We start from the raw sequence: 57291 nt of genomic DNA on the forward strand, positions 1-57291 counted from the left end.
GCTGGATGGTGAGCCGCTGGTTCGACGGGCGTTGCGCACGCTCGTCGAGGCGGGGTGTGAGCCGGTCCGGGTGGTCGTCGGTGCGGCGGCTGGGGAGGTTCGGGCCTTGCTGCCTGACCCCGCGCTCGCCGTGTACGCCAAGGGTTGGGAAGGCGGCATGGGTGCTTCGCTGAGAGCTGGTCTGACCGCGCTCGGTGACGTCGACGGGCCCGAAGCCGCTCTGGTGCACCTCGTCGACCTGCCGTGGGTGGGCGCCGACGTGATCGCGCGGGTGGCCGCCGGGGCGAGCGAGAACGTCGTCGCACGCGCGGCGTACGACGGAGTGCCCGGGCACCCCGTGCTGCTGGGCCGCCGTTGGTGGGCCGAGATCGCCGGTTCCGCCCGGGGGGACCGCGGCGCCCGCGACTGGCTGGCCACCCGCGCCGACCTGCGCCTGGTCGAGTGCGGAGACCTGGGCAGCGGCCGGGATGTCGACCACCGCGCCGACCTGGGCGGCAGCTAGAAGATCGAGCAGCCCGGACGCCGTCAGACTGCGGGGCCTGGACATCACCCTGCCCGCCGATACCGCAGCGAACCGGCAAAAGAAAGCGGCCAAGACCCACCGCAACCGAGCTACAGACGACGACGATCAGCGCATCCGCGCCCGAGCGCCCTACCATCGGCACTGTGACGGAGTCTCCGGAAGACCTCGCGGTGGCGCTCGACGCCGTCGGTTACCTTGCCGACGAGGGGCTGGCGACGGCTGGGTTCCTGGCTATGCGGCTGCACCGGCCGTTGTTCTGCGAGGGCGAGCCGGGCACGGGCAAGACGTCGCTGGCGTTGGCGTTGGCGAGTGCGCTCGACCTGCCGCTGGTGCGTTTGCAGTGCCACGAGGGCATCGACGCCGCACAGGCGTTGTACGAGTGGGACTTTCCGCGTCAGCTGCTGCACCTGCGCGCGCTGGAAGCGGCCGAAGGGGGACGGCTTGATGCCGAGACGGCCGAGCGCTCGCTTTACACCGAGCGGTTCCTGCTGGCCCGGCCGCTGCTGCGCGCACTGACCACCGCGCCTTGCGTCCTGCTCATCGACGAGATCGACCGCGCCGACGACGAGTTCGAGGCGTTCCTCCTTGAGCTCCTCGACGAGTACACCGTCACGATCCCGGAGTACGGCGAGATCCGCGCCGAGACGCCGCCGCTGGTCGTCCTCACCTCCAACCGCACCCGCGAGGTGCACGACGCCCTCAAACGACGCTGCCTCTACCACTGGCTGGAACACCCGGACCTGCCCCGGGAAGTGCAGATCCTCCGCCGCCGGATCCCCGGGGTCAGCGAGGCCATGGCCGAGCAGGTCGCCGAAGCGGTGCACCGGCTTCGCGCGATGGAATTGCTGAAACCACCCGGAACGGCGGAATCGCTCGACTGGGCGCGGGCTCTGCTTGCCTTGGGACGCGACGAATTGGACGCGGCGGCGGCGGCGCGCACACTCGGCGCGGTGCTGAAGTACAGCGAAGACCTCGACCGGGTCCGCGCTAAATTGGACGCCTTGTTCGCCTGACCGGACGAACCGAGAGAACCGTTGTGTGCCAAGGGTTTTCTCGCCCACAGGTAATTGCGTTGACCCGGCGGGCCACGGCCGGTCATGCTTGGTCCCATCATCCACTGACCAACACCCGCAAGGCTCTGCGCGCCCACCCCCGCTACCTGGGTGGCCGCTGCGCGGAGCCGCGGTCCGCGCCGTCGTCCAGGGGAGGGGTGGCGGCGCGGACCGTCCAAACCACGTCATCGCGGGCACGGCGTCATCGCGGGCACAGCGTCATCGCGGGCACAATGGGGAGATGGACACCGAAACCGTCGGCCCGCTGGCGGGGTACGCCGGGTTCGCGGCGGCCTTGCGCGAAGCCGGGGTGGCCTGCGACGCGCGACGGGTGCAGGCGTACCTCGCGGCCGTCGCCGAGGTGGACATCGCCGCGCCGACCCAGCTGTACTGGGCCGGGCGGCTGACGTTGTGCTCCGATCCCGACGATCTGCCGCTCTACGAGGAAGCCTTCGCCCGCTGGTTCGAGGTGGAGCCGGCTCCACGGGGCCGCACGGCGAACCAGGCGGAGCGACGCGCGCGCATCGCGCCCCTCATCGCGTCCAGCGGCGGTGAAAGCGACGGCGGCGAGAGTTCCGACAGCCTGCGCGTCGCCGCCAGTGACCACGAAATCCTGCGCCACCGCGACCTCGCCGAGCTGACCACGGCCGAGCGCGAGCACCTGCGGGAACTGCTCGCCACGCTGCATCCCGTGCTGCCGCAACGGAAGTCGTCCCGGCGCGCGCCGGCGCACCACGGGCGGCTCGATCCGTCACGCACCTTGCGCGCGATGCTGGCCGACGGCGGTGAGCCCGTCCGGCTCATTCGCAGCCGCGGGGGAACACGGGCGCGCCGGGTGGTGTTACTCATCGACGTGTCCGGTTCGATGAGCCCCTACGCCGACGCGCTGCTGCGGTTCGCCCACGTGCTCACGCGCGCGAACCCGGCCGGCGTCGAGGTGTTCACGCTGGGCACGCGCATGACGCGGGTGTCCCGGCAACTGCGTCAGCGCGACCCGGAACTCGCGATGCTCGCGGCGGGCACGGCGGTGCCGGACTTCGCCGGCGGGACCCGGCTCGGCGAGACGCTGCGCGTGTTCCTCGACCGCTGGGGCCAGCGCGGATTCGCCCGCCGTGCCGTGGTCACGGTGTTCTCCGACGGGTGGGAGCGCGGCGACCCGAGCCTGCTCGGCGACCAGCTCGCGCGCCTGCGCCGGCTCGCGCACGCCGTATTCTGGGTGAATCCGCACGCGGGACGGGAGGGGTACGCTCCGGTCCAGTCCGGCATTGTGGCCGCCCTGCCCCACATCGACCGGCTGCTGGCCGGGCACAGCCTGGCGACGTTGGAACGACTGCTCGGGGAGATAGCCGATGCGTGACGTACTGGACGACGTGTACCGCCGCTGGTCGGCGGGCGAAACGGTCGGACTCGGCACGGTGGTGGCCACGTTCTCCTCCGCGCCGCGCGAGCCCGGCGCGTCGATGGTGGTGGCCCCCGACGGCACGGTCGTCGGCAGTGTGTCCGGCGGCTGCGTCGAGGGCGCGGTGTACGAGCTGGCCCAGGAGGTCGTCACCGAGCGCAAGCCGGTGCTGCAGCGGTACGGCGTGAGCGACGACGACGCGTTCGCCGTCGGGCTGACCTGCGGCGGGATCATCGACATCTACGTGGAGCACGTGGACCGCGAGTCGATGCCGGAGCTGCCCGAGGTCGTGGAATCGGTGCGGGCCGGGGAGCCGGTCGCCGTGGTCACGGTGATCGAGCACGAGCGCCAGGGCCTCGTGGGCGAGCGCATGATCGTGTGGCCGGACCGCGCGGCGGGCACGCTCGGCTCTTCGCGCATGGACGACGCCGTGGCCGACGACGCGCGCGGCCTGCTCGCCACCGGCCGCACCGGGACCCTGCACTACGGCCCGGACGGCCAGCGCCGCGGCGAGGGCATGGCGGTGTTCGTCAACTCGTTCGAGCCGCCGCCGCGCCTGCTCGTCTTCGGCGCGATCGACTTCGCCGCGGCGATGGCGCGCATGGGCGCGTACCTCGGCTACCAGGTGACGGTCTGCGACGCGCGGCCGGTGTTCGCCACCAGCAGCCGGTTCCCGGACGCGCACGAGGTGGTCGTCGACTGGCCGCACCGCTACCTCAAGGCGGAGGCCGAAGCCGGGCGCATCGACGCCCGCACGGCCATCACGGTCCTCACCCACGACCCCAAGTTCGACGTGCCGCTGCTGGAGGTCGCGCTGGGCCTGGACGTCGGCTACGTCGGCGCCATGGGCTCCCGCAAAACCCATGACGACCGTTTCGCGCGCCTTCGCGAAGCGGGCATCGGTGAGGCCGAGCTGGAACGGCTGTCCTCGCCGATCGGCCTCGACCTCGGCGCCCGCACCCCGGAGGAGACCGCGGTGTCCATCGCGGCGGAGATCATCGCGCTGCGCTGGAGCGGCACCGGACGACGGCTGGCCGCCTTGTCGGGACGCATCCACAACTGAGCTGACGCGAGGGGTCCATTCGCGACAACCCGCCTCCACGGGGTTAACTGCTGCCCGGAAACGCTGCGGGTGCGGCGAAAATCGACCTCGGCCTGGGCCAGGCGCGATCTGTCCATCAGAGAGCGCAGCCGGATTTTGCCGCTGGGCGGAAAAATCATCCGGGTGCTAAGTCCGCACCTACGGCGGCCCGCCCGGATTTCCCGTGCAGATGCGGAACCGCCCCGCGAACGGGCGATGGCAGGGCTTGTCCGCGGGCGAAGGGCGTAGCACGCTCGGCTGTGAGGCCGATCACTCCTCGGCCTTGGCCGTTCCCGCACCGGCCCGCCGCCCTCCGGGCCCGGCGGGCATCCGTTTTTGGAGGCCTTGATGCGCATCACCGTCACCGTCGACGGCACCGAATACACCGATGACGTGGAGCCGCGCACCCTGCTGGTGCACCACCTGCGGGAGCGGGTCGGGAAAGTGGGCACCGTCGTCGGCTGCGACACCAGCAACTGCGGGGCCTGCACCGTCCACCTCGACGGGCAGAGCGTGAAGTCCTGCTCCGTGCTCGCCGTCCAGGCGGACGGGCACGAGGTCACCACCGTCGAAGGGCTGGCCCGCGACGGGCAGCTCCACCCGGTGCAGCAGGCGTTCCACGACAACCACGCGCTGCAGTGCGGATTCTGCACCCCCGGCATGATCATGCAGTCGATCGACCTGCTCGCCGACAATCCCGATCCGGACGAGAAAGCCGTGCGCGAAGGACTCGAGGGCAACCTCTGCCGCTGCACCGGCTACCAGAACATCGTGCGCGCCGTGCAAGACGCCGCGCGGCAGATGAGCCCCGGCGCCGGGCCCGAGGCCGAGCGCATCAAGCACGTCGGCGTGGGTGGTGAATGATGACCGCCACGATCGAGCCCGAGATCGGAAAGTCCCGTCGCCGCAAGGAAGACGAGCGGCTGATCACCGGCCGCACCCGCTGGACCGACAACATCGTGCTGCCCGGCCTGCTCCACCTCGCCGTGCTCCGCAGCCCGCTGGCGCACGCGAAGATCGTCTCCATCGACACGTCGGCAGCCAGGGGCGAGCCCGGGGTCATCGCCGTCTATACCGGCCGGGACCTCGACCCCGAGAGCGCCATCGGCATGCCGTGCGCGTGGCCGATCACGCCGGACATGAAGGCCCCGCGCCGTCCCGTGCTCGCCGCCGACCAGGTGAACTTCGCCGGTGAGGGTGTGGCCGTGGTCGTCGCGCGCACCGCGGCGGAGGCGCACGACGCGCTCGAGAAGATCGACGTCGAATACGACGAGCTGCCGGTGATCCTGGACATGGAGGCCGCGCTCGCCGAGGGCTCGCCGCTGGTGCACGAAGAGCTGGGCACCAACAAAAACGCGCTCTGGGTCTTCGACTCCGCCGAGGCCGGCACCGGTGGATCGGTGGACGAAGCGCTTTCGTCTTCGGAAATCGTGCTCAAGCGCCGGTTCCGCCAGCAGCGGCTGGTGCCGGCGTTCATGGAGCCACGCGCGTGTGTGGTGGACCCGACCGGCGCGCAGATCACCATGTGGGCGGCCACGCAGGTGCCGCACATCCTGCGTGTGATGTCGGCGCTGACGCTGGGCATCCCGGAGCACAAGCTGCGCGTGATCGCCCCCGACGTCGGCGGCGGCTTCGGCGGCAAGATCGGCGTGCTGCCCGAAGAGATGATGACCCTGATCATCGCGCAGAAGCTCGGGAAACCGGTGAAGTGGAACGAATCCCGGTCCGAGACGATGGTGGCCGCGCACCACGGCCGCGACCAGATCCAGGACATCACCATCGCCGCGAACGCCGACGGCACCGTCACCGGGCTGAAGGTCGAGCTGATGGCCGGCCTCGGCGCGTACAACGGCCTGGTCGGGCCGGGCGTGCCGATCCTCGGCGCGTTCATGTTCAACGCCATCTACAAGATCCCGGCGTACCACTTCGCCTGCACCAACGTGTTCACCACGACCACGCTCACCGACGCCTACCGCGGCGCCGGCCGGCCCGAGGCCACGTTCGCGATCGAGCGGATCATGGACGAGCTCGCCGACGAGCTGGGCCTGGACCCGTTGGAGCTGCGGGAGAAGAACTGGATCAAGCACGAGGAGTTCCCGTTCACCACGGTGGCCGGGCTGACCTACGACTCGGGCAACTACGAGGCCGCCACGGAAAAGGCCAAGGAGCTGTTCGGCTACGACAGCCTGCGCCGCGAGCAGGCTTCCCGGCGGGAGGCGAACGACCCGGTCCAGCTGGGCATCGGCATCTCGACGTTCACCGAAATGTGCGGACTGGCCCCTTCGCGGGTGCTCGGCTCGCTGGACTACGCGGCGGGCGGCTGGGAGTACGCGTCGATGCGGGTGCTGCCCACCGGCAAGATCGAGGTGACCACCGGCGCTTCGGCGCACGGCCAGGGGCACGAGACGGCGTGGAGCCAGATCGTCGCCGACCAGCTGGGGGTGCCGTTCGAGGACGTGGAAATCCTGCACGGCGACACGCAGTCCTCGCACAAGGGCATGGACACCTATGGCTCGCGTTCGCTGGTGGTAGGCGGCATCGCCGTGGTCAAGGCCGCGGAGAAGGTGATCGCCAAGGCCAAGCCGATCGCCGCGCACCTGCTGGAGTGCTCGGAGGACGACCTCGAGTTCGCCGGTGGCAAGTTCACCGTGAAAGGCACGGATTCCTCGACCACGATCCAGGACGTCGCGTTCACCGTGTTCGCCGCGCACAACCTGCCCGACGGCATCGAGCCCTCGCTCGACTCCGACGCCACGTTCGACCCGGAGAACTTCTCCTACCCGCACGGCACGCACCTGTGCGCGGCCGAAGTGGACACCGAGACCGGCCGGATCAAGCTGCGTTCGTACGTCTGCGTGGACGACGTCGGAGTGGTCGTGAACCCGCTGATCGTGGAGGGCCAGGTGCACGGCGGGCTAGCGCAGGGCATCGCGCAGGCGCTGTTCGAGGAGGCCGTGCACGACGAAAGCGGCACGCTGACCACGGGCACCTTCGCCGACTACCTGCTGCCTTCGGCGGCCGACCTGCCGTCGTTCACCACGGCCCGCACCGAGACGCCGTCGACCACGAATCCGTTGGGCGCCAAGGGAGTCGGGGAGGCGGGCACGATCGCCTCGACGCCGGCGGTGGTCAACGCGGTGATCGACGCGGTGCGCCACCTCGGCGTCGACGAGATCGAGATGCCGATGACCCCGATGCGCGTGTGGCACGCGATCCAGCACGGGACGACCGACGCCGGCGGCACCGGCAATCAGGCCGGCGGCGGCCTCGGCTCGATCGACGCCTCCGGAGGTGCGCTGTGATCCCCGCCCCGTTCGATTACGTTGCTCCGTCCACAGTGGACGAGGCGGTGCGGGCGCTCGCGGCAGCGGGCGAGGACGCCAAGGTGCTGGCCGGCGGGCAGAGCCTGCTGCCGGTGCTGCGGATGCGCCTGGCCGCGCCGACCACGCTCGTCGACCTCGGGAAGGTGGCGGAGCTGCGCGGCATCCGCGAGGACGGCGACGCGCTGGTGATCGGCGCGATGACCACGCACTACGACGTGCAGCGTGACGCGCTGGTCGCCGAGCACGCCGCGCTGATCAAAGCCGCCACCGACACCGTCGCCGACCCGCAGGTGCGCCACCGCGGCACCTTCGGCGGCGCCATCGCGCACGCCGACCCGGCGGGGGACCTGCTCGCCCCGGTGCTCGCGCTGGACTGCGAGCTGGTGCTCGCCGGCCCGTCCGGGCGGCGGACCGTCGGCGCGGCGGAGTTCTTCCAGGACTACTTCACCACCGCGCTGGCGCCGGACGAGCTGCTCGTGGCGGTCCGCGTGCCGAAGCACACCGGCTGGCGGGCGCACTACGAGAAGTTCAACCGGGTGGCGCAGGCATGGTCGATGGTCGCGGTCGCGGCCACCGTGCGGACCGAGGGCGGCGTGATCGAAGAGGCCCGTGTCGCGCTGACGAACATGGGTGCGACCCCGGTGCGCGCGACCGGCGTCGAGCGGGCGTTGGTCGGCGCTGCGGCTACTGCCGAAACCATCCGGGCCGCGGCGGCCCATGCCGCCGACGGCACTGATCCGGCTGCCGACGGCAACTCCGACGTCGAGTACCGGCAGCACCTCGCGCGGGTGCTGACCGGACGGGCGCTGACGGCCGCGGTGGGTGGTTGACGGGCCGCGCACTGACGGCTGCCGTGGTGGTGACGGGCCGGGTGTTGGCCGCTGCCGTCGGTGGTTGGCTGGCCCGGTCCTGACCGTCGCGGTCGTGGGTGACGGCCGCGGCGCTGGTGGTCGACGCGGTGTGGACGGGCCGGGCGTTGGCCGCCGGAGTCGGTGGTCGGCTCGCCCGGTCCTGACCGCAGTGGTCGGTGGTGGACGGCCCGGCGCCACCGTGGTGTTGCTGGGCCGGGCGTTGGCCGCCGCAGCCGATGGTGGACGGCCCGGCGTTGACCGCTGCGGTGGGTGGTGACCAGCAGGTCGTCGCGGTAGTGGGTGTGTGGTGCCGGGCGTCGATCGTCGCCGGTGGTGGCTGACGTATTCGCGCTGGTGAGGGCGATGTGCGGGCCGTCGTTCCCCGTCTGGTGGTGGCGGCGGTGCGTAAGGTGGCTTCATCGGCCAGTTGCTCCAGAGAGGAGGTCGGCCCGTGCGGCTCGACCACGAATTCACCGTCCCGGCCTCGATCGGTGAGGTCTGGCAGGCGGTCATCGACCCGGAGCGCGTCGCGCCGTGTCTGCCGGGGGCGGCCTTGACCAAGGTCGAGGGGGACTCGTTCACCGGCACGGTGAAGGTCAAGCTGGGGCCGATCTCCTTGCTGTACAAGGGAAGTGGCGAGTTCCTGGAGAAGGACGAGGCGGCCCGAAAGGTGGTCATCAAGGCGTCCGGCAAGGACGCCCGCGGCGGCGGCACCGCGGCCGCGACGGTGACGCTGACCTTGACCGAGACCGAAGGCGGCACGCACGGCGCCGTCGCCAGCGACCTGGCCGTCACGGGCCGCCCGGCCCAGTTCGGGCGCGGCCTGATCTCCGAGGTGAGCGGCAAGATCCTGGACACCTTCGCCGGGAACCTGGCGAGGTCGCTGGACACTGCCGAAGCCCCGGCGGACGCGGCGGAGGAGGCGGCCGGTGACGCCCTCGAGCGCGCGGCCGCGGAGGTCGCGGAGCAGGCCGCCCGGGAACAGCAGGAACCGCCCGCGAACCCACCGGCGGGGCCCAAGTCCCACCTCCGCAGCGTCCCGGCCGGCGGCGCGACCGGTGAGGCGGAAGCCATCGACCTGATGGAGTACGCGGGCCAGTCGGTGGCCAAGCGCATCATTCCGGTCGCCGTCGCGGCGGCGGTCCTGATCGGCGTCATCGCGCTCATCCGAGTCCTGCGCCGCCGCTGACCTCACCCCCCTTCCATCACCCGAACAGGCCGGTTTTGCCCAGCGGCTCTACCCCGAGCAGGGTCAACCGGGCAGATTGACGCGGAAATCCCCCGGGTCGGCGACGCGACCGGGGGCTGACGGATACTCTGGGCAACCTCGCCGGCCGACTTTTCGCAGTGGGGGCGTCACGATGCAGGGAGCCGTCTCCCGGGCCACGCTTTCGGCGTGGCCCGGCTGGCCGTCCCGCTGGACGATGTGGTCCGTCGCCCGGAAACGCTGGATCGTGTACGCGGCCGGGTGCGAGCTGGTGGCCACGGTGGCCGTGATCGGCGGGCTGGCGGTCGAGTTCGGCGGCCCGGTGCGGCCGGTGTCGTTCCTGGTGCTGGTCGGGCTCGGCATCGCGCAGGCTGAGATGGCGCGGCGGATCGAGCGGGCGCGCCGGTGGATGAGCGGCCAGACGCACATCAACGTCACGTCCGTCTGGTACCTCGCCGGTGCCTTCCTGCTGCCGCCCGCGTGGGTCGCGTTGCTCGCGCTCGTGCTGTACCTGCATCTGTGGCTGCGCGTCTGGCGAGGCGTGCGTACGCGGCCCGCGCATCGCTTCGCAGCCAGCACGGCGTGGGCCATGCTTTCCTGCTTCGCCGCTTCTGCCGTGCTGACGGTCGACGGCCTCAACCAGGCCGGCCTCGAAACCTGGCGCGGGGTGTTCGCGCTGGTGCTGGCGGCGGCCGTGTTCGAGCTGGTGAACGTCGCGCTGGTCGCGGTCGGGATCTACCTCTACACGGCCAGCCGCGCGGCCGCGGACCTGATCGGCACCTGGGAGGACAACGCCTTCGAGCTGGCGACCCTGTGCCTCGGCGGGCTGGCCGCGCTCGCGCTGGTCGCGCAGCCGGTGCTGGTGGTCTTCGTGGTCGCCCCGTTGCTGCTGCTGCACCGTTATCTGCTGCTGAAACAGCAGTTGCAGGTCGCCGCCGTCACGGACGAGAAGACCGGCCTGCTGAACACCGCCGGCTGGCACGACCTCGCCACCCGCGAGTACACCCGCGCGCGCCGGCGCGGCCCGGGCAGCGAGTTCGCCGTGCTGATGATCGACCTCGACCACTTCAAGCGGATCAACGACACGTACGGCCACCTGACCGGCGACGAGGTGCTGGCCGCGGTCGCCGTGGCGATCGAGGATTCGGTGCGCACCAGCGACACCGTCGGCCGGTTCGGCGGCGAGGAGTTCGTGGTGCTGTTGCCCGCCACCGGCGACACGCACGTGATGGGCATCGCCGAACGCGTCCGCGTCGCGGTGGGGGAGCTGGCCGTGGTCGTCTCCGGTTCCGCCCGGGTCGACGGGCTTTCGGTCTCCGTCGGCGTCGCGTGTTACCCGGCGGCCGGCGCCACTCTCGACCAGGTGCTGCGCTCCGCCGACGCCGCGCTCTACCGGGCGAAGGACGCCGGGCGCAACCGCGTCGCCGTGTGAGCCGGGGCTCGAAATACCGGGCCGCCGTTGTTGTTGAACGTTGTATGAGTGCCGATCACGAGCCGGACGTGGTGGTCATCGGGGCCGGGCAGGCCGGTCTTTCGGCCGCCTACCACCTGCGTCGCGCGGGGTTCGCCGACGATGTCTCCCGGGGTCGAACCCCGGAACCCCGCCGGGGGACAAGCCCCCCTGGACCCCCCAAGGCGACGTATGTCGTGCTGGACCACGGAAAACGCCCCGGCGGAGCGTGGCAGTACCGCTGGCCTTCGCTGGTGCTGGGCAAGGTGCACGGCATCTACGACCTGCCCGGCATGGCCTTCGGCACGCCGGACATCACGCGGCCGGCGAGCGAAGTCGTCTCCGAGTACTTCGGCCGGTTCGAGAAGGCGTTCTCGCTGCCCGTGCGACGGCCCGTCGACGTCACGGCGGTTCGCCGCGAGGGCGACCGGCTGCTCGTCGAGAGCCCGGCCGAGACCTGGGCCGCGCGGGCCGTGATCAGCGCGACGGGCACCTGGGACCGGCCGTTCTGGCCGCACTACCCGGGCCAGGAGACGTTCGCCGGACGGCAGTTGCACACCGCCGGTTACACCGGCGCGGAGCAGTTCCGGGGGAGCCGCGTGGTGGTCGTCGGCGGTGGCACGTCGGCGGTGCAGCTGCTGATGGAGATCGGCCCGGTCGCCCGGTCGACGACGTGGGTCACGCGCCGTCCGCCGGTGTGGCGCGAGGAGCCGTTCAGCGAGGACTGGGGCCGCGACGCCGTTGCGAAGGTCGAACGGCGCGTGCGCGAGGGCCTGCCGCCGGAGAGCGTGGTCAGCGTGACAGACCTCGCCGTGACGCCGGAGGTGCGCGCCGCCCGCGCGGCCGGTTTCCTTGACCGCAGGCCGATGTTCGAGCGGCTGGTGCCCGAAGGCGTCGTCTGGGCGGACGGCACGTTCGAGCCCGCCGACATGATCCTCTGGGCGACCGGCTTCCGCGCCGCCCTCGACCACCTCGCGCCGCTGCACCTGCGCACGCCGGGCGGCGGCATCCGGATGGACGGCACCCGCGTGGTCGACGAGCCGCGCCTGCACCTGGTCGGCTACGGCCCGTCGGCCAGCACCGTCGGCGCCAACCGGGCGGGCCGCGCCGCCGTGCACGAGGTGCGGCGGCTGCTCGGGCGCTAGTTGCGCCGCGGGGTCTTGAGCGCGCGGTCGAAGACCGTCATGACCAGCACGACCACGCTGACGGCGGCCAGGATCCCGGCGATCACGTGCAGCCCGGAGTCGGTGACCTGGTGGCGGAAGACGATCCCGGTGACGGTGGACGAGGCGATGGACCCGAGGTAGCTGAACGTCCGGAACAGCCCGGCGGCGGTGCCGACCTGATCGGCCGGCGCCTGCGTGTAGAGGGCCGTCTGGTTGCTGACTGTCGTCGCGCCCAGCGTGATCGCGAACAGCAGCGTCACGCCGACGATGAGCAGGACCGGGGTGCTGGAAGTGAACAGCAGGACGGCGGCCGAGGCCAGGATCAGGCTCGCCGCGCCGACGATGAGCGGGCCGCGCACCAGGTTGCGGGCCGAGATCGGCTGCGACACCACCGCGGCGAGGATGCCCATCGGCAGCAGCACCAGCCCGGCTTCCTGCGGCGGGAGCCCGTGGGCTGCCTCCAGCCATTGGGTCAGGCCGTAGAGCACCGTGTAGAACGCCAGCAGCGTGAGCGCGCCGCGCAGGTACGTGCGGGTGAGCGCGAGGTTGGACACGAGCAGCCGCAGGTCGATGAACGGCGTGGCCGACCGTCGTTCCCACACCACCAGCCCGAGGCCCAGCACGACGGAAATCCCCAGGGGAAGCCAATTCGGCGCGGGCAGTGACAGCAGGAAGACCAGCAGGGCGCTCATCATGCCGCCGAACAGCACGATGCCGCCGACGTCGATGCGGCCGGCCAGCTCCCGCAGCGGACGGCGCTCCAGCGGCGCGTCGCGGGGCACCCAGAGGATTGCCAGCAGGAGCGCGATCACGGTGACCGGGAGGTTGACCAGGAACGCCGAGCGCCAGCCGGACGCGGCCACCAGCAGGCCGCCGATGGGCGGGCCGACCGCGACGGTGACCGTGCCCGCGATGGACAGGCCGCCGAGCACCCCGCCGGGCGGATCGCTCAGCCCCGCCCCGAGCGCCCGGCGGCGGATGAGCACCATCGCCGCCGGGTACCCGGCCGAAGTGCCGATCCCGATCAGGACCCGCGCGACGGTCAGCGTCGTCAGGCTGGTGCCGAAGCCGCCGACGAGGCCGCCCGCGAGCACCAGCACGATGCCGGTGAGGAACACCCGGCGCGGGCCCAGCTCTTCGGCGAGTTTGCCCGCGGTGGGCTGGGCGACCGAGCTGGCCAGGTAGAGCGCCGACACCAGGACCGCGGTCGCCCCGACCGAGACGCCCATCGCGTGCGAGATCGGCACCAGCGCGGTCGCGATGAGCGAGCTGTTGATCGGGTTCAGGGCCGAGCTGATGTACAGCGGGGTGACGAAGCGCCAGGAGAAGGCCCCGCGCTTCTTGTCATCGCCCGCTTGTCCGGCGATGGCCGGTCCGGTGGTGTCGGAAGAGGTCATCGGCCGGTCAGTCCTCGCGGATCAGTGACTTCAGGTCGGCCGTGGTGATCACGTCCGCCTGGTGTGAAAGGACCTTCTCCAGGACGACGCGGTGGACCTCCGGGTCGGGGTCGGCGGTGGCGTCGGCGAGCACGAAGATCCGGTAGTCCTGGTCGGAGGCGTCGCGGACGGTCGAGAGCACCACCCCGGCGGTCGAGATGCCGCCGACCACGAGGGTGTCGATCGACTCGTCGCCGAGCAGGGTGTGCAGATCGGTGGTGCTGAAGGCGCCGAAGCGGGTCTTGCGGACGACGATGTCCCCCTCGCGCACTTCCAGCGCGGGATCGATTTCGAGTGACGGGTCGCCGTCGGCGAACAGGCGCCCCTGCCTGACGGGGCCGAACGCCTTGTGGTGGTGGGGCATCGCGTCGTAGTCCTCCGGCGCGAACGCCACCCGCACGAACACGGCCTTGACGTCGTGCTCGCGCGCCCAGTCCAGCGCGGTCTTGGCGCTCTCCAGCACGGCGGCCGGCTCGGTCAGGTGGCTCAGGATCGCGGGCTGGAAATCCATCAGCAGCAACGCGGTCCGCCGCGATTCGATGGCCGGTTCGGTGGTGGGTGTGGTCACGGGACTTGCTCTCCTTTGGCTGCGGGCCGGGACAAGACGGCTGCTTCGGCCGCTCGTAATACACAGGGTAACTGAACAGGTTACCTGTCTAACTGTACAGGTGACCGCCGGGGCCCGGCAGCCGGGATAGAGTCCTCAGCCATGACGGCGCCACTTCCCCGCGACCTCGCTCGCCTGCTCCCGCACGCGATGACCCGGCTGCGGGCGCGGCTGCGGACCGAGTCCGCGCCCGCCGATCGGCGCTGGGCTTGGTCGCAGATCACCACGCTCAGCCGCATCGGCGAGGAAGGGCCCACGACGGTCAGCGCCCTCGCCGCGGCGGAGCACGTCCGTCCTCAATCGATGGCCGAAACGGTGGCCGCCCTCGACCGCGAGGGCCTCGTCGACCGCGGCCCGGACCCCACTGACGGACGCAAGACGCTCATCTCGGTGACCCCCGCGGGCCGCAAACTGCTCTCGGCGATTCCCGCGATCCGCGAGGCCTGGCTCGAAGAGGCCATCGAGAAGCACCTCTCATCCGCCGAGCGCCGGACGCTGGCGAAGGCGGCGCAGATCATGGAGCGCCTCGCCGACGGCTGACTCAGGACTCGTGAGTGTTTAGAACGGTTAGAACCGTTCTAAACACTCACGAGCTCTCTGCTACCCTCGACCGAGCTAACACTTTATGACGTAAAGAGATGGAGCTGGGCATGGTTGAGGCCACCTTGGCCGACGGCAGTGTGCTCGAGATCGAGGTCCACGGTGACGGACCGGTGGTGCTGCTCCCGGTGAACCCGCGACCGGTCGAAGGCGCGCAGGCCGAGGCGATGCGGCAGTGGGGCGCGGACCCGGCGCTCGGGCGGTCGCTGATCGACGGGCTGGCCGGGTTCCGCGTGGCCGCCTTTGATTACGAGGGGCACGTGATGGCGCATCCGCGGCCGGACAGTCTCACGCCGGACGCCGTCGTCGCTGATTTTCTGGCTGTTGCGGATACGGTGCAGGCGCCGCGGTTTGCCTACTACGGTTATTCCTGGCTGGCGTTGGCCGGGTTGCAGCTGGCTCTGCGGACCGACCGGCTCGACGGATTGGCGATGGGTGGCTTCCCGCCGATCGACGGGCCGTACCGGGAAATGCTGGCGGTCACGCGGGCCACCCACGAGATGGCCGTCGCCGGGCCGTCCGGAACTCCCCAGAACGCCGAAAAAGGGGACTGGGACTCCGTCGAAGTCACTATGTCGACCGGCCAGACCCGGCAGTTCGTCACGCTCTACGAGGCCCTGAAAGGCTTCGACGACCACGCGGCCCGGCCGGCCTGCCCGCGGCTGTGCTTCGCGGGCTCGGCCGACCGGATCGAGTACGGCGAACGCTGGGGCGGCGTGACGGTCGACATCGTGGGCCCGTTCGAGAACAGCCGCGCCGAACTGGCCGAACGGGGCTGGACCGTCGAGGTTCTCGACGGGCTCGACCACATGACTGCCATGCAGGCCAAGGCCGTCCTGCCCGTGCTGCGGCCCTGGCTCGAACAGCTCTACTGACGCAGGTAACGCACCTGCCCGGGCTTCGCGGCGTCGAAGTCCGGGCGGCCGGCGAGGTGCTCCGGCACGCCGACCTCCCACCACGCGCCGGCTTCCGTCCAGGCCGAAGGCTGCGTCCGCACCACAACCACCGCCGGACGGCTTTCTGCGACGGCGGCGGCGCGGGCTTTCGCGTACGCGCCGCGCACGTCGTCCAGCGACGTCGCGGTGAAGACCGCGCAGCCCAGCGACTCGGCGTGACGCGCGAAGTCCACGCGTGGCGGCGAAGCGTGCGAAGTGCGGCAGTCGGCGTAGAAGTTGTTGAACGGCTTCCCGCCCTGTCCCTGCTGAAGCCGCGCGATGACCGCGTAGCCGTCGTTGTCGCAGACGACCGCGACGAGCGGGTGGCCCGCGAAGGCGGCGGAGAACAGGTCCGAGTTCAGCATCAGGTACGAGCCGTCGCCCAGGAGCGTGGTCACCAGGCCCTCGGTGTGCGCGATCGCCGCGCCCCACGCGCCGGACAGCTCGTAACCCATGCAGGAGAAGCCGTACTCGACGTCCATGCTCACCTCGCCGGAGCCGCGCCAGCCGCCGATCAGCTCACCGGGCAGGCCGCCCGACGCGGTCATCACGTAGTCGCGCGGCTCCGACAGGTCGTTCACCACCCCGACGACCTGCGCGTAGCTGGGGATCTCCGACGGCGCGGCACGCAGCGAGTCGATGTGGGCGTCCCAGCGGGCCCGCTCCTCGGCCGCCCGCGCCGTCCACTGTGGATCGACGCGCCAGCTCTCCAGCTGCGCGCTGAGGTCGGCAAGTCCGGCGTCCGCATCGCCCACCACGGCGAGCGCGCCGTGCTTGACCGCGTCGAACCGGGCCGCGTTCAGCGTGACCAGCCGGACGTCGGGGGAGAACACGGTCCACGACGCCGTGGTGAAGTCCTGCAGCCGGGTCCCGACCGCCAGCACCACGTCGGCCGCCGCGGCCATGACGTTCGCCGAGGTCGAGCCGGTGATGCCCAGCGGACCGGCGTGCAGCTCGTGGGTGTGCGGCACCAGCGTCCGGCCCGCCGTGGTCTCCGTGACCGGAATCCCGTGCCGCTGCGCGAAATCCAGCGCGCGGCGGCCGGCGCCCGAATAGCGGACGCCGCCGCCCAGCACCAGCAGCGGACGGCGGGCCGAGCGCAGGGCGGCGGCCGCCTCGGTCAGCGCGCGGCGGTCCGGCCGCGGGCGCGGCAGCCGGTGCGTGACCGGCTCGAACAGTGCCTCGGGGAAGTCGTAGGTCTCGGCCTGGACGTCCTGCGGCAGCGCCAGCGTGACCGGCCCGGCGTCCGCGGGATCGGTGAGCACCCGCGCGACCTGCGGCAGCGTCGCCAGCAGCTGCTCGGGCCGGGTGATCCGGTCGAAGTAGCGGCTGACCGCGCGGAAGGCGTCGTTGACCGTGGCTGTGCCGTCGTGGAAGGGCTCCACTTGCTGGAGCACCGGGTCCGGCGCGCGGCTGACGAACGTGTCGCCCGGCAGCAGCAGCACCGGCAGCCGGTTCGCGTGCGCGACCCCCGCCGCGGTCACCATGTTCAGCGCGCCCGGCCCGATCGACGACGTCACCACGCCGACCTGCCGACGCTGTGTCGCCTTCGCATAGCCGACGGCCGCGAGCGCCATGCCCTGCTCGGTGTGCCCGCGCCAGACCGGAATCCGGTCGCGTTGCTCTTCCAAGGCGGTGCCGAGGCCGAGCACGTTGCCGTGCCCGAAGATCGCGAACACCCCGGGGAACAGCGGGACCTCGCGCCCGTCCAGGGTTTCCGAGCGCTGCGCGAGCAGCCAGCGCACCAATGCCTGTGCCGTGGTGAGCCTCAGTGTCTTGCGGGGGCCGAGCCCCCGCGCCCCCGCCGGGAGCTCTGCCCCCGGACCCCATGAAGAATTCATGAGACCCGCCCTTCATAACTGGTGACCGGGCACCGCGGGTCCAGGTAACTGTCCGGCCAGGTGTCGCGGACCCAGCCGTGCGCCGGGTCGTCGCAGAACGCCATGGACCGCTCCTCGGCCGGGCCGGCCAGCACGTTCAGGTAATACATCGGGTAACCCGGCGCCGCGACGCAGGGGCCGTGATATCCGCGCGGGATCAGGAAAACGTCGCCGTCGCGCACCGCCACGTCCTCGTTCAGCTCGCCATCCGCGGTGTACGTGCGGTGCAGGCCGAAGCCCTCGCGTGAAGGCGTGACGCCGTCCCGCCCGGCGATGCGGAAGTAATAGACCTCTTCGTTGACGACCTCGCAGTCCGAGGCCTCGTCGTGTTTGTGCGGCGGGTACGAGGACCAGTTGCCGCCGGGGGTGATCAGCTCGCACGCGTTCAGCTTGTCCGCGTGGTCCCACACCCCGGGCGTGCCGAAATTGGTCACCTGCCGAGTCGCCGGCCCGGCGCCGCGCACCTCCACCGGCACGTCCTCGGCCGGGCCGTACTTCGGCTCCAGCCGGCGGGTGCACCGGGCCATCGGCAGCGCGACCTCGGCGCCGGTGGTCGAGGTGAGCACGACCTCGGCGTCACGCGGCACGTAGACGAAGTCCGTGACCCGGCTGAACACCGACTCGCGGCCGTCCAGCTCGAACTCCTCGCCGTCGACGCGGACCGAGAGCGAGCCGGACAGCGGCAGCACGAACGCCTCGAACTCGCCGGTCTCCACCACCCGCGGCAGCCGGGTGCCGACCTTGAGCACCTGCAGGCCGGTGTACGCCCAGCCCGCCGCTTCCGGGGTCAGCCGGACCGGGTCGACGCCGTCGGTCAGTGTCCCGAGTGGACGGTGCAGCTGGCTCACTTCGCGGCCTCCAGGGTCTTCGCGGCGGCTTCCACGGCGGCGCCGACGTCACCGTCCGGCGGGTACAGCAGGCTCCGGCCCACCACCAGCCCGCGCACCACCTCGTGGCGCAGGGTGCGGCCCCACGACACCAGGTCGGCGGCGGGGTCGCCGCTCGGCACCCCGCCCAGGATCACCACCGGCAGCGTGGTGGCGCCCAGCACGGCGGCGTCCTCAGTGGACGGGAGCTTCAGCCAGGTGTGCGCGGACGAGACACCGATGCCGGACGCCACAGTGACGGCCCGCGCCAGCGACGTCGCGTCCTTCTGCAGCACCAGCCGCCCGTCTTCACGCGTGTACGGCAGCGGCTCGACCATGGCCATCATGCCGAACGCGGCCAGTTCGGTGACCGCGTCCGCGCAGGCCTGGAGGGTCGGCACCGTGCCGGCGTCGGAGTCGACCAGGCGCAGCAGCATCTTGCCGCCGTCGAGCCGGGAGTCGACCAGCGAGGACGCGTGGTAGCCGGTGAACCGGTCGTCGATCTCCCAGTCGGCGCCGGCCAGCCCGCCGCGGTTCATCGAGCCGATCACGACCTTGTCGTGCAGCGCGTCGAGCAGCAGCAGCTCCTCGACCACGTCGGGGGTGCCGAGCAGGCCGTCCACGGCCGGGTTCGCCAGCGCCACCAGCAATCGCTCCAGCAGCGAGCGGCGGTCGGCCATCGCCAGCGGGTCGCCGCCGACGCCGAGCGCGCCGCGGGCTGGGTGGTCCGCCGCCACCAGGAACAGCGTTCCCTTGTCCGACAACAGGTTCTCGCGCCGTCGTCGCGAGGCGTACGCGCGCCGTACCGCGCCCGGGTCGGTCGCCCGCACCCGCAGCAGCTCGCTCCAGCGCGCGTCGGTCAGCAGGGGCGTCACAGCATCTCCTCGATTTCGGCGGCGGTGGGCATGGCGTCGGCGCAGGCCAGCCGCGAGGCGACCAGAGCGCCCGCCGCGTTCGCGTACTCCGCGATGCGCACCGGGTCCCAGCCGGACAGCAGCCCGTGCACCAGCGCGCCGCCGAAGCCGTCGCCGGCCCCGAGGCCGCAGACCACCTCGACCCGTTGCGGCGGCACGGTCCAGCGGCCCTCGGGGGTGGCGACCAGCACGCCGTCGGCCCCCTTCTTGATCACGGCGAGCCGCAGGCCGCGCGCGAGCATCCGGTCCGCCGCCTCGTCCGGCTCGGCGGTGCCGACGGCGACCTCTGCCTCGGCCCGGTTGCCGACCGCGACGGTCACGTGGTCCAGCATCCAGCCGATCTCCGCCCGCGCCGTGGCGGCGTCCGGCCAGAACATCGGCCGGTAGTCCAGGTCCAGCACGGTGTGCTCGCGCCGTCCGCGGGCTTCCAGCATCTTGCGTTGGGTGGCCCGCGCCGGTTCGGTGGAGACGCCGGTGCCGGTCACCCAAAGCAAAGGCACCGAACGCACGACGTCCCACGGCACGTCCGCCTCGGTCAGCGTGAGGTCGGGCGCGATGGGGGAGCGGTAGAACAGCAGCGGCGGGTCGGCGGGCGGGTTCAGCTCGCAGAACACCACCGGCGTCTGGAGCTCCGGCGAGGTGCCGACGTGCTCCGGCGTGACGCCGAACCCGCTCAGCGCCTGGCGCACGTAGTCGCCGAACCCGTCCGGGCCGACTTTCGTCAGCACGCCGGTGCGGCGCCCGAGCCGCGCGGCGGCGACCGCGACGTTGGTCGCGGTCCCGCCGAGCGACTTGGCGAAGGTGGCCACCTCGGCCAGCGGCACGCCGCTCTGCTCGGGGTAGAGGTCCACCCCGACCCGGCCGACGGTCAGTGCTTCGATCGTCGTCTTGGTGCTCATGCTCTCCTCGATCGTCACAGCCACCTCCGCGGGACCACCTGCGTCAGGGCGTCTCCGCGGCCCGCAGCTCGTGTTCCAGCGCTTCCAGTTCGGCGCCGCCCGCCATCTGCCGGGTCAGCTCGCCGATGTCGATCTCCGGCTTCTCGTACGAGCCGAGCGCCGCGCCCCGCTTGAGCAGCAGGAACCGGTCCGCGACCGGGTACGCGTGGTGCGGGTTGTGCGTGATGAGCACAACGCCGAGCCCGCGGTCACGGGCCTGCGCGACGTACTTGAGCACCACCCCGGCCTGCTTCACGCCGAGCGCGGCAGTCGGCTCGTCGAGGATCAGCACCTTGGCGCCGAAGTGGACCGCCCGCGCGATCGCGACGCATTGCCGCTCACCACCCGAGAGCGTGCCCACCGGCTGTTCGACGTCACGAAGGTCGATGCCCATGTCGGCCAACGCCTTCTTGGTGGTCTCCCGGCCCTTCTTCCGGTCCAGCGCACGGAACGGGCCGAAGCCGACCGTGGGCTCGGAGCCGAGGAAGAAGTTGCGCCACACGCTCATCAGCGGCACCACCGCGAGGTCCTGGTACACCGTGGCGATGCCGCGGTCCAGCGCCTCGCGCGGCGAGGTGAACCGCACCGGCTCGCCTTCCACCAGGAACTCGCCGCGGTCGTGCTGGTGCACCCCGGCCAGGATCTTGATCAGCGTGGACTTCCCGGCGCCGTTGTCGCCGAGCACGCAGGTGACCTCGCCCGCGTTGACCACAGTGGACACATCGCGCAGCGCCACCACGCTGCCGTACATCTTGCCGATGTCCTTGACTTCGATCAGCGCGTTCATCGCCGGACCCTTTCCGCGCGTCGCCGGAAGGCGTTGTTGACCAGGACCGCGGCCAGCAGCATGATGCCGAGGAACAGCATGAACCAGTCGCTGTCCCAGCCGGCGAACACGATGCCCTGGCGCGCCATGCCGAAGATCAGCGCGCCGATCGCCGCGCCCACGGCCGAGCCGAAGCCGCCGGTGAGCAGGCAGCCGCCGATCACCGCCGCGATGATGTACTGGAACTCCAGCCCGATGCCCTGGTTCGCCTGCACGGTGGCGAACCGCAGGATGTTGATCGAGCCGACCAGCCACGCCGCGAGCGCCGTGCCCATGAACAGCAGGATCTTCGTGCGCACCACCGGCACGCCGACCGCGCGGGAGCTGGGCGAGGAGCCGCCGACCGCGAAGATCCAGTTGCCGAAACGCGTGCGCACCAGCAGCCATGAAGCCACCGCGGCGACGCCGATCCACCACACGATGGAGATCTGGAACGGCGTGCCCCCGATGTCCACCGTGGAGGCGAACACGAACCCGGCCGAGGCGTAACCGTCGGTCGAGCGCATGCCGGACACCTGCACGGTGCCGGTCACCAGCCGCGTGACGCCCAGGTTCAACCCCTGCAACGCGAGGAACGTGCCGAGCGTGACGATGAAACTGGGCAGCCCGGTTTTCATCACCAGCCAGCCGTTGAACGCGCCGACCGCCAGCGCGAACACCAGCGAGACCAGCAGCGCCAGCCAGACGTTCCAGCCCGCTTCGGTGGCGAGGATCGCCGTGACCAGCGAGGTCGACGCCGTCATCACGCCCGCGGACAGGTCGAACTCGCCGCCGACCATCAGCAGCGAGACGGCGACGGCCATGATGCCGAGCGTCGCCGCGTCGTCGAGCCAGGTCGCGGCGCCGCTGGCGCTGAAGAACTTGTCCGTGACAAAGGTGAAGAACAGGAATACGACAATGGCGCCGAGCAGCGAGCCGATCTCCGGCCGGACGATCAGCCGGTCGCGCAGCCGCGGTTTCACGAACCGCTCGTCGAGCGTGGTGGTGGTCATCGGGTGCCCCTTTGCACGTACTGGCCGACCTTGTCCACTGTGGATTTGTCGACCAGGTCGGGGCCGGTGAGCACCGGCTTGCCGCCGCCGACGACGTTCGCGTTGTCCCGGTAGAGCTTCAGGAACATCACCGGCAGGTAGCCCTGCTCGTACTGCTGCTGGTCGACGGCGAAGAGCACGTCGCCGGTCTTGATCGCGGCCACCACGTCGGAGTTCAGGTCGAACGTGCCGACCTGCGCCTTCGAGCCCACGGTCTTGATCGCGCTCACCGCGCGCGCCGCCACTTGCGAGCTCAGCGTGAGCACCGCGTCGATCGACGGGTCGGTCTGCACCGCGCCGCGGATGCGCGACTCGGCGTCGGTGGGGTTGGTGATGTCCACCTGCAGCGTCTGCACGGCGCCGCCGAACCCGGCCTTCGCACCGTCGCAGCGCTGCGCCTGGCCGACGTTGCCGGCCTCGTGCACGACGCAGAGCAGCTTCTTCTTGCCCAGGTCCTTGAACCTCTTCCCGGCCTCCTGCCCGGCGATCGTCTCGTTCTGGCCCACGTGGGTCAGCGCGCCGAACGCCGCGCTCTTGTCCTCGCCGGAGTTGATGGTGATCACCGGGATGCCCGCGTGCACCGCCGCCTCGATCGAGGGCTGGAGCGCCTCCGGGTTCGCCATCGACACCACCAGGCCGCCGATCTGCTGGGCGACGGCATTGTCGATCAGCTTGGCCTGGGCACCCGGGTCGCCGTCGGAGTTGTACTCGACCTGCACGCCCAGGTCCTTGCCGGCTTGCTCGGCGCCGTTTTTCACCACGTTCCAGAACGCGTCGCCCGCGGTGCCGTGCGTGATCACCGCAACCTTGAGCGGGCCGCTGCTCTCCACCGGAGCGCCGGTGGGCGGGGCCTTTTCTTCGGCGGCCGGGCCGGTGCACGCGGACAGCAGCAGCAACCCGGCCACGGCGGCCAGGCCGGCTTTGACCCGGCCGATCCCGGGCCGGCGCGGCCGGCCGCGCTTCAAGCGATGGGACATCGTCGTCTCTCCTCGCTTCTTCCTTCGGTACGCGTCAGCCGAGCCGGCTGACGATTTCGCCGAGGTGGGCGAGGCTGGCCGCCACGTCCCGCTTCGGCAGGTCCACCGGGCTGCGCTCGTCCAGCGCGGTGTCCTGCTCGAGGACGTACCAGCCGTCGTAGCCCGCTTCGTGCACGAAGCGAACCATGGCTTCGATGTCCACGTCACCCTCTCCGAGCGGGACGTACAGGCCCTGGCCCACCGCCTCGGCGTACGGGACCTTCCCGGCGCGGACGGCCTCGGCCAGCTCGCCGCGCACGTCCTTCAGGTGCAGGTGCCCGACGCGGTCCGGGAACTTCCTGGCCAGCTCCACCGGGTCCGTGCCGCCGATCAGCAGGTGGCCGGTGTCCAGGCACAGCGGCAGGTCGGAGTCGGCGAGGAACCGCTCGACCTCGGCCTGGCTCTCGGCGTGGGTGCCGACGTGCGGGTGCAGCACGGTGGTGAGCCCGTGCGCCGCCGCCACGTCCCGGATCTTCGCCGCGGTGCTGATCAATGTGGACCATTCGGCTTCGCTGAGCGCGGGCCGTTCGTCGTAGCCTTCGAGCCCGGTCGCCGCCGCGAGCACCAGCACTTCGGCGCCACACGCGGCGAACAGCGCGGCGGAGTCCTCGGCCTCGGCGAGCGCGGCTTCGGGATTCTCGTGCAGCACCACGGCGAGGAAGCCGCCGATCAGCCGGAGTCCGTGGCTGCCCAGCAGGGTTTTCAGTTCGACGGGGTCGCGTGGCAGATATCCGGGCGGGCCCAGCTCCGTGGCGGTGACCCCCAGCTCGGCCATCTCGCCCAGCACGGTCGGCGCGTCGAGCACCCGGCCCCAGCCGGGCACTTCGCACACGCCCCAGGAGATCGGCGCGGCGGCGATGCGGATGCTCGGCTTCGCGGTCATGGATCCCTCTCGGTGAGTCGGCTGCTCTGTGGTTGAACGGCTCTGTGGTTGGCAGCGCTGCGATTCGGCAGCCCGGTGATGCGCCCGGACGGCCCTTCGGCACGGCGCCCGGCGGGGTGGCGTTGGAGCGCTCTATTGATTGGAGCGCTCTAATAATGTAACGTCCGGCACAGCGAAGTCAAGGCCGGATGCCGGCTCCCATCCCAGGCTCGGAGGTCCGCGAATGGTGAGGCCCACCATGGAGGACGTCGCCGCGCGGGCGGGCGTTTCCCGGGCGCTGGTGTCCTTGGTGATGCGTAATTCGCCGAAGGTTTCGGCGATCCGCCGTCAGGCCGTGCTGGCCGCGGCCGACGAGCTGGGCTACTCGCCGCACGTGATGGCCCGCTCGCTGGCCAGCCGCACGTCCACTGTGCTCGGTGTGATGGTGAGCGACCTGCGAAACGCCTTCTTCGCCGACGTTGTTGAGGGGCTCGACGCGGCGGCGCAGACGGCCGGGTTCGACCTGATCCTCAACACCGGCGGGCGGATTCCGGCACGGGAGAGCGCGGCGTTGCGGAGCCTGCTTTCCTTTCGCCCGGCCGGAATCGTGCTGCTCTCGCCGGTGGTGCCGACGGCCGCCCTCGAAGCGGCCGGGCTCCAGTGCCCGACCGTGCTGGTGTCCCGGACCTCGCGGGTGTCCGGCGTCGACACGGTCAACGACGACGGCGAGGTCGGCTCCCGGCTGGCCGTCGACCACCTGGTGAGCCTCGGCCACCGGCGGATCGCGCACCTCGCCGGCGGTCTGGCGGTCAGCACGGCCGCCGCGCGCCGGCGTGGGTACCAGGCCGCGATGCTCGAGCACGGGCTGGAGCCGATCGTGGTGCGCAGTGAGCACACCGACACCGCCGGGGAGAAGGCCGTGCGGGAGCTGCTGTCCACCTACGACCGGGCGGACTTGCCGACCGGATTGTTGGCGGGCAACGACTTCAACGCCGTCGGCGCGATCTCGGCGCTGGAGGAGAACGGCCTGCGCGTGCCCGGCGACGTCTCCGTGGTCGGCTACGACAACACGTCGCTGGCCAGCCTCCGGCACATCTCACTGACCACTGTGGACCAGCCGCGCACCGAAATGGGCCGGCTGGCCCTCGAAACCCTGCTGGAGCGGGTGCGCGGCGAGCGCGCCAAATCGGTCCGGCACCTGCTGCAGCCCTCCCTGGTGGTCCGCTCGACCACCGCGCGCCGCTAGATCCGTTCCAGGAGTGGAGAACCCCGTGACCGAACTCGTCCAGCACTGGATCGACGGCGTCCGTGCCCCCGGCGTCTCGAGCCGCCGCGGCGACGTCTTCCAGCCCGCGACCGGCGAGGTGGCCCGTCAGGTGGTGCTCGCCGGGCAGTCCGATGTGGACGCCGCGGTCGCGTCGGCGGTGAAGGCCTCGCGTGACTGGGCCGACAGCTCGCTTTCGCAGCGCGCGAAGGTCATGTTCGCGTTCCGCCAGCTCGTGGTGGACCACCGGGACGAGCTGGCCGGGTTGATCACCGCCGAGCACGGCAAGGTGCTCTCCGACGCCGCCGGCGAGGTCCAGCGCGGCCTCGAGGTGGTGGAGTTCGCCTGCGGCATCGCGCAGGTGCTCAAGGGCGAGCGCTCCGAGCAGGTCTCCCGCGGCATCGACGCGTATTCGCTGCGGCAGCCGCTCGGCGTGGTCGCCGGCATCACCCCGTTCAACTTCCCGGTGATGGTGCCGATGTGGATGTTCCCGGTCGCCATCGCCTGCGGGAACACCTTTGTGCTCAAGCCTTCCGACCGCGACCCGTCGGCTTCGGTGCGGCTGGCGGAGCTGTTCGCCGAGGCCGGCCTGCCGCCGGGCGTGCTCAACGTCGTCCAGGGCGACGCCGAGGCGGTGAACGCGCTGCTCACGCACCCGGACGTCGCGGGCGTCTCGTTTGTCGGGTCCACCCCGATCGCGCGGCACGTCTACGAAACGGCGACGGCCGCGGGCAAGCGGGTGCAGGCGCTCGGCGGCGCCAAGAACCACATGGTCGTGCTGCCGGACGCGGACCTCGACGGCGCGGCCGACGCCGCCGTGTCCGCCGGTTACGGCAGCGCGGGCGAACGCTGCATGGCCATCTCCGTGGTCGTCGCGGTCGGCGAGACGGGCGATGCGCTGGTCGAGGCCATCGCCGAGCGCACCCGCCAGCTCAAGACCGGCCCGGGCACCGACGAGGCCTCGCAGATGGGCCCGGTCGTCACCGCGGCCGCGCGGGACCGCGTTGTGTCCTATGTAGACGCTGGGGAGGCGGCTGGCGCGAAGCTGGTCGTCGACGGCCGTGGCTGCGCACCCGATGGGCACAGCGACGGTTTCTGGGTCGGCCCCACGCTGTTCGACCACGTGACGCCCGAGATGAGCGTGTACACCGACGAGATCTTCGGCCCGGTGCTCGCCGTGGTGCGGGCGGATTCGTTCGAAGCCGCGCTGGAACTCGTCAACGCCAACCCGTACGGCAACGGCACCGCCATCTTCACCGCCGACGGGCTGGCCGCGCGCGAGTTCGAGCGCCGCGTGACGGTCGGCATGGTCGGCATCAACGTGCCCATCCCGGTCCCGATGGCCTACTACTCCTTCGGCGGCTGGAAGGACTCCCTCTTCGGCGACACCCACGTGCACGGGGCCGAGGGCGTCCGCTTCTACACCAGGGCCAAGGCCGTGACGTCGCGCTGGCCGCGCCAGGCCCACGGCGTCGACCTCGGCTTCCCGACCCACGGCTAGCTCACTGCTTCACCCACGTACCAGCAAGAGGAGTTCAACGATGAGGTTGGGACTGGCCGGGACCGGCCGGATCGGCACCGCGCACGCCGAGACGCTCAAGGGGTTCGAAGACGTCTCTTCGCTGATCGTCGCCGACGTCGACACGGCGCGGGCGCGGGCCACGGCGGCCAAACTCGGCGTCGAGGCCGCGGACGACATCGACGCGCTGTTCGGCGCCGGGCTCGACGGGCTGGTGGTCACCGCGGCCACGGACGCGCACCCGGGCCTGATCATCCAGGCCGTGGACGCGGGCATCCCGGTCTTCTGCGAAAAGCCGGTGGCCGCGGACATCCCCGGCACGCTCGCCGTGCTCGACCGGATCGAGGGCTCGGACGTGCCGGTGCAGATCGGCTTCCAGCGCCGGTTCGACGCCGGCTACCAGGCCGCGCGCGCGGCCGTGGCGGGCGGCGAACTCGGCTGGCTGCACACGGTGCGGGCCACGACGCTGGACCCGGCGCCGCCGCCCGCGGAGTACGTGGCCCATTCCGGCGGCCTGTTCCGCGACTGCGGCGTGCACGACTTCGACATCATCCGCTGGGTCACCGGCCGCGAGGTCGAAGAGGTGTACGCGCTGGGCGCCAACCGCGGCGAGGCCTTCTTCGCCGAAGCGGGCGACGTCGACACCGCCGCCGCGACGCTGACCCTGGACGACGGCACCCTCGCCACCGTCTCCCTCACCCGCTACAACGGCGCGGGTTACGACGTGCGCTTCGAGGCCCTCGGCTCGACCGCGAACGTGGTGGTGGGCTTGGACGACCGCGCGCCGCTCCGCTCGGTCGAGCCCGGCTTCGCGCCGTTGCCCGGACCGGCGTACCCCGGCTTCATGGAGCGGTTCCGACCTGCGTATACCGCGGAGCTGAAGGTGTTCCTGGACGTCGCCGCGGGCCGCGTGCCGAGCCCGGCCGGCGGCCGGGACGCGCTGGAAGCCTTCTACATCGCCGAAGCCTGCGAGGTCTCCCGCCGCGAGCGCCGGCCGGTGCGGGTGGCCGAAGTCCGCCGTTGAGGGGCAACGACTTCGTGGTCAGGGCCGCAGCAGTTTGCGGGCCGACCGGGCCACCAGCTCGGCGGCCTTGGGCGGGGGAGTGCGGCCGGCCGTGAGGTAGCGGTGGATCACCGCGCGCGGGACCTCGACCAGTGCCAGCACCACGTCTTCGGCGGAGCAGCCGGTGCTCGACGGAAGGGCCGCGGTGGCGTGTTTCAGCGCGGCCTTCAGCTCGTCTTCGGCGCGGGCGAGTTCGGCGGTCGCCGCGGCCGACCACAGCGCCGGGGAGAAGGCCTGCAGCCCGGCGTCCAGCACGCGGGCCCGCGCGGGATTGGCGCGGCACCAATGCACCACGCTCGCCGCGGCGGCCACAGCGGTGTCGAGCGTCGCCGCTTCGCCGAGCGTGGCGAGGTAGCTGTCCTGAAAGGCGCGCAGGGTGCCGATCCACAGGTCGGCCAGCAGCGCCGGGCGGTCGGCGAAGCGGTGGTAGATCGAGCCGCTCGGCGCGCCCGCGGCCTTCGCCGTCGCCGCCATCGTCACGGCCCGGGCGCCGCCCTCGGCGAACAGCGTGGTGGCCGCGTCGAGGAACTGCTCGGTGCTGTACGCCGGAGGTCTGCCCATGTTGTAGAGACTATGCTCTAATACGTTCTAGAGGAAACCCTCCAGAACGGAGCCTTGAGATGGTCCGCAACGTGCACTCCCGCCGTTTTCCCGCCCCCGTGGCCGAAGCGGAAGCCCTGCTCGACACCCTGGGCACACCGGAGGACCGGCTCTGGCCGGGCGAGGACTGGCCGCCCATCGCGTTCGACCGTCCGCTCGCGCCCGGCCTCACCGCGGGTCACGGCCCGGTGCGCTACGTGGTCGAGTCCTTCGACCGGCGCTCGATCCGGTTCCGGTTCACCCAGCCGCGCGGGATCCGGGGGCACCACGAGTTCCGCGTGGCCGAGACCGGGGACGGCTGCGAGCTGAGCCATGTCCTCGCCGGACAGTCCCACGGGCTGGGCCGGCTGAGCTGGCCGCTGTTCTGGCGGCCGTTGCACGACGCGGTGCTGGAGCAGCTGCTCGACCGCGCCGAACTGGCTCTGACCGGCCACGTCCGCGTGCCGGCGCGCTGGTCGCCGTACGTCCGGCTGGTGCGCGCGGCGCAGTCCGTGGTGGTAAGCGGTATTACCAGGTCGCATTCCCGGGAGCGTCGTGCCAAGCTTCCCGGGTGACCGGACTTTCTGACTTCGAGATCGTCCTGACCCCGCTCGACGAGCCGTCACTGGCCCGGCTGCTCGAGGCCGCGGTCGCCGACGCCGATCCGCACGAGGTGATGCCGCCGGTCGAGGGACCGCCGGGCTGGACCCCCGAGCGGCGTGAGGCGTTCCTGGCCTTCCACCGGCGGCGCTCGCTCGACCCGGACACGGCGATCGAGACCACCTGGCTGATCGAGGTCGACGGCCGGGCGGCGGGGGCCGCGCGCCTGCAACCGGTACACGGCGGGTCGGCCGTCGAAGTGGAGGCCGGGGTGTGGCTCGGCCGCTCGTGCCGCGGCCGCGGCATCGGCAAGCGCGTGGCCGAAGTACTCCTGGAAGCCGCGCGCGACGGCGGCGCAGCCCGGTTCATCGCCTCGACCACAGTGGACAACGCGGCCGCGCGCCGGCTGCTCAGCGGCACCGGTGCCGACCTCGACGTGCACGGCGGGGAAGTAGACGCCCGCCTGGAGTTGTGACCAGGCCGGGAGAAGCAGGACGGCCCGCCCTCACGAGGAAGGAGGGCGGGCCGTTCTCTTGTTGTCGATCGGGCCGCGGCTCGACCTTGTGCCCTGAAGGCCACCATGAGGGCATCTACGTCCCTCATGGTGGCCTTCAGAGCATGTCGTAGCAGTGGGGGACTGCTCAGCCGAGTTGCAGCTCGGGTGAGTAGATGTCCAGCCAGTGGTACAGGTCGAGCATCCGGTCCAGGCCGCCGCGCTCGGTCATCGCCATCGTCGCCGGGTCCACTTGGGACACACGCTGCGCCCACTCGCGGTCGACCAGGTCGAAGACCCGGCTGTTGGGCTCCGCCAGCACTTCCTTGACCTGCTGCTGCAGCGCGGCGGCGTAGCCCGGGTCCTGAGTGGACGGATACGGGCTCTTCACGCGGTCGCGCACGGAGTCCGGCAGCACGTGCTTGGTGGCGTGGCGCAGCAGGCTCTTCTCGCGGCCGTCGAAGGTCTTGAGCGACCACGGCGTGTTGTAGACGTACTCGACCAGCCGGTGGTCGCAGAACGGCACGCGCACCTCCAGCCCCACGGCCATCGACGCGCGGTCCTTGCGGTCGAGCAGGGCCCGGACGAACCGGGTCAGGTGGAGGTTGCAGACCGTGCGCATCCGGGCTTCGCGCGCGGACTCGCCGTCGAGGTGCTCGACGGCGGCGACCGCGGTGCGGTACTCGTCGGCCACGTAGGCGTCGACGTTCAGCGCGGTGGAGAACTCGTCGGTGAGCAGCGAGCCGCGGCCTTCGGTCATGCTGCTGCGGAAAGCCAGCCAGGGGAAGGTGTCCGCGTTCACCGCCTGCTCGTCGTGGAACCAGCGGTAGCCGCCGAACACCTCGTCGGCCGACTCCCCGGACAGCGCCACCGTCGACTCGCCGCGGATCGCCTTGAACAGCAGGTACAGCGAGGTGTCCATGTCGCCCATCCCGGCCGGGATGTCGCGGGCGGTGATCACCTTGCGGCGCACCGACGGGTCGCTCAGCTCGGCCGGGTTCAGCATCACGTCCTTGTGCGCCGAGCCGACCAGGTTCGCGACGTCGCGGATGAACGGCGAGTCCGCGGTGTCGCGCATCTCGTCCGGCTTGAAGTTCTCCTCCTGGCCGAAGAAGTCGACGGAGAACGTCCGCAGCTGCTCGCCCTGCTCGGCCAGCCGCGCGGCGGCGAGCCCGGTCACGGCGCTGGAGTCGAGGCCGCCCGAGAGCAGTACGCAGCGCGGCACGTCGGCGATCAGCTGGCGGTGGACGATGTCGGTCATCAGCTCCCGCACGCGGGCGACCGTGGTCTCCTGGTCGTCGGTGTGCTGCTTCGCGTCGAGCTTCCAGTACGTGCGGGTGCGGATGCCCTCGCGCGAGACGGTGACGATCGTGCCCGGCTCGACCTCGCTCATGTCCTTCCACAGCGACCAGCCCGGGCGCTTGGTGAAGGTGAACAGCTCGCGGAAGCCGTCGGTGTCGACCACGCGCTTGGCCAGCGGGTTGGCCAGGATGGCCTTCGGCTCGGAGCCGAACAGCACGCCGTCGCGGGTCGGGTAGTAGTAGAAGGGCTTGATCCCCATCCGGTCTCGGATCATCACGAGCTTCTGGTCGCGCTCGTCCCAGATCGCGAACGCGTACATGCCGTTGAGGTGGTCGACCACCTCGTCGCCCCATTGCAGGTAGCCGTGCAGCACGACCTCGGTGTCACTGTCGGTTTCCCAGGTGTGCCCGAGTTTGGTCAGTTCTTCACGAAGTTCGGTGAAGTTGTACGCCTCCCCGCTGTAGACCATCGCGATCTCCCCGCGCGGGGTGCGCAGGCTCATGGGCTGGCGCCCGCCCGGCAGGTCGATGATGGCGAGCCGGCGGTGCCCGAGGATCACGTTGCGGCGCACCCAGGTGCCCCGGTCGTCCGGGCCGCGGCAGGCCATGGTCTCGGTCATCGCGTCGGCGACTTCCTGCCGTTGTGTCAGATCAGCTTCGTAGGAAACCCAGCCGGCGATTCCGCACATCTGGTTGCCTCCATATTTGCTTAGCCAGTACAACTATCTGAAACACAGGTGTAACACGGCTGGAACATCTTGTCTGCCCGAATTGCACGCTCTGTCGCCGTTCCACTACCTGCTGTGGCGTGTGTCACTAAGCAACTACACGTAGTCACAGGCGGGTTTTCCCGAACGGCGCAAGGCCCGGCGGTGGTGGGGGTCACCCGCCGTCAAGAACGCGTAAACGGCCGTATGGGCGGCGTCAAGGAGCCGTCAGCCACAGCCCGCCGGCCTGGGCCGGGACCGCACAGTGACGGCACGTCCGCCGGTCACCCGACTCGGGTGACCTGTCTTGAGAGGTGCCTAGTGGCCGACTTGCTGTACGCCGTCTTGCTGATCGGCGTGTTCGTGGTGCTGGCTTTGACGCTGCGCGGACTGGAGAAGCTGTGAACGGCGTCTCGGCTGCGGCCAACATCGTCGGCGGTCTGCTGGCGCTGGGCCTGATCGTCTACCTGTTCATCGCGCTCGTGAGGCCGGAGAAGTTCTGATGCGTCCCGACATGCTTTTTCCCGTGGAGGGACCGAAAAATGAGTGACACTGCGGCCGGCCTGATCCAGGTCGGCCTCCTGCTGGTCGCGCTGGCGGTGGTCTACAAACCACTCGGCGACTACATGGCCCGCGTCTTCTCGGCCGAGAAGCACTCGCGGTTCGAGAAGGGCTTCTACAAGGTGGTCCGGGTCGACCCGGCTTCCGAGCAGCGATGGCCCACCTACGCCGCCGGCGTCCTCGGCATCTCGCTGGCCTCGATCGTCCTGCTGTACCTGCTCCAGCGGCTGCAACCGTTGCTGCCATGGAATTTCGGGCGCGGCTCGGTCTCGCCGGGCGTCGCGTTCAACACCGCGGTGAGCTTCGTGACCAACACGAACTGGCAGTCCTACGTCCCCGAGACGGCCATGGGCCACTTCGTGCAGATGGCCGGGCTGACGGTGCAGAACTTCCTCTCCGCGGGCGTCGGCCTGGCCGTCGCGATCGCGGTGACCCGCGGGTTCATCCGCTCGCGCACCGACCGGCTGGGCAACTTCTGGGTGGACCTGACCCGCGGCACCATCCGGATCCTGCTGCCGATGGCGTTCGTCTTCGCCATCGTGCTGATGGCGCTGGGCGTCATCCAGAGCCTGCACTCCGGCGTCGCCGTGACGAACCCGGACGGCAGCCAGAGCACCATCGCGCTGGCCCCGGCGGCGAGCCAGGAGGCCATCAAGGAACTCGGCACCAACGGCGGCGGCATCCTCAACGCCAACTCCGCGCACCCGTTCGAGAACCCCAGCGTGTGGTCGAACCTGGTGGAGCTGTTCCTGATCCTGGCCATCCCGGTCAGCCTCACCCGCACGTTCGGCAAGCTGGTCGGCAACAAGAAGCAGGGTTACGTGCTGCTGTCGGTGATGGGCCTGCTGTGGGCGGCCATGGGCGCGGTCACCTGGCTGTCCGAGGCGCTGACGAAGAGCCCCGCCGCGTTGGCCGCGGGTGCGAACATGGAAGGCAAGGAACAGCGCTTCGGCCTGAGCCTGACGTCCATTTTCGCTGATACCACAACAGGAACGTCCACCGGCGCGGTCAATGGCGCCCACGACAGCCTGTCCGGGCTCGGCGGCGGCGGGCCGTTGCTCAACATGCTCTTCGGCGAGATATCGCCGGGCGGCGTCGGCACCGGCCTGTACGGCATCCTCGTGATGGCGATCATCGCGATGTTCCTGGCCGGCCTGATGGTCGGGCGCACCCCGGAGTACCTGGGCAAGAAGCTCGGCAAGCGCGAGGTCACCTGCGCCGCGATCTCGATGCTGGCCATGCCCACCGTCGTGCTGATCGGCTCCGGGATCGCGCTGATGATGCCGGACACCTTGGGAGCTCTCGGAAACAGCGGTGCCCACGGGCTGTCCGAGATCCTCTACGGCTACGCGTCCACCGGCAACAACAACGGCAGCGCGTTCGGCGGGCTGACCGCGACGAGCAACTGGTTCGAGTCGTCGATGGCCGTCTGCATGGCGCTCGGCCGGTTCGTGCCGATCATCGCGGTGCTCTGCCTGGCCGGCTCGCTGGCCTCGCAGAAGAAGGTCCCGGAGACCGCGGGCACGCTGCCCACCACCGGGCCGCTCTTCGGCACGATGCTCACCGGCACCATCGTGCTGGTCGCGGCTCTTACGTTCATCCCGGCGCTCGCGCTCGGGCCCATCGCGGAGGCGTTGGCATGACAGTCACGGAAGAACGGACCCCGTTGGAGGGTCAGCAGCACCACGCGGAGAACGCGGGCCGCGTCGGGGCGGGGGTGTTCAGCCCGCGCCAGCTCTGGACGTCGTTGCCGGACGCGCTGCGCAAGCTGAACCCGAAGCACCAGCTGAAGAACCCGGTCATGTTCGTGGTGTGGGTCGGCTCGGCGCTGACCACCGTCTTCGCGATCACCGACCCGAGTGTGTTCACCATCCTGATCGCGATCTGGCTCTGGTTCACCGTGCTGTTCGCGAACCTGGCCGAGGCGGTCGCCGAGGGCCGGGGCAAGGCGCAGGCCGAGTCGCTGCGGAAGTCCAAAAAGGAGACTGTCGCGCGGCGGCTGACCGAGGACGGCTCCGAGGAGCGCGTGCCCGGTGTGGACCTGCGGATCGGCGACCTGGTGGTGGTCGAGGCCGGCGAGGTCATCCCGGGTGACGGCGACGTGGTCGAGGGCATCGCGACCGTCGACGAGTCCGCCATCACCGGCGAGTCGGCCCCGGTCATCCGCGAGTCGGGCGGTGACCGCTCGGCCGTCACCGGCGGCACCACGGTGCTGTCCGACCGGGTCGTCGTGAAGATCACCACCAAGCCGGGCGAGTCCTTTGTGGACCGCATGATCGCGTTGGTGGAAGGCGCTTCGCGGCAGAAGACGCCGAACGAGATCGCGCTGACGATCCTGCTCGCCACGCTGACCATCATCTTCCTGCTCGCCGTGGTGGCGCTGCAGCCGATGGCGGCGTACTCGGGCAGCGAGCAGTCGGTGGTGGTGCTGACCGCGCTGCTGGTCTGCCTGATCCCCACGACGATCGGCGCGCTGCTGAGCGCGATCGGCATCGCGGGCATGGACCGGCTGGTGCAGCGGAACGTGCTGGCCACCTCCGGGCGCGCGGTGGAGGCCGCGGGCGACGTGTCGACGCTGCTGCTGGACAAGACCGGCACCATCACCTTCGGCAACCGCAAGGCCACCGAGCTGATCCCGGTCGGCGAGTCCACTCAGGACGACCTGGCCCGCGCGGCCCGGCTGTCCAGCCTCGCCGACGGCACGCCCGAGGGCCGCAGCATCGTCGAGCTGATCGCCCGCGACCACGGGCTGCCGGGCCAGGCCGACGAGGACGAGAAGCTGGCCGAGTTCGTGCCGTTCACGGCGCAGACCCGGATGAGCGGCATCGACATCGGCGGGCGCCAGGTCCGCAAGGGCGCCACCGCGGCCGTGCGCCAGTGGGTGCGCGAGCGCGGCGGCGACATGCCCGACGAGACCGAGCGCGTGGTCGACGGCATCAGCCAGCAGGGCGGGACCCCGCTGGTGGTCGCCGAGGCCGACGGCGGGCGGGCGTTCGTGCGCGGCGTGATCCGGCTGTCCGACGTGGTCAAGCCGGGCATGAAGGAGCGGTTCGCCGAACTGCGCACCATGGGCATCAAGACAGTGATGATCACCGGCGACAACCCGCTCACCGCCAAGGCCATCGCCGAGGACGCGGGCGTCGACGACTACCTCGCCGAGGCCAAACCCGAAGACAAGATGGCGCTGATCAAGAAGGAGCAGGAGGGCGGCCGGCTGGTCGCGATGACCGGCGACGGCACGAACGACGCGCCCGCGCTGGCCCAGTCGGACGTCGGCGTCGCGATGAACACCGGCACGTCGGCCGCGAAGGAGGCCGGCAACATGGTCGACCTCGACTCCGACCCGACGAAGCTGATCGAGATCGTGGAGATCGGCAAGCAGCTGCTGATCACCCGCGGCGCGCTGACCACCTTCAGCGTGGCCAACGACCTGGCGAAGTACTTCGCCATCCTGCCCGCGATGTTCACCGGCATCTTCGCCCAGCTGGGCGCGCTGAACATCATGCACCTGGCCACGCCGAAGTCGGCGATCCTGAGCGCGGTCATCTTCAACGCGCTGATCATCGTCGCGCTGATCCCGCTGGCCCTGCGCGGCGTGCGGTACCGGCCGTCGTCGGCGTCCGCGCTGCTGCGGCGCAACCTGCTCATCTACGGCCTCGGCGGCATCGTCAGCCCGTTCCTCGGGATCTGGCTGATCGACCTGCTCGTGCGGCTCATTCCGGGAATCGGGTGAAGAACGTGAACACCATGGTGAAACAGACGTGGGCGGGCCTGCGGGTCCTCATCGCGATGACAGTGCTGCTGGGGCTGATCTACCCGCTCGCGGTGTGGGCGGTCGGGCGGATCCCCGGCCTGGAGTCGAACGCCGAGGGCTCGATCGTCACGCGGAACGGCCAGGCGGTGGGCTCTTCGCTGATCGGGATCGACCCGGTCGCGGCGGACCCGGCGCACGACCCCTGGTTCCACAACCGGCCTTCGGCGCTTTCGAAGGACGCGCTCGGCCCGGCCGACCCGTCGACCTCCGGCGCGTCCAACAAGGGCCCGTACAACGAGGACCTGGTGAAGACGATCACCGAGCGGAAGGACGCGATCGCGAAACGGGAGGGCGTCAGCCCCGCCCAGGTGCCGGCCGACGCGGTGACCGCCTCGGGCTCGGGCCTGGACCCGTCGATCAGCGTGGCGTACGCGGACCTGCAGATCGCCCGCGTCGCCAAGAACACCGGCCTCTCCGAGGACAAGGTGCGCCGGCTGGTCCAGGCGAACACCTCGGGCGACGGGATCGGCGTGCCCGGCGTGAACGTGCTCAAGCTCAACTTGGCCGTGCATTCGGCCGCGCCTGGAGCACACTGACAGCGTGAGCACCGAAACCGGGCCGGAGAAGAAGGGGCCCTCGAAGCCGCGCCGGGGAGAGCTGCGCATCTACCTCGGCGCGGCGCCGGGCGTCGGCAAGACGTTCGCCATGCTGGGCGAGGCGAGGCGGCGGGCCGAGCGCGGCACCGACGTGGTCGTCGGGCTGGTCGAGACCCACGGCCGCAAGAAGACCGCGGACCTGCTCGACGGTCTTGAGGTCGTGCCGCGCCGGACCGTGAACCACCGCGGGCACGAATTCGCCGAGATGGACCTCGAGGCGATCCTGGCGCGCAAGCCCGAGGTCGTGGTCGTCGACGAGCTGGCGCACACCAACGTGCCGGGCGCGCGCCACGAGAAGCGCTGGCAGGACGTCGACGAGCTGCTCGCCCAGGGCATCGACGTGCTGTCCACGGTCAACGTCCAGCACCTGCAGAGCCTCAACGATGTGGTCGAGCGAATCACCGGCGTCGCGCAGCAGGAGACGGTGCCGGACGAGGTGGTGCGCCGGGCCGAGCAGCTGGAGCTGGTCGACATCACCCCGGAGGCGCTGCGGCGCCGGCTCGCGCACGGCAACGTCTACCCGGCCGAGCGGATCGACGCCGCGCTCGGCAACTACTTCCGCCCCGGCAACCTCACCGCGCTGCGTGAGCTGGCCCTGCTGTGGGTCGCCGACCAGGTGGACGTCGCGCTGCAGCGCTACCGCGCCGAGCAGAAGATCACCGACACCTGGGAGGCCCGCGAGCGCGTGGTCGTCTCGGTCACCGGCGGCCCGGAGAGCGAGACGCTGATCCGGCGCGCGAGCCGGATCGCCACGCGCGCGGGCGCGGAGCTGCAGGTCGTGCACGTGCTCAGCGGCGACGGGCTGTCCGGGCGGTCCTCGTTCAAGACCGGCCCGGGTGCCATGGCCCGCTCCCGCACTCTCGCGGACGAGGTCGGCGCCACCTTCCACACCGTCGTCGGCGACGACGTGCCGACCGCGCTGCTCGACTTCGCCCGCGGCGTCAACGCGACGCAGCTGGTGATCGGCACCTCGCGGCGCTCGCGGGTGGCGCGGCTGTTCGACGAGGGCATCGGCGCCGCGGTGGTGCAGCAGTCCGGCTCGATCGACGTGCACATGGTCACCCACTCCTACGCGGGCGGGCGGCTGCGCGCGCGGTTCGGCGCAAGCCCGCTGGCCCCGTCCCGGCTGGTCGTCGGCTGGGTGCTGAGCATCCTGCTGCCACTGATCGCGACCGGGCTCGGCGTGCTGCTGCGTGACGCGGTGGAGTTCTCCACCGACGTGATCCTCTACGTGCTGGCGACGGTGATCGTCGCGCTCGTCGGCGGCCTCGGCCCGGCGCTGCTCGCGGCCGTGTTCGGGGCCGGGCTGCTGAACTTCTTCTTCACGCCCCCGCTGTACACGCTGAACGTGCACAGCCCGCAGAACGTGGTCACGCTCGTCGCGATGATCGTGGTCGCGGTGCTGGTGGCGCTGGTCGTCGCTTCGGCGGCGCGGCGGGGGAGCCAGGCGGCGCGGGCCCGGACGGAGGCGTCGCTGCTCGCGTCGTACGCCCGGACGGTGCTGACCCACGCGGACCCGATCGAGAAGCTGCTGGCGAAAGTGCGGGAGAACTTCGGCCTGACGTCGGTCACGCTGCTGGAGAAGAAGGACGGCGACTGGCAGAAGGTCGCGGTGGCGGGCCAGAACCCGTGCGCCGACCCGGACGAGGCCGATGTGGACATCGCCGTGACCGCGGATGTGCACCTGACGTTGCGCGGCCGGGCGCTGCCGGCGTCGGACCGGCGGGTGCTGGAGGCGGTGGCCGGGCAGGCGCTGCTCGCACTGCGCCAGCAGCGGATGGCGGCCGCGGCGGCCGCCGCCGAGCGCAAGGCCGAGGCGACCGAGCTGCGCACCACGCTGCTGTCGGCCGTCGGGCACGACCTGCGCACGCCGTTGACCTCCATCAAGGCCGCCATTGGCAGCCTGCGCGCACCCGACCTGTCACTGTCCGATGAGGACACCGGCGAGCTGATGGAGGCCATCGAGGAGTCGGCCGACCGGCTGGCCGGGCTGATCGACAACCTGCTGGACTCCTCGCGGCTGGCCACCGGCGCCGTGCGGCCGCACCTGCGCCCGGTGGGCTACGACGAGGTGCTCGCGCACGCGCTGTCCAATGTGGACAACTCACGCGGGGTGAAGGTCGCGGTGGACGCGCGGCTGCCGTCCGTGCTCGCCGACCCCGGCCTGCTGGAACGGGTGATCGCGAACGTGCTCGACAACGCGCTGCGCCACGGTGTCGCCCCCGTCTCGGGCGGCCCCCCGGTCTCGGCCCGGGCGAGCGCGCACTCGGACCAGGTGGAGCTGCGGATCGTCGACCACGGGCGCGGGCTGCGCAAGGGCACGGCGGACTCGGCTTTCGCGCCGTTCCAACGGCTCGGCGGCGACCGGGACTCCGCGCCCGGCGTGGGGCTCGGGCTGTCGGTCGCCAAGGGCTTCACCGAGGCGATGGGCGGCACCATCCGCGCCGAGGACACTCCCGGCGGCGGGCTGACCGTGGTGATCTCGCTGCCCGCTTATACGGGGCAGCACCCGGACAAGGACCTGCTCTTGATCGACCAGGCCGTGGAACAGGAGGCATTGTGAGTACACAATCGCGTCAGCTCGCTCGCAATGCCGACCGGGTGCGGGTGTCCCGCAAGACACAGGAGGCATTGTGAGCCCGGACAGGGCGGCCACCGTGCTGGTGGTTGACGACGAGCCGCAGATCGTGCGCGCGCTGCGGATCAACCTGACCGCCCGCGGCTACAAGGTGATCACCGCGCACGACGGCACCGCCGCGCTCAAGGCCGTCGCCGAGACCAAGCCGGACGTCGTGGTGCTGGACCTGGGCCTGCCGGACCTCGACGGCACCGAGGTGATCGCCGGGCTGCGCGGCTGGACCACGGTGCCGATCATCGTGCTGTCCGCGCGCGGCGACTCGGCCGACAAGGTGCAGGCGCTCGACGCGGGCGCGGACGACTACGTGACCAAGCCCTTCGGCATGGACGAGCTGCTGGCCCGGCTGCGCGCGGCCGTGCGACGGTCGTCCGTCGGCGGCTCGGACGGCGCGGAGGCGGTGGTGGACACCGGCTCGTTCACCATCGACCTGGCGGCGAAGAAGGTCCGCCGGGACGGCCGCGAGGTCCACCTGACCAAAACCGAGTGGGGCGTGCTGGAGCTGCTGGTCCGCAACCGCGGCCGGCTGGTGGCGCAGAAGCAGCTGCTGCACGAGGTGTGGGGACCGTCGTACGAAACGGAATCGCACTACCTGCGCGTGTATCTCGCCCAGTTGCGGCGGAAGCTGGAGCCGGAGCCCTCGCGGCCGCGGCACCTGCTGACCGAGCCCGGCATGGGTTACCGGTTCGAGGTCTAGTGCTGTGACTCGAAAGGGCTCGTGAGTGTTTATGCCGGTTAGAACCGGCATAAACACTCACGAGCCCTGATCTGCTTTCAGCGCGCGGAGTGCGAGGGCGCAGTGTCCGAAGTGGACGAGTTGCCGGAGCTGCTCGGCGGCTCGCCGCTGGTGCTGCCGCCGCCACCGCTGCTGCTACTGCTCGGCGGCTCCGTCGGGGACGTCGGCGGGGACGTCTTGGTCGTCGAGGTCGGCGGAGTCGGGGTGACCGAATGCGTCGAGGGCGGCGGGTCGCTCCGCCCGGTGGTCGTGTCCGTCGGGCCGCCGGCCGGCGGCGGGTTGCCGGGGCCGGGGTTGGCCGGCGGGGTGACGACCGAGGTGGTCGGCACGCCGTTCGCGCCGACGGACACCACCGTGGTCGGGGTGGCGGGCGCGATGGAACCGTTCGGAGTGGACGGTCCCGTCGCCGGGGCGCCCGGGACCGCGCTGCCGGTCACCACCTGCGAGCTGCCGGGCAGGGTGCCCTGGCCGCCGCCGGGGACGCTGCCGCTGTCGGCCGCCGTGCTGCCCGGGCCCGCGAGTTCGGCGACCGCGGCGAAGGCCGTGGCCACGACCAGGCCGCCGACGCCGAGGATGGCGTAGCCGGCGCGGTTCACGCGGCCGCTCGCGCCCTTCGGCGGGGCGACGGAGATTCGGGTGCTCGGATCCGGCCCGTCGGGACGGGACATGCAGGCTCCTTACGGGACGTGACGCTGGAAGTCGTCAATCACTTTCGATCCGGGCGTGCCACCTGTCCGTACGCAGTGGACTCCCTGAACCAACTGGCCCTGGACGCTGACCTCGGCGGGGAGGTTATCACCGGCCATGCCCCATTCGCGCAGCTATCGACCGGAGGCGGTGACTGTCCGCATCCGGCGGCCTCCGGCAGAATGGCCTGGTGAGTGAAAAAGAAACACCCGTCCGGCTGGCGGCCTGGGTGCACGGACAGGTCCAGGGTGTCGGTTTTCGCTGGTGGACCCGGAGCCGCGCGCTGGAACTCGGCCTGATCGGCTTCGCCCGCAACCTGCCCGACGGCCGTGTTGAGGTGGTAGCGGAGGGTATACGAGACCACTGTGAGCGGCTGTTGGCCGCTCTTCGATCGGGGAAATCACCCGGAAGCGTGGATCACGTGGTCGAGCGCTGGGCCGCGGCCAAGGGCGGGCTGACGGGCTTCACCGAGCGCTGACGTTTCCCGCTCAGTGGCACTTCCGGCTCCTCTCCCGGCGGTGCTGAGCGCCCCAATGCGGCGTTGGTTGCTCCAGCCCTGCCCCACCGCCACCCTCAACGGAGGCGCTGCGCGCCCAGCCCTGATTCCACGCACCGAACGCCACATTGGGGCGCATCGGGCCGGGCTGTGAGCGGAGGGGCGGGTGGGGCCAGAGGGGTTGCCGTGGTGCCCGGTTCTGTGCTAGGCGCGCCCGGCCCGGCGGCCTCCCACGGTGACCGCGGGTGCCCAGGTAGCCTGGACCGATTGAAGAGCCAGTACCCGAGGCCAGAGGGGTCCGCACCAAGTGCACCTGAAAAGCTTGACGCTGAAGGGCTTCAAGTCCTTCGCCTCGGCCACGACGCTGCGCTTCGAGCCCGGGATCACCTGCGTGGTCGGGCCGAACGGCTCGGGCAAGTCCAACGTCCTCGACGCGTTGCGCTGGGTCATGGGCACCCAGGGCGCGAAGGACCTGCGCGGCGGCAAGATGGAGGACGTCATCTTCGCCGGCACCGCGGGCCGCGCCCCGCTGGGCCGGGCCGAGGTCACGCTCACCATCGACAACGCCGACGGCGCGCTGCCCATCGAGTACGGCGAGGTCTCCATCACCCGCCGGATGTTCCGCGACGGCGCGAGCGAGTACGAGATCAACGGCGACCGCTGCCGGCTGATGGACGTGCAGGAACTGCTGTCGGACTCCGGCATCGGCCGCGAGATGCACGTCATCGTCGGGCAGGGGCAGCTGGCGGCGATCCTCGAGTCGAAGCCCGAGGAGCGCCGCGCGTTCATCGAAGAGGCCGCGGGCGTCCTGAAACACCGCAAGCGCAAGGAACAGACCCTGCGCAAGCTCGCCAACATGCAGGGCAACCTGGACCGGCTGGGCGACCTCACCACGGAGCTGCGCCGCCAGCTCAAGCCGCTGGGCAAGCAGGCCGAGATCGCGCGCAAGGCGCAGTGGGTCCAGTCGGAGCTGCGGGACTCGCGGCTGCGCTTGTTCGCCGACGACCTGGTCACCCAGCGCGGCTCCATCGCCAGGGAAGAGGCCGACGAGCGCACCGCCCGTCAGCGCCGGGCCGAGGTCGAGCAGGCGCTGGAAGTCGTCGCCGCGGAGGAAACCGAGCTGGAGGCCTCGCTCGCCGAGGACGCGCCGAAGCTGCAGACCGCGCAGGAGACCTGGTACCGGCTTTCCGCGCTGGCCGAGCGCCTGCGCGGCACCGTGCGGCTGGCCGTCGAACGCCAGCGGCACCTTTCCTCCGATGTCGCCGCGCCGACCGGCGGGCGTGACCCGGAGGAGCTGCTGGCCGAGGCCGAGCAGGTGGCCGAGCGGGAGCAGGAGCTCAACGAGGCCGTGATGGAGGCCCGCGAGCTGCTGGCCGAAACCGTGCTGCGGCGCGAAGACCTCGAACAGCGGGTGCAGGCCGCGGAGCGCGCGCACTGGGCCGCCGTCCGCGCGATCGCCGACCGCCGTGAGGGCATGGCCAAGCTGACCGGCCAGGTCGAGGCGCTGCGCAGTAAAAACGGTGCCACCGCGGACGAAATCGACCGGCTCACCGTCTCCCTCGAAGAGTCGGCCGAACGCGCCGAGATCGCGGTCGAGGAGCTGGAAGTCGAGCAGGCCGAGGGCGGCGCCGAGGATTCCGACGACGCCGAGCTGATGCAGCGGCACGACCGCGCGGTCGAGGCCAACAACGCCGCCAAGGCCCGGGTCGAGGAGCTGGTCAAGGCCGAGCGCGGCGCCGAGCGCGAGATCGCTTCGGAGCGCGCGCGGGTCGAGGCGCTCTCGATGGGCCTCAAGCGCAAGGACGGCGCGGGCGCGCTGCTCGGCGCGTCCCACGAGCTGCCCGGCCTGCTGGGCTCGGTCGCCGCGCTGCTGACCGTCGAGCCGGGGCACGAGGTGGCGCTGGCCGCCGCGCTCGGGCCGGTGGCCGACGCCGTCGCGATCGCCGGCGGGGAGCAGGCGCTGCAGGCGCTGAAGTACTTGAAGGACACCGATTCCGGCCGTGCGGGCATCGTGCTCGGCGGCTTTGCATCCACTGTGGACACCAGTAGCTGGCCGATGCTGCCGTACGGCGCGCGCTGGGCCCGCGAGGTGGTCAGCGCACCGGAGCAGCTGCGTCCCGCGGTCGAGCACGCGCTCGACAAGCTGGCGCTGGTGAATGGGCTGGAGGCGGCGCGTCAGCTCGTCGCGAGTCATCCGGACGTGCGCGCGGTGACTGCCGAGGGCGACGTTTTCGGGGCCGGCTGGGTGGCCGGCGGGTCCGCGGCGCGCGAGAGCGTGATCGAGGTCCAGGCCGCCGTCGACGAGGCGGGGGACCGGCTGCGCACCGCGGAGCGCGCGGTGGAGCGGTTCACCGCCGAGCTGGAAGGCGCCCGCGCCGAGCAGCAGGCCCGCCGGGAAGAGGTCAGCCAGGCCAAGGACGCCCTCGGTGAGGCGAAGGTCCGCAAAGCGCGTTCGTCGGAGCGGCTCAACCGGTTGCAGCAGGCCGCGCGGTCCGCGCAGGCGGAGGTCGAGCGGCTCACCGGGCAGCGCGCGAAGGTCGAGCAGAGCCGCGAGCAGGCGCTGGCCCAGCTGGCCGAGCTGGAAGAGCGGCTCGCCGCCGTCGCCGAGCAGCCGGTCGAGGACGACCCGGACACCGCCGAGCGCGACGAGGCCGTGGCGCAGCTGACCGTGGTCCGCCAGGAGGAGATGGAGGCGCGGCTGGCGCAGCGCACCTCCGAGGAGCGGGCGCGCAGCATCGCCGGGCGCGCCGAATCGCTCCGCCGCGCCGCGCACGCCGAGCAGCAGGCCCGTGAGCGGCTGGCGAAGGCGCGCGAGGCCCGTGAGCGGGGCGCCGAGATCGCGAACGCGGTGGTCGACGCCGGTGAGCTGGCGCTGGAGCGGATCGAGCACTCCGTGCAGCGCGCGGCCGCCGAGCGCGACGAGGCCCAGGCCCAGCGCCAGACCCGGGAGACGGCGCTGACCGCCGTCCGCGGCAAGGTCCGCGAGCTGTCCGGCGAACTGGAGAAGCTGACTGACGCCGTGCACCGCGACGAGGTGCTGCGTGCCGAGCAGCGGCTCCGGCTGGAGACGCTCGAGGCCAAGATCGCCGAGGACTTCGGCATCGGCCTGGACGACCTGGTCGCCGAGTACGGCCCGGACGTGCCGGTGCCGCCGAGCGCCGGCGAGACGGCCGAGTACGAGGCGGCCAAGGAGCGCGGCGAGGACGTCACCCCGCCGCCCCCGATGCCGTACGACCGCGACACCCAGGCCCGCCGCGCCAAGCGCGCGGAGAAGGACCTTTCCTTGCTGGGCAAGGTGAACCCGCTGGCGCTGGAGGAGTTCGCGGCGCTGGAGGAGCGGTACAAGTTCCTCTCCACCCAGCTCGAAGACCTCAAGGACACCCGCAAGGACCTCGAGGCGGTGATCCGGCAGGTGGACGAGAAGATCCTGGAGGTCTTCGCCTCGGCGTACGCCGACGTCGCCCGCGAGTTCGAGACGGTGTTCAGCGTGCTGTTCCCCGGCGGCGAGGGCCGCATGGTGCTCACCCAGCCGAACGACCTGCTGGCCACCGGCGTGGACGTCGAGGCGCGGCCGCCGGGCAAGAAGGTCAAGCGGCTCTCGCTGCTCTCCGGTGGCGAGAAGTCGCTGGTGGCGGTGGGCATGCTGGTGGCCATCTTCCGCGCCCGCCCCTCGCCCTTCTACGTGATGGACGAGGTCGAGGCGGCGCTCGACGACACCAACATGCGCCGGCTGATCGGGCTGCTGGAGCAACTGCGGGACTCCTCGCAGCTGATCATCATCACCCACCAGAAGCCGACCATGGAGATCGCCGACGCGCTCTACGGCGTGAGCATGCAGGGCGACGGCATCACCAAGGTGATCTCGCAGCGCCTGCGCGCGACCGAGGAGCCGGTGCCGGCTTCCTGAGCAGAGTTACGAAGAGGGCTTCCCGCAGCATGGTCGGGAGGCCCTCTTCTGTTGTCCGGGAAACAATCGCTATGGCATAGATGGCTATAGCGTTTGTGTCTTGCTCTGCGCATTCGGCCGAAGCGTTTTTGCCTTGGTTCCAAGATCGGTTACGCTGACTTGTCACCAATTGCAAACACTGGCACCGAGGGGGACTCGTGCGGGGGAATCAGGTAGGCCGGACTCGGCGGGTTCCACCACTGTGCGCCGGAATGCGGCGGCTGTTCGTTTCCACCGGCGAATGACTGTCCTCGTCGAGCCGGTGGTGGTGCCGGCCGCGGTGTTCAGTACCGCGTGGACCATGCTTGATCTGGGTGACCCGCATCCGGTTTTCGGCACCGGCCGGTTCTGGTCCGACGAATCCGCGCGCCGGGAGCAGCACGTCGCGGTCATGGCCTTTCTCGCTCGAATCGGGTTGGCCGAGGAGGGGGTCCTGGCACCGCACTGGCGGGCCACGCTGAAGGTGCTCGGCCACGCCGAACAGGAATGTTTCGGCTGGAGTGAATTGCCGAACGGCAACCGCAGCTCGGCGATAGCCGTGCGGCAGGGGCACCATGCCGTGCTGGCCAAGGTGTACGACGACCTGGTCGAGCTGCACCCGATCCCGGCCGCGCGGCTGGCCACCGCCCTTCACGACACGCTGCCGCCGCTGGCCGCCGCCGCGATTCGGCCGGTCGCGGTCGAGCCGCGTCCGGAAACGGCGGATCCGTTCGAGGACGGCACAGATCGCGAGTACTTGTCCGCCGTGCTGAGGGGCCGGCAGCTCGGCGTGCATCAGCTGTACTCGGCCGCGCGCACGGGCCGGGGCCGCCGGGTCGGCGGTCCGATCACCGTCGTGGACCTGGAGATCGGCCGCGTGCTGACCTACCGGAGCGAAAACGACCGTACCGAGCTGATTCCCGGTGGTCCGCCTGCGGTCGTGAAAGTCCTGAATGACACGTACGAGGCGCTCTGACGACGGTGCCCGCCGCGGTATCGAGGGGAGCCCGGCAGTCGTCAGGTGCCGATTGTCGGGGGTACTGGCCGGAACCCGGTCTCCGGATCGATGGCGGTTTCCTCGTCGGCGAACAGGTCCACGTCGAGCACGTACTTGCGTTCGTGGTCAGCGTCTTCCTCGCCCTTTTTGCCGCCGCGGCCCATACCGGCGCCCATTCCGGGCGAGCCATTGCGGCCGGCACTGCCGGCACCGCCCGCGCCGGGGCCGCGAGTGCCCGCGGCGCCCGGTTCCCCGCCGCCGGCGCCGGCGCGTGCTCCTGCGCCGTTCTGACCACCGGAGCCCGAGCCGCCGGAAGCCGATCCGCCCGGGCCGAAGCCACCTGCCGGCCCGCCAGTCCCGAACCCGCCGACCGGGCTGAACCCGCCGAACCCGCCCGGCCCGGAACTGCCCGGACCGCCGGGTCCGAACCCGCCCGGGTTGCCAGGGCCGTATCCGCCGGGCCCGCCGGGGAGATTCGGTGGCTGGTAAGAGGAAGTGGTGGTAGTGCTGTCGGGCCCGGACGCGACGGGCACGTTCGGCGGCCGGTAGCCGGGCTGCTGCCCGGCCGGCGAGGACGTCGGTGCGTTCGGTCCGCCGGGGCCTTGGCTACGAGGCTGGCCCGAGTCGCCGCCGCCTGGCTCGGACGGCCCGTGCGGCGTCGGCTGGACCGGTGGCTCGGCCGGCGGCTGTCCAGCCAGGGAGACGTCGCCGCCGTCGTATTTCCCGATGACGCCGTAGTCGGCCTTGAGCTGGCCGGAGTTGCCTTGGCTCTCGGTGGCGAAGGCGTTGTAGGTGTCGAGGTTCTTCTGCGCCGCGTCGATGTAGGCGGACGACTTCAGGAGCATGTCGACGTTAGTGAAGCCGACGGTCTGCCCCGGCGTGAGGGACGGCTTCGGCGGCATCGCGGCGATCTGGTTGCGCAGGTTCTCGTGCATCGCGAGGCCGGCGGCGTGCGTGTCCTTGTTGCCCAGGAAGGTCTGATGCGCGTCGATCATCGAGTCGCGCATCTTCTGCATCCGCGAGCGCGCGAGGTCGGCACCCTCGCCCTGCCAGGACGACTCCAGGTTGCTCATCAGCGAGGTCATCTGCTGGCTGAGCGCCTCCTGCTTGGTGGCGAGTCCATGGGACAGGTCGACGCCGTCCTGCCAGCCGGACGAGTCGGACTGCTGAAGCTGCTGGACGATCTGATCGATCGGCACCTGAGGCGGCTGGCTGGCCTGCCACTGCTGTGCCGTCTGCTTCGCCACTTCCAGCCAGTCCATGTCAGCGCCCCGCCTTCTGCTTCAGCGTGGTGGCCACATCGCCGGCGATCTCCGCGGCGATCTTGCAGGGGTCGGCCTTGCTCGAATCAGATCTGGAGAGACCGACCTCGAAGTCGGCGGTGTCGGAGATCCCGACTGCGACCTGACAGAAGGCTGATTCCGGTCCGGCCGCCGCCGTATCGTAGGCGACGGCCGGGAATCCCTGGATGGGCTGCAGGATTTCGAACCGTTTCGCAACCTTCTGGGTTTGGTCGTAGTACTGGCTGATGCCGAGCTTGGTCTTGGTCGTGAAGTAGATCTTCAGCAGCGCCCCGGACTGCAGGTCCGACCACTCACAGGTGGCACCGACGCCGGCGAGGCTGTCTCGTTTGCCGGTGATACCGCTGCCGACGTCGGTCTTGACCTGTTCCGCGGTCAGTGCGTCCTGGCAGGGGTCGCCGGAGATCACGCTGTCCGGAAGCGGATTCTCGACCTTGGGTGCCCCCGCATACGGCGGCGTGAGGTTGACCGGAGCGAGGCTGCTGGGGGCTGGCGTGGCGATGCCGCCGGTGTCGTCGGAGCACCCGGACAGCAGCAGTGCTGACCCGAGCAGGGCCAGCGACTTGCGAAACTTCATTTGGGGTCTTCCTGCATGTTGAGCTTCGACATCTGACCGGCCTGCTCCTCGTCCGCGGCGACAGTGATGTGGAGGGCTTTGGCGATGCGGTCGGCGAGTTCGTTGACGTAGCTGAGCTGTAGGTCGATATGACCGCCGCCGTAGGAGAACGCACCAAGCGCTCCGCCGCCGTCACCAACGCGTGACTTGTGCATCGCCAGGGTCACGGGGTCTTGGGACGGCGGCCTCATCGCGCACAGTCGCGCGACGTCTTCATGCATCGTTTTGAGCTGGCTCTTGACTTGGAGCAGCCCATCGAGGGCTTTCTTGGCCTCGTCCGGGCTCATCGAGAACCCGGACTGACCGGACCCGGGCGCGCCTGTGCCCATGACGGTGAAGGCGACGTCTTCCCACATGGCTGCCCCCTCGGCAACGCTCAAAATTGCGGCTTCGACACATAACCGTATCCGATCACTCACTCGTCGTGGGCGGGTTGGGTCAATTCTTGAGAACAAGACATAAATGGTTAGGACGTAATTTCTATAGACATAAAAGATATTCGGCGAAACTGTTGCTCACTGCGAAAGGGCTGCCCGGAGGACGGTCCCGCAGCGGCTGCGCGCGACCGAGGAGCAGCCGGTGCCGGCTTCCTGAGCCGGGGTTCGCCCCGCCGGGCGATCAGTGCCCGAAGGGGCAAGATGCGCGGTCGTTCCGCTGCACCGGTCAACTGACCGGTGCAGCAGGCGTCTTCCTGGATATTCGAAGAACTTGGCGAAAGCCAGTCCAGGAGGGAATCCGAAATGCGCACGATGGTGGCCCGATCGCTGATTTCCGGCTCGTTGCTCGGCGTGGCCCTGACGCTCACCGCTTGCGGTAGCGGGGGCATCTCGGCAGGCCAGCTGCCGGGGAGCGCAGTCTCTACCCCGGCCGCGCCGACCGCAACGCCTTCGGCGCCGGCGACCACACCGTCGTCGCAGACGGTGCCGGACGCGCAGACGGGGCAGACGGGTCAGACCGCGAAGCCGCAGGCCCGCGCGCCCAAGCCCGCGAGCTCCGCCGCGGGCAAACGGGACGGCTCCGGCCCGGCGCCGCGGGGCGGGCTCGGCAAGACGGTCGACTGCGGCCCGATCGACGGCCCCACCGGGAAGATCGACGTGGTGGCCGAGGCCATGCCGGCCGGCACGGTCGGCTGCACCGAAGCGATCGACGTGCTGTCGGACTACCTGGCGCAGGCACCCACCAAGGCCGAGGGCACCGCGCACGTCCTGACCGTCGACGGCTGGCAGTGCGCTTACGACGGCGGCACGGCCGGCAGCGGGATGATCGGCTGCGGCGGCAAGGGCCTTTCGTTCCACGGCCAGCCCTGAACGTCCCGGAATCTCAGTGTTCCGCCCTGCCAGTAGGTAAAAACGGGTACGAACCGCCCGGATCGGCTGTCCGCGCCGGGCTTCCGGCTGGCAACGTCGAGGGGGCCCGGCCGCGTGAGTCTGCCGCCGCGGCGTTCGCCGCCGGTCATGTCGCCTGCGACGGCCGGACCGACTTCGTCCGCCTGCACCTCGCGGGCGGAAACCCTTGGGACGGCAGCGACACCGCGTGCTTCGCCAACGCCGGCGCGGTCGGCGTGGACCTGTCCGGGGTCGGCCGGATCGACTCCGGCAACAACGTGGTGACCGTGTACTGGGACGGCGGCCGGACCGACCTCGGCCGCTGGCAGGGGTCGACACGAACTTCGTGCACGCCCGCCAGGTCGTGATCTACTGATTCACCGGCGAACGGCCCGGTGTCCTCGAATCCGAGGGCGCCGGGCCGTTGCCGTCAGGTCAGTTCGCGGCCCAGAAGGCGTAGTCCGCGGTGTACGGCGTGGCGGTCTGGTCGCCCGCGGCGCAGGCGCCCTTCGGGGCCAGGCCGCCCTTGGTGTTGAGGCGCTGCACGAAGGTGACGTTCGCGAACAGGCCCTTGCCGCTGGTCGTGTCCGCCTTGAGCAGCAGCTCCGGGACAGCGTCCGGGTGCTGCACGGCCGCGCCCGGCACCGCCGTCGCCGCCACCGTGCTGCCGTCCACTGTGGACGTCCACACCGGTCCCTTGCTGTGCAGCGCGATCGGCTTGCCGCCGTCGGAGATGATCGCGGCGGGCTGGACCAGGGTCCACGCGCCGTTGGTGCAGCCGTAGATCTGCACGCCGCGGCCCTGGTAGGTGCCGATGTGCCTCGCTGCGCCGGGCACCTTGACCGCCGCGGGCACCTCGACGATCTCGGGCTGCCCACCCGCCGTCTGGGCCACCGGCTTGACCCCGGCCCCGGCCGCCGTCGCGCCGCCGCCGGTCGACGCGCACGCCGTCGCGCCGCCGAGCAGAACCATCGAGCCCACGGCCAGTGCCATCGAAATCCGCTTCATCGTCCCCGCCTCACCCGGGCCCGCCTCCACCAGGCGGGCGCTCGTGAGCAAACACGGGCGCCCGCCCCGGAACGGTTCACCGGAGGAGCGGATTTCTTTTCGCGACGGCTCTCAGGCCGAGACTTCCTCCTGCGGCGGGGCGTCCACCTCGGTCGCGCGCGGGTCGGCCCCGCGGTGGCGCAGCGCGAGCAGCCCGCCGACGATCATCGAGATCAGCACGCCGACAAACGTGTACCAGTAGGTGGCGAGCGGCACGAGCGTCTTCGTCGCCGCGCCGAACTGGATGTGCACCGCCGTGGTGGCCTTGTCGAACTTGACGAACAGGATCAGGAACGCCATGCCGACCACCGAGCAGGCGAACGCGACCACCGCGTCGGACTGCCGGGCCTTCTTGACCACCAGGCCGAGGAAGAACGAGCCGAGCAGCGCGCCGTAGGTGTACCCGACGATGCCGAGGCCCTGCTGGATCACCGGGTCCTTCGAGTTGGTGAACAACGAGGCGAAGATCGCGAACACCACGGCCCAGATCAGTGTCCACATGCGACCGTGGCGCAGCAGCCTCGAGTCCTCCACCGTGCGCTTGGTGAAGCGCTGGTAAAGGTCGGCGATGGTCGAGGTGGACAGCGCGTTCAGCGCCGAGGCCAGCGCGCCCATGGTGGACGCGAGGATGCCGGCGATCAGCAGCCCGGCCAGACCGACCGGCAGGTCGTTGACGATGAAGTTGGAGAACACGTCGTCGCCGGACATCTTCCCGGCCGCGACGGCGGTGGCGGTGGCGCCGGTCTTGCCGCCCGTGTACACCCACAGCATCGCGCCGACCACCAGGAACAGCGCGAACTGGATGAACACCACGATCGACGAGCCGATCAGCGCGCGCTGGCCGTCGCGCAGGCTCTTGGTCGACAGCAGCCGTCCGACGATCAGCTGGTCCGCGCCGTGTGAGGCCATCGAAAGGAAGGCACCGCCGACCACGGCGCCGATGAACGCGTACGGGCTGGTGATGATGTTCGACGCGAAGTCGGTGAGCTGGAAGCGGCCCTGGCCCGAGGCGATCGAGGTCCAGCCTTCCGGCAGCTTCGTGGACAGGAAGATGACCGCGCCGATCGCGCCGAGGATGTAGAGCGACCACTGGATCACGTCGACCCAGATCACCGACTTGATGCCGCCGACGAACGCGTAGATCAGGGTCAGCGCGGTCAGCAGCACCACGATGTGCCAGTAGGCGGTGTGGATGCCGTAGTGGTCGAGGATCGCCTTGATCGGGATGGCGCCGGCGAACAGCCGCAGGCCCTCGGCCAGCAGCCGGGTCACCACGAACGTCACCGACGCGGTGCCCTGCAGCCCGCGCCCGAAGCGGCGGCCGAGGAACTCGTACGCGCTGACGTAGTTGCCCTTGAAGTAGCGCGGCAGCAGCACGAACGCCGCGACCAGCCGGCCCAGGATGTAGCCGAAGGCCACCTCCAGGAACAGGAACGCGCTGCCGAAGACCAGGCCGGGCGTGGAGATGACGGTGAGCGTGGACGTCTCGGTCGCCACCACCGAGAGCGTCACCGCCCACCAGGGCATGCTGCGCTCACCGACGAAGTAGTCGTTCGCGGACTTCTGCCTGCGCCCGACCAGCACGCCGATGATCGGCATCGCCGCCAGGTACACGATGACGATCACCAGATCGACTGGGTTCATGGAGTTCTCCTACCGTCCTGCGCCGACTTCCGCGACCCTTAGCCGGGTCACGGTGCCCCCCAGTGGGGCCGGAAGGTCGAGTGGCCCGGCGCCGGGCGTCAGCGCGCCGAGCAGCCGCGGCCCGCGCGCGCCCGTGGCGGACGGCAGCGTGGCCGGGACGCCGCACCAGCCCAGCCAGCCGAGCAGCGCCGTCAGATAAGCCTCTTTGCCCGCGCCCGGCAGGCCGAGGTCGTCGCTGGTCCGCAGGGCGACGCCGGGCAGGTGCCGGGCCAGCGCCGCCATCACCGCGGGATTCGCGACCCCGCCGCCGGACGCGACAACCGTGGCGGCGCCGTGCCGACGGCATTCCGCGGCGACGGTGACGGCCGTCAGTTCGGTGAGGGTGGCGAGCAGGTCTTCGGCGGACAGCGGCGGCAGGCCGTCGAGCGCCGCGTCGAGGTAACCGCTGTGGAAGTGCTCCTTGCCCGTGGATTTCGGTGCTGCGGCGGCAAAGTAGGGGTCGGCGAGGAGCCGGTCGAGCAGGTCCGGGCGGACGGTGCCGGCTAGGGCGAGGCGGCCGTCGAGGTCCGCGTGCTGCGCCCCCTTGGTGACGCGGGCGGCGGCGACGTCCAGCAAAGCGTTGGCCGGGCCGGTGTCGTAGGCGAGCACGTCGGTGTCGGTCTCGCTGACGACGGTGATGTTCGCGATCCCGCCGAGGTTCAGCGCGGCGACCGGGCGGCCGGTCTCCTCGGCGAGCCCGCGCAGCCACAGCGCGTCGAGCGTGCTCGCCAGCGGAGCGCCCTGTCCGCCCGCGGTGATGTCGCGGATGCGCAGGTCCGCGAGCACCGGGACGCCGGTCCGCTCCGCGATCCACGCGGGCTGGCCGAGCTGCAGCGTGCCGAGGGCGACGCCGCCGGAAACCCAGTGGTAGACGGTCTGGCCGAGCGAGGCGATGACGTCCACCGGCCCGTAGCGCTTGATGCCCTGGCTCGCGGCTTCGGCGAAGGCCTGCCCGACCAGCGTGTCGAGGATGGTCAGCTGTTCGGCGCTGCTCGGCTGCGGCGGAAGGGCTTTGAGCAGGCCCTCGCGCAATTCGTCGGCGTAGGGGACGTCGAGTTCGCCGAGCGGGGTGAGCACCACGGTGCCGCCGTCGGCGCGCAGGTCCGCCACGGCCACGTCGATGCCGTCGACCGAGGTCCCGGACAGCAGCCCGAGAACCCGGAACCGGTGGCCGGCGCGCGTAGTCATCCGGAGTGGTCTAGCCAAGCCGTCCCGGCGGCGCAAGCCGGGCGGTGAAGTCTTGGCCGAATCGGAACTCAGCCGGTGATCCCTTGGCCTGATGGGCGCCCCGGGTCGGGGTACCCGGTGCGGCGGCGGGGCGGATGAAAGGATGGAGGCGTGTCTAGCACCTGGTTCTGGATTGTTGTCGTCGCCGTCGTCGTCCTGGTCGCCGTGCTGGTGTCCGGGCTGCTCATCGCCCGCCGGCGGCGGATCAGCCTGGACAAGGCCCGCGAGGTCGAGGCGAAGCCGAAGCGCGGCAGCTACACCGCGTCCGGCGGCATCACGCTGGCCCCGGGCGGTGAGGCCGAGGCGGAAGCCGCCGAGCCGCCCGCGCATCCGGTCGAGGACCGGCCGGAGGTCGACGGCCAGCCCGCGGTGGGCGACGACGCCGCCGTGCCCCGCGACTCCGGCCAGCGCACGGTGCGCGACGTCAAGCTGCCCGAGCCCGAGGTGGCCGAGGAAGCCCCGGCCGAAGAGATCGACGAGATCGATCCCGCCACCGGACGGCTGGAGCGGCTGCGCGGGCGGCTGTCGAAGTCGCGCTCGGTGTTCGGGCAGAGCCTGCTGGGCCTGCTCGGCGCGGGTGACCTCGACGAGGACTCCTGGCAGGACGTCGAGGACACGCTGCTGGTCGCCGACCTCGGCGCGGCCACGACCGACCAGATCGTGTTGCGCCTGCGCGACGAGCTGAGCCGCAAGGCCGTGCGCTCGTCCGCCGAGGCGCGCGCGGTGCTGCACGAGGTGCTGACCGCCGCCCTGTCGACCGACGGCCACCGCGCCGTCCGCGCCCTGCCGCACCAGGTGGACGGGCAGAAGCAGCCCGCCGTGGTGCTGGTCGCCGGGGTCAACGGCACCGGCAAGACCACCACCACCGGCAAGCTCGCGCGGGTGCTCGTGGCGCAGGGCAGCACAGTCGTGCTCGGCGCGGCGGACACCTTCCGCGCCGCTGCCGCCGACCAGCTCCAGACCTGGGGCGAGCGGGTGGGCGCGACCGTGGTGCGTGGCAAGGAGGGCGCGGACCCGGCGGCGGTCGCGTTCGACGCCGTCAAGCGCGGCATCGAGGACGGCGTGGACGCGGTGCTCGTGGACACCGCCGGCCGGCTGCACACCAAGACCGGCCTGATGGACGAGCTGGGCAAGGTCAAGCGGGTCGTCGAGAAGCAGGCGAAGGTCGACGAGGTGCTGCTGGTCCTCGACGCGACCACCGGCCAGAACGGCCTCGCGCAGGCGCGGGTGTTCGCCGAGGTCGTCGACGTCACCGGCATCGTGCTGACCAAGCTCGACGGCACTGCGAAGGGCGGCATCGTCTTCCAGGTCCAGCGCGAGCTGGGCGTGCCGGTCAAGCTCGTCGGCCTCGGCGAGGGCCCGGACGACCTGGCGCCGTTCGAGCCGGGTGCCTTCGTCGACGCGTTGCTGGGCTGATCCGCCCGGATCACCCGCGTTCCCCCAGATGGGTGATTAAGCCGCGATCGGGACAGATCGTCCGGATCTCTCTGCCACGGTGGCCTCGTCGTCAAGCCTTGACATCGAGGGGGCCGAGAGGTCATGACAGGTGGTTTCGGGGCGGTGCCGGAGGAGCTCTACCGGACCGCGAACCGCATCGGTGACGTCGTCGGCAGCGCCGGCAGCATGCTGTGGCAGGGCCCGAGCGGTGACTACGGCCATCCCGGCGTGCAGACCGGCTGGGGCAGTTTCATCGAGGATGTCAAAGCAGAGGTGGGAAAACTCGCCAAGAAGGCCGAAGGCCACGGCGAGGACCTGCGCACGGCCGCGGTCAAGTACGCGGATTCCGACAGCGCGGCCAGTGAGGCGCTGGGCAAGCTCGGCGGCGGCCTGCTCGGCGGGCTCGAGGGCGCGCCCGGCGGCGGCATCACCGGTGGGATCGGCGGCGTCCTGGGCGGCGGGGAGCTCGGCATCGGCCTGAGCCCGATAGGCGGGAAGCTCGGCAGCGGCCTGGACCCGCTCGGCGTGGCCGGCGGCGAGATCGGCAGTGGCCTGGACCCGTTCGGCGAGTCCGATGGCAAGGTCGGCAGCGGTCTGGACCCGCACAGCGAAGTCGGCGGGGGAGCGGGCGGCGAGGCGGGCAGCAGGCTCGGCCCGCTCGGCGGCGAGGCCCGGATCGGCAGCGGCCTGGAAGGCGTGCCCGGCGGCGGGTTCGCCGGAGGCCTGACGCCCTCGCAGCTGAACGAGCGCCTGGGCGGCGACGGCGGCGGGCTGCACGACGAGGTGCCCGGCGGCGGCTGGGCCGGCGGCGCGACCGGCAAGATCAGCGGCTCGCTCGAAGACGGCCCCACGGGCGTGATGAGCCCGGAGCGTTCGCGGGAGCTGTTCCCCGGATCGTCCGGCGGCACTACCGGCAGCGACGGTGAAGGACCGGTCTACTGATGGCAGCGGAGCTGGGACAGACCACCGACCCCAAGGCCCTGATCCCCGGTGAGCCGCAGCTCATCTCGGGTGACCTCAAGGAGCTGGTCGGCAACATCCAGAAGATGGCGGGCATCTCCGAAGGCCTGGGCGGCATCGACCCGCAGCAGTGGGTGGGCGAGAGCGGGGACAAGTTCCGCCAGGTGTTCGGCCAGGAGCCGAAGAACTGGACCGAGACCATCGGCGTGCTCGGCAAGGGCGCTTCCGCGCTCGCGGACTACGGCGACGCGCTCAACTGGGGCCAGTCCGAGGCACAGCGCGCGATCGAGGTGTTCACGAAGGCGCAGGCGGCTTCGCGGGCCGCGGCCGCGCAGTACAACACCCAGGCGCAGCAGGCCGCGTCGACCGGGCAGCCGCTGGCGCCGTTCACCGATCCCGCCGCCGGCGCGACCCAGGAGGCGCAGCAGATCCTGGAGAGCGCGCGCGGCAAGCTCGAACAGGTCGGCGGCGCCGTCGCGGAAGCGCTGGGGTTCAAGAAGAACGACGACGGCAGCTACAGCAAGGACATCGGCGAGGGCAAGGAGTTCGGCGCCGACGCCCGCAAGAAGCAGAAGAAGTGGGACCCGGAGAAGAAGGAATGGGTCGAAGAGGACCCCGGCGGCTGGCAGAACGGCAAGGGCGGCAAGAGCTACCAGGGCAAGTGGGGCACCGAGCAGTCCGGCGGGATGGCCATCGACAAGATCGGCCCCCTGCTGGAGAAGCTCGGCATCGACACGTCTGAATCGACGGTGTCGGCGTCCGCGGACGTCTCCCTGCTCCACGGCTCGCTCGACGGCAAGTTCGGCGACGGCACCTTCGGCGGCAGCGGGAAGATCGAGGGCTCGGTCCTCGGCGCCGGGGCCGAAGCGCACGCCGGGGCGAGCGTGCTCGGCGTGACCGCCGGGGCGTCGGCCGAGGCCTACCTGGCCAAGGGAAGCGCCGAAGGCGAGGTGCACCTCGGTGACCACGCGAACGTGAAGGGCTCGGGCGAAGCGTTTGTCGGGGCCAAAGCCGAGGGTGAAGGCACGATCGGCTGGACCGGCGCGCAGGGCAGCGCCTCGGCGTTCGCCGGCGCCCGCGTCGAGGGCGACGCCAGCGCCGAGGTCGCCGGTGTCACGGCCGGTGTGCACGGCGAGGCGTGGGCCGGGGCCGGCGCCGAGGCCAGCGGCCAGGTCGGCATGGGCGACGACGGCAAGTTCCACCTCGGCGCCTCGGTCGGCGTCGGGCTCGGCATCGGCGGCAAGGTCGGCTTCGATGTCAGCGTCGATCCGGCGGAAGTCGTGGACACGGTGCAGGATGTGGCCGGTGACGTCGGCCACGTGGCCTCCGACGTCGGGCACGGCATCAAGAACGCCGCGGGCTCCGTCGGCCACTTCCTCGGGTTCTGACCGCCCGCCTTACCAGAAGCAGGAGCGAAACAGTGGCCACCACCATCCCGGTCCCGATCGAGTTCTCGCTGCCCGAGGGCTGGCGCTCGGTGCCGCCCGACGAGGTCGGCACGCCGGAGGCGGCCTTCGTGGCGCTGCACCCGGGCACTCGGCAGGACGGGTTCACCGCGAACATCTCCATCACCGGAGAGGTCCGGGCCGATGACGAAGACCTGACCGCGATCGGTGACGAAGCGGTGGAGAAGCTGCGCGCGGCCGGCGGCCAGGGCGTGCAGCTGGGGCGGCGCAACGAGGTCGGCTCGCCGGACAGCCCCGGGCTCACCCAAGCGGTGAAGCTGACGATTCCGCTGAACGGCAAGCCGGTCGACATC

At 71.1% G+C, this 57291-nt stretch carries 51 protein-coding genes (2 of these 51 cut by a window edge); 32 read left to right on the forward strand and 19 right to left on the reverse strand.

The window, feature by feature from the left end; translation table 11 throughout:
* From OG371_RS25750 to OG371_RS25795, 10 genes are all read left to right on the forward strand, one after another.
* Window positions 1-502: the 3' portion of a nucleotidyltransferase family protein gene (locus tag OG371_RS25750; protein WP_329073262.1), read on the forward strand. It extends 56 nt beyond the left edge of the window; 502 of the gene's 558 nt are visible here — the last part of the coding sequence; its start codon lies beyond the left edge, outside the window; the stop codon is at window positions 500-502.
* 164 nt (window positions 503-666) lie between these two features.
* Window positions 667-1536, forward strand: coding sequence for an AAA family ATPase (locus OG371_RS25755; RefSeq protein WP_329057694.1), 870 nt, complete (start codon window positions 667-669; stop codon window positions 1534-1536).
* 280 nt (window positions 1537-1816) lie between these two features.
* Window positions 1817-2932 (forward strand): vWA domain-containing protein, encoded by a 1116-nt coding sequence (locus OG371_RS25760; RefSeq protein WP_329057696.1) that lies wholly within the window; start codon window positions 1817-1819, stop codon window positions 2930-2932.
* Entirely contained in the window at window positions 2925-4037 is a 1113-nt protein-coding gene (locus OG371_RS25765; protein WP_329057698.1) for an XdhC/CoxI family protein, read from the forward strand. Before OG371_RS25760 ends, OG371_RS25765 begins: the two co-directional genes overlap by 8 nt.
* A 366-nt stretch (window positions 4038-4403) precedes the next feature.
* Complete coding sequence (locus tag OG371_RS25770) at window positions 4404-4919, forward strand: (2Fe-2S)-binding protein (protein WP_329057700.1); 516 nt, start codon at window positions 4404-4406, stop codon at window positions 4917-4919.
* Window positions 4919-7357 (forward strand): xanthine dehydrogenase family protein molybdopterin-binding subunit, encoded by a 2439-nt coding sequence (locus tag OG371_RS25775; protein ID WP_329057702.1) that lies wholly within the window; start codon window positions 4919-4921, stop codon window positions 7355-7357. Before OG371_RS25770 ends, OG371_RS25775 begins: the two co-directional genes overlap by 1 nt.
* Entirely contained in the window at window positions 7354-8208 is an 855-nt protein-coding gene (locus OG371_RS25780) for an FAD binding domain-containing protein (protein WP_329057703.1), read from the forward strand. The genes OG371_RS25775 and OG371_RS25780 overlap by 4 nt, the downstream gene beginning before the upstream one ends.
* Window positions 8209-8680: 472 nt before the next feature.
* Window positions 8681-9418, forward strand: a complete 738-nt coding sequence (locus tag OG371_RS25785; RefSeq protein WP_329057706.1) for an SRPBCC family protein — start codon at window positions 8681-8683, stop codon at window positions 9416-9418.
* A 235-nt stretch (window positions 9419-9653) separates the two neighbouring features.
* A complete protein-coding gene (locus tag OG371_RS25790; protein WP_329073263.1) occupies window positions 9654-10868 on the forward strand; it encodes a GGDEF domain-containing protein in 1215 nt (404 codons plus the stop codon).
* Window positions 10869-10912: 44 nt separating this feature from the next.
* Window positions 10913-12031: an NAD(P)-binding domain-containing protein gene (locus OG371_RS25795; RefSeq protein WP_329057708.1), complete on the forward strand. Its 1119-nt coding sequence runs from the start codon at window positions 10913-10915 to the stop codon at window positions 12029-12031.
* Here OG371_RS25795 and OG371_RS25800 read toward each other — a convergent pair.
* Together OG371_RS25800 and OG371_RS25805 are read right to left on the reverse strand one after the other, a co-directional pair.
* A complete protein-coding gene (locus tag OG371_RS25800; protein ID WP_329057710.1) occupies window positions 12028-13449 on the reverse strand; it encodes an MFS transporter in 1422 nt (473 codons plus the stop codon). The two genes, OG371_RS25795 and OG371_RS25800, sit on opposite strands and share 4 nt — an antisense overlap.
* 7 nt (window positions 13450-13456) lie before the next feature.
* Entirely contained in the window at window positions 13457-14056 is a 600-nt protein-coding gene (locus OG371_RS25805) for a cysteine hydrolase family protein (protein WP_329057712.1), read from the reverse strand.
* Window positions 14057-14197: 141 nt separating this feature from the next.
* On the opposite strand from OG371_RS25805, the gene OG371_RS25810 reads away from it, so the two are divergent.
* Both OG371_RS25810 and OG371_RS25815 read left to right on the forward strand, forming a co-directional pair.
* Window positions 14198-14635 (forward strand): MarR family winged helix-turn-helix transcriptional regulator, encoded by a 438-nt coding sequence (locus tag OG371_RS25810; protein ID WP_329057713.1) that lies wholly within the window; start codon window positions 14198-14200, stop codon window positions 14633-14635.
* A gap of 110 nt (window positions 14636-14745) precedes the next feature.
* Complete coding sequence (locus OG371_RS25815; RefSeq protein ID WP_329057715.1) at window positions 14746-15570, forward strand: alpha/beta fold hydrolase; 825 nt, start codon at window positions 14746-14748, stop codon at window positions 15568-15570.
* Here OG371_RS25815 and iolD read toward each other — a convergent pair.
* The 8 genes from iolD to OG371_RS25855 all read right to left on the reverse strand — a co-directional run bounded on the left by iolD (window position 15564) and on the right by OG371_RS25855 (window position 23984).
* Window positions 15564-17402 carry a 3D-(3,5/4)-trihydroxycyclohexane-1,2-dione acylhydrolase (decyclizing) gene (iolD, locus tag OG371_RS25820; protein ID WP_329073264.1) on the reverse strand — a complete coding sequence of 613 codons (1839 nt, stop codon included), beginning with the start codon at window positions 17400-17402 and terminating at the stop codon, window positions 15564-15566. The two genes, OG371_RS25815 and iolD, sit on opposite strands and share 7 nt — an antisense overlap.
* A gap of 65 nt (window positions 17403-17467) precedes the next feature.
* On the reverse strand, window positions 17468-18358 hold the full coding sequence (gene iolB / locus OG371_RS25825) for a 5-deoxy-glucuronate isomerase (protein ID WP_329057717.1): 891 nt from the start codon (window positions 18356-18358) through the stop codon (window positions 17468-17470).
* The gene (locus OG371_RS25830) at window positions 18355-19251 is read right to left on the reverse strand and encodes a Cgl0159 family (beta/alpha)8-fold protein (RefSeq protein ID WP_329057719.1); all 897 of its coding nucleotides are present in this window, start codon (window positions 19249-19251) and stop codon (window positions 18355-18357) included. Before OG371_RS25830 ends, iolB begins: the two co-directional genes overlap by 4 nt.
* Window positions 19248-20189 (reverse strand): 5-dehydro-2-deoxygluconokinase, encoded by a 942-nt coding sequence (gene iolC, locus OG371_RS25835; RefSeq protein ID WP_329073265.1) that lies wholly within the window; start codon window positions 20187-20189, stop codon window positions 19248-19250. Before iolC ends, OG371_RS25830 begins: the two co-directional genes overlap by 4 nt.
* 43 nt (window positions 20190-20232) lie before the next feature.
* Window positions 20233-21015: an ATP-binding cassette domain-containing protein gene (locus OG371_RS25840; RefSeq protein WP_329057720.1), complete on the reverse strand. Its 783-nt coding sequence runs from the start codon at window positions 21013-21015 to the stop codon at window positions 20233-20235.
* Complete coding sequence (locus tag OG371_RS25845; RefSeq protein WP_091623513.1) at window positions 21012-22046, reverse strand: ABC transporter permease; 1035 nt, start codon at window positions 22044-22046, stop codon at window positions 21012-21014. Before OG371_RS25845 ends, OG371_RS25840 begins: the two co-directional genes overlap by 4 nt.
* Window positions 22043-23062 (reverse strand): sugar ABC transporter substrate-binding protein, encoded by a 1020-nt coding sequence (locus tag OG371_RS25850; protein ID WP_329057723.1) that lies wholly within the window; start codon window positions 23060-23062, stop codon window positions 22043-22045. Before OG371_RS25850 ends, OG371_RS25845 begins: the two co-directional genes overlap by 4 nt.
* A gap of 34 nt (window positions 23063-23096) precedes the next feature.
* Window positions 23097-23984 (reverse strand): sugar phosphate isomerase/epimerase family protein, encoded by an 888-nt coding sequence (locus OG371_RS25855; protein ID WP_329057725.1) that lies wholly within the window; start codon window positions 23982-23984, stop codon window positions 23097-23099.
* Window positions 23985-24207: 223 nt separating this feature from the next.
* On the opposite strand from OG371_RS25855, the gene OG371_RS25860 reads away from it, so the two are divergent.
* From OG371_RS25860 to OG371_RS25870, 3 genes are read left to right on the forward strand one after another with little or no spacing between them, the layout of a single operon-like run.
* Window positions 24208-25209 carry a LacI family DNA-binding transcriptional regulator gene (locus tag OG371_RS25860; protein WP_329057727.1) on the forward strand — a complete coding sequence of 334 codons (1002 nt, stop codon included), beginning with the start codon at window positions 24208-24210 and terminating at the stop codon, window positions 25207-25209.
* A 25-nt stretch (window positions 25210-25234) separates the two neighbouring features.
* On the forward strand, window positions 25235-26728 hold the full coding sequence (locus OG371_RS25865; protein ID WP_329057729.1) for a CoA-acylating methylmalonate-semialdehyde dehydrogenase: 1494 nt from the start codon (window positions 25235-25237) through the stop codon (window positions 26726-26728).
* A 40-nt stretch (window positions 26729-26768) separates the two neighbouring features.
* Complete coding sequence (locus OG371_RS25870) at window positions 26769-27770, forward strand: Gfo/Idh/MocA family protein (RefSeq protein WP_329057731.1); 1002 nt, start codon at window positions 26769-26771, stop codon at window positions 27768-27770.
* 18 nt (window positions 27771-27788) lie between these two features.
* Here the strand turns inward: OG371_RS25870 and OG371_RS25875 are convergent, their stop codons facing one another.
* Window positions 27789-28370, reverse strand: coding sequence for a TetR family transcriptional regulator (locus tag OG371_RS25875; protein WP_329057733.1), 582 nt, complete (start codon window positions 28368-28370; stop codon window positions 27789-27791).
* A 59-nt stretch (window positions 28371-28429) separates the two neighbouring features.
* On the opposite strand from OG371_RS25875, the gene OG371_RS25880 reads away from it, so the two are divergent.
* Window positions 28430-28963, forward strand: coding sequence for an SRPBCC family protein (locus OG371_RS25880; RefSeq protein WP_329057735.1), 534 nt, complete (start codon window positions 28430-28432; stop codon window positions 28961-28963).
* Window positions 28960-29463, forward strand: a complete 504-nt coding sequence (locus OG371_RS25885) for a GNAT family N-acetyltransferase (protein WP_329057736.1) — start codon at window positions 28960-28962, stop codon at window positions 29461-29463. The genes OG371_RS25880 and OG371_RS25885 overlap by 4 nt, the downstream gene beginning before the upstream one ends.
* A gap of 166 nt (window positions 29464-29629) precedes the next feature.
* On the opposite strand, the gene asnB is transcribed toward OG371_RS25885, so the two are convergent.
* The gene (gene asnB, locus OG371_RS25890) at window positions 29630-31471 is read right to left on the reverse strand and encodes an asparagine synthase (glutamine-hydrolyzing) (protein WP_329057737.1); all 1842 of its coding nucleotides are present in this window, start codon (window positions 31469-31471) and stop codon (window positions 29630-29632) included.
* A 419-nt stretch (window positions 31472-31890) separates the two neighbouring features.
* On the opposite strand from asnB, the gene kdpF reads away from it, so the two are divergent.
* The 6 genes from kdpF (at window position 31891) to OG371_RS25920 (ending at window position 39792) form a co-directional block, all read left to right on the forward strand.
* Window positions 31891-31992 (forward strand): K(+)-transporting ATPase subunit F, encoded by a 102-nt coding sequence (gene kdpF, locus OG371_RS25895; RefSeq protein ID WP_329057738.1) that lies wholly within the window; start codon window positions 31891-31893, stop codon window positions 31990-31992.
* A 39-nt stretch (window positions 31993-32031) separates the two neighbouring features.
* Entirely contained in the window at window positions 32032-33693 is a 1662-nt protein-coding gene (gene kdpA, locus OG371_RS25900) for a potassium-transporting ATPase subunit KdpA (RefSeq protein ID WP_329057739.1), read from the forward strand.
* Window positions 33690-35783, forward strand: coding sequence for a potassium-transporting ATPase subunit KdpB (gene kdpB / locus OG371_RS25905; protein WP_329057740.1), 2094 nt, complete (start codon window positions 33690-33692; stop codon window positions 35781-35783). Before kdpA ends, kdpB begins: the two co-directional genes overlap by 4 nt.
* Before the next feature lie 5 nt (window positions 35784-35788).
* Entirely contained in the window at window positions 35789-36400 is a 612-nt protein-coding gene (locus OG371_RS25910; protein ID WP_329057741.1) for a potassium-transporting ATPase subunit C, read from the forward strand.
* Between the two features lie 4 nt (window positions 36401-36404).
* Window positions 36405-39023, forward strand: coding sequence for a sensor histidine kinase KdpD (locus tag OG371_RS25915; RefSeq protein ID WP_329057743.1), 2619 nt, complete (start codon window positions 36405-36407; stop codon window positions 39021-39023).
* 70 nt (window positions 39024-39093) lie between these two features.
* A complete protein-coding gene (locus OG371_RS25920) occupies window positions 39094-39792 on the forward strand; it encodes a response regulator (RefSeq protein WP_329057744.1) in 699 nt (232 codons plus the stop codon).
* 77 nt (window positions 39793-39869) lie between these two features.
* Here the strand turns inward: OG371_RS25920 and OG371_RS25925 are convergent, their stop codons facing one another.
* A complete protein-coding gene (locus OG371_RS25925; protein ID WP_329057745.1) occupies window positions 39870-40499 on the reverse strand; it encodes a hypothetical protein in 630 nt (209 codons plus the stop codon).
* Window positions 40500-40708: 209 nt separating this feature from the next.
* Between OG371_RS25925 and OG371_RS25930 the strand changes: the two genes are divergently transcribed.
* From OG371_RS25930 to OG371_RS25940, 3 genes are all read left to right on the forward strand, one after another.
* Window positions 40709-40996, forward strand: coding sequence for an acylphosphatase (locus tag OG371_RS25930; protein WP_329057747.1), 288 nt, complete (start codon window positions 40709-40711; stop codon window positions 40994-40996).
* Between the two features lie 325 nt (window positions 40997-41321).
* Window positions 41322-44921, forward strand: coding sequence for a chromosome segregation protein SMC (gene smc / locus OG371_RS25935; protein WP_329057748.1), 3600 nt, complete (start codon window positions 41322-41324; stop codon window positions 44919-44921).
* 301 nt (window positions 44922-45222) lie between these two features.
* Window positions 45223-45915 carry an ESX secretion-associated protein EspG gene (locus OG371_RS25940; RefSeq protein ID WP_329057749.1) on the forward strand — a complete coding sequence of 231 codons (693 nt, stop codon included), beginning with the start codon at window positions 45223-45225 and terminating at the stop codon, window positions 45913-45915.
* 41 nt (window positions 45916-45956) lie between these two features.
* On the opposite strand, the gene OG371_RS25945 is transcribed toward OG371_RS25940, so the two are convergent.
* The 3 genes from OG371_RS25945 to OG371_RS25955 are packed head-to-tail and all read right to left on the reverse strand — an operon-like array spanning window position 45957 to window position 48209.
* Complete coding sequence (locus OG371_RS25945) at window positions 45957-47198, reverse strand: hypothetical protein (protein WP_329057750.1); 1242 nt, start codon at window positions 47196-47198, stop codon at window positions 45957-45959.
* 1 nt (window position 47199) lies between these two features.
* On the reverse strand, window positions 47200-47814 hold the full coding sequence (locus OG371_RS25950) for a DUF3558 domain-containing protein (RefSeq protein WP_329057751.1): 615 nt from the start codon (window positions 47812-47814) through the stop codon (window positions 47200-47202).
* Window positions 47811-48209, reverse strand: coding sequence for a hypothetical protein (locus OG371_RS25955; RefSeq protein WP_329057752.1), 399 nt, complete (start codon window positions 48207-48209; stop codon window positions 47811-47813). The genes OG371_RS25950 and OG371_RS25955 overlap by 4 nt, the downstream gene beginning before the upstream one ends.
* 384 nt (window positions 48210-48593) lie before the next feature.
* On the opposite strand from OG371_RS25955, the gene OG371_RS25960 reads away from it, so the two are divergent.
* Both OG371_RS25960 and OG371_RS47470 read left to right on the forward strand, forming a co-directional pair.
* The gene (locus OG371_RS25960) at window positions 48594-49160 is read left to right on the forward strand and encodes a hypothetical protein (protein ID WP_329057753.1); all 567 of its coding nucleotides are present in this window, start codon (window positions 48594-48596) and stop codon (window positions 49158-49160) included.
* Window positions 49079-49546 carry a beta/gamma crystallin domain-containing protein gene (locus OG371_RS47470; protein ID WP_442875983.1) on the forward strand — a complete coding sequence of 156 codons (468 nt, stop codon included), beginning with the start codon at window positions 49079-49081 and terminating at the stop codon, window positions 49544-49546. The genes OG371_RS25960 and OG371_RS47470 overlap by 82 nt, the downstream gene beginning before the upstream one ends.
* 67 nt (window positions 49547-49613) lie before the next feature.
* Here the strand turns inward: OG371_RS47470 and OG371_RS25965 are convergent, their stop codons facing one another.
* The 3 genes from OG371_RS25965 to OG371_RS25975 form a co-directional block, all read right to left on the reverse strand.
* Window positions 49614-50186: a DUF3455 domain-containing protein gene (locus OG371_RS25965; RefSeq protein WP_329057754.1), complete on the reverse strand. Its 573-nt coding sequence runs from the start codon at window positions 50184-50186 to the stop codon at window positions 49614-49616.
* 111 nt (window positions 50187-50297) lie between these two features.
* Window positions 50298-51869 (reverse strand): sodium:solute symporter, encoded by a 1572-nt coding sequence (locus OG371_RS25970; RefSeq protein ID WP_329057756.1) that lies wholly within the window; start codon window positions 51867-51869, stop codon window positions 50298-50300.
* Window positions 51870-51878: 9 nt separating this feature from the next.
* A complete protein-coding gene (locus OG371_RS25975; RefSeq protein ID WP_329057757.1) occupies window positions 51879-53096 on the reverse strand; it encodes an anhydro-N-acetylmuramic acid kinase in 1218 nt (405 codons plus the stop codon).
* A 150-nt stretch (window positions 53097-53246) separates the two neighbouring features.
* Here OG371_RS25975 and ftsY point away from each other — a divergent pair, with 150 nt between their 5' ends.
* The 4 genes from ftsY to OG371_RS25995 form a co-directional block, all read left to right on the forward strand.
* A complete protein-coding gene (ftsY, locus tag OG371_RS25980) occupies window positions 53247-54551 on the forward strand; it encodes a signal recognition particle-docking protein FtsY (protein WP_329057758.1) in 1305 nt (434 codons plus the stop codon).
* A gap of 123 nt (window positions 54552-54674) precedes the next feature.
* Window positions 54675-55514 carry a WXG100 family type VII secretion target gene (locus tag OG371_RS25985; RefSeq protein WP_329057760.1) on the forward strand — a complete coding sequence of 280 codons (840 nt, stop codon included), beginning with the start codon at window positions 54675-54677 and terminating at the stop codon, window positions 55512-55514.
* On the forward strand, window positions 55514-56920 hold the full coding sequence (locus OG371_RS25990; RefSeq protein ID WP_329057761.1) for a putative T7SS-secreted protein: 1407 nt from the start codon (window positions 55514-55516) through the stop codon (window positions 56918-56920). Before OG371_RS25985 ends, OG371_RS25990 begins: the two co-directional genes overlap by 1 nt.
* Before the next feature lie 32 nt (window positions 56921-56952).
* A protein-coding gene (locus tag OG371_RS25995) for a hypothetical protein (protein ID WP_329057763.1) crosses the window boundary here: on the forward strand, window positions 56953-57291 show its 5' portion. It continues 159 nt past the right edge of the window; the window shows 339 of its 498 coding nt (coding positions 1-339); the start codon lies at window positions 56953-56955; its stop codon lies off the right edge, out of view.

The organism is Amycolatopsis sp. NBC_01480 (assembly GCF_036227205.1).
Lineage (GTDB): Bacteria > Actinomycetota > Actinomycetes > Mycobacteriales > Pseudonocardiaceae > Amycolatopsis.

Coding starts and splice junctions, on each gene's coding strand:
- OG371_RS25955 (WP_329057752.1), bottom strand. CDS start 48,209: ATGTGGGAAGACGTCGCCTTCACCGTCATGGGCACAGGCGCGCCCGGG.
- OG371_RS25925 (WP_329057745.1), bottom strand. CDS start 40,499: ATGTCCCGTCCCGACGGGCCGGATCCGAGCACCCGAATCTCCGTCGCC.
- OG371_RS25775 (WP_329057702.1), top strand. CDS start 4,919: ATGACCGCCACGATCGAGCCCGAGATCGGAAAGTCCCGTCGCCGCAAG.
- OG371_RS25985 (WP_329057760.1), top strand. CDS start 54,675: ATGACAGGTGGTTTCGGGGCGGTGCCGGAGGAGCTCTACCGGACCGCG.
- OG371_RS25810 (WP_329057713.1), top strand. CDS start 14,198: ATGACGGCGCCACTTCCCCGCGACCTCGCTCGCCTGCTCCCGCACGCG.
- asnB (WP_329057737.1), bottom strand. CDS start 31,471: ATGTGCGGAATCGCCGGCTGGGTTTCCTACGAAGCTGATCTGACACAA.
- OG371_RS25870 (WP_329057731.1), top strand. CDS start 26,769: ATGAGGTTGGGACTGGCCGGGACCGGCCGGATCGGCACCGCGCACGCC.
- OG371_RS25850 (WP_329057723.1), bottom strand. CDS start 23,062: ATGTCCCATCGCTTGAAGCGCGGCCGGCCGCGCCGGCCCGGGATCGGC.
- OG371_RS25800 (WP_329057710.1), bottom strand. CDS start 13,449: ATGACCTCTTCCGACACCACCGGACCGGCCATCGCCGGACAAGCGGGC.
- OG371_RS25845 (WP_091623513.1), bottom strand. CDS start 22,046: ATGACCACCACCACGCTCGACGAGCGGTTCGTGAAACCGCGGCTGCGC.
- iolC (WP_329073265.1), bottom strand. CDS start 20,189: ATGAGCACCAAGACGACGATCGAAGCACTGACCGTCGGCCGGGTCGGG.
- OG371_RS25790 (WP_329073263.1), top strand. CDS start 9,654: ATGTGGTCCGTCGCCCGGAAACGCTGGATCGTGTACGCGGCCGGGTGC.
- OG371_RS25860 (WP_329057727.1), top strand. CDS start 24,208: ATGGTGAGGCCCACCATGGAGGACGTCGCCGCGCGGGCGGGCGTTTCC.
- OG371_RS25945 (WP_329057750.1), bottom strand. CDS start 47,198: ATGGACTGGCTGGAAGTGGCGAAGCAGACGGCACAGCAGTGGCAGGCC.
- OG371_RS25990 (WP_329057761.1), top strand. CDS start 55,514: ATGGCAGCGGAGCTGGGACAGACCACCGACCCCAAGGCCCTGATCCCC.
- OG371_RS25875 (WP_329057733.1), bottom strand. CDS start 28,370: ATGGGCAGACCTCCGGCGTACAGCACCGAGCAGTTCCTCGACGCGGCC.
- OG371_RS25970 (WP_329057756.1), bottom strand. CDS start 51,869: ATGAACCCAGTCGATCTGGTGATCGTCATCGTGTACCTGGCGGCGATG.
- OG371_RS25880 (WP_329057735.1), top strand. CDS start 28,430: ATGGTCCGCAACGTGCACTCCCGCCGTTTTCCCGCCCCCGTGGCCGAA.
- OG371_RS25960 (WP_329057753.1), top strand. CDS start 48,594: ATGCGCACGATGGTGGCCCGATCGCTGATTTCCGGCTCGTTGCTCGGC.
- OG371_RS25770 (WP_329057700.1), top strand. CDS start 4,404: ATGCGCATCACCGTCACCGTCGACGGCACCGAATACACCGATGACGTG.
- OG371_RS25855 (WP_329057725.1), bottom strand. CDS start 23,984: ATGACCGCGAAGCCGAGCATCCGCATCGCCGCCGCGCCGATCTCCTGG.
- OG371_RS25760 (WP_329057696.1), top strand. CDS start 1,817: ATGGACACCGAAACCGTCGGCCCGCTGGCGGGGTACGCCGGGTTCGCG.
- kdpA (WP_329057739.1), top strand. CDS start 32,032: ATGAGTGACACTGCGGCCGGCCTGATCCAGGTCGGCCTCCTGCTGGTC.
- OG371_RS25795 (WP_329057708.1), top strand. CDS start 10,913: ATGAGTGCCGATCACGAGCCGGACGTGGTGGTCATCGGGGCCGGGCAG.
- OG371_RS25950 (WP_329057751.1), bottom strand. CDS start 47,814: ATGAAGTTTCGCAAGTCGCTGGCCCTGCTCGGGTCAGCACTGCTGCTG.
- OG371_RS25975 (WP_329057757.1), bottom strand. CDS start 53,096: ATGACTACGCGCGCCGGCCACCGGTTCCGGGTTCTCGGGCTGCTGTCC.
- OG371_RS25765 (WP_329057698.1), top strand. CDS start 2,925: ATGCGTGACGTACTGGACGACGTGTACCGCCGCTGGTCGGCGGGCGAA.
- kdpB (WP_329057740.1), top strand. CDS start 33,690: ATGACAGTCACGGAAGAACGGACCCCGTTGGAGGGTCAGCAGCACCAC.
- OG371_RS25840 (WP_329057720.1), bottom strand. CDS start 21,015: ATGAACGCGCTGATCGAAGTCAAGGACATCGGCAAGATGTACGGCAGC.
- OG371_RS25965 (WP_329057754.1), bottom strand. CDS start 50,186: ATGAAGCGGATTTCGATGGCACTGGCCGTGGGCTCGATGGTTCTGCTC.
- OG371_RS25815 (WP_329057715.1), top strand. CDS start 14,746: ATGGTTGAGGCCACCTTGGCCGACGGCAGTGTGCTCGAGATCGAGGTC.